At 71.9% G+C, this 57,671-nt stretch carries 45 protein-coding genes (1 of these 45 running past the window's edge); 18 read left to right on the top strand and 27 right to left on the bottom strand.

Going from position 1 to position 57,671, the window contains the following annotated elements; translation table 11 throughout:
* From CA984_RS04475 to CA984_RS04490, 4 genes are all read right to left on the bottom strand, one after another.
* Nucleotides 1-867: thiamine pyrophosphate-dependent dehydrogenase E1 component subunit alpha (locus CA984_RS04475; protein WP_108724529.1), on the bottom strand; the 867-nt coding region annotated here is incomplete at its 3' end.
* Nucleotides 860-1,090 carry a phosphopantetheine-binding protein gene (locus CA984_RS04480; protein WP_012888932.1) on the bottom strand — a complete coding sequence of 77 codons (231 nt, stop codon included), beginning with the start codon at nt 1,088-1,090 and terminating at the stop codon, nt 860-862. The genes CA984_RS04475 and CA984_RS04480, both read right to left, overlap by 8 nt.
* A gap of 3 nt (nt 1,091-1,093) precedes the next feature.
* On the bottom strand, nt 1,094-2,407 hold the full coding sequence (locus tag CA984_RS04485; RefSeq protein WP_086568447.1) for a condensation domain-containing protein: 1,314 nt from the start codon (nt 2,405-2,407) through the stop codon (nt 1,094-1,096).
* Nucleotides 2,404-3,855, bottom strand: coding sequence for a class I adenylate-forming enzyme family protein (locus tag CA984_RS04490; protein WP_086568449.1), 1,452 nt, complete (start codon nt 3,853-3,855; stop codon nt 2,404-2,406). The genes CA984_RS04485 and CA984_RS04490 overlap by 4 nt, the downstream gene beginning before the upstream one ends.
* Nucleotides 3,856-4,215: 360 nt before the next feature.
* On the opposite strand from CA984_RS04490, the gene CA984_RS04495 reads away from it, so the two are divergent.
* The 5 genes from CA984_RS04495 to CA984_RS04515 all read left to right on the top strand — a co-directional run bounded on the left by CA984_RS04495 (nt 4,216) and on the right by CA984_RS04515 (nt 14,368).
* A complete protein-coding gene (locus tag CA984_RS04495; protein ID WP_165781103.1) occupies nt 4,216-10,554 on the top strand; it encodes a non-ribosomal peptide synthetase in 6,339 nt (2,112 codons plus the stop codon).
* The gene (locus CA984_RS04500) at nt 10,554-10,736 is read left to right on the top strand and encodes an MbtH family protein (RefSeq protein WP_031162980.1); all 183 of its coding nucleotides are present in this window, start codon (nt 10,554-10,556) and stop codon (nt 10,734-10,736) included. The genes CA984_RS04495 and CA984_RS04500 overlap by 1 nt, the downstream gene beginning before the upstream one ends.
* Nucleotides 10,737-10,792: 56 nt before the next feature.
* Entirely contained in the window at nt 10,793-11,047 is a 255-nt protein-coding gene (locus CA984_RS04505) for an acyl carrier protein (protein ID WP_037934373.1), read from the top strand.
* A 38-nt stretch (nt 11,048-11,085) separates the two neighbouring features.
* Nucleotides 11,086-12,456 carry a condensation domain-containing protein gene (locus CA984_RS04510; protein WP_086568454.1) on the top strand — a complete coding sequence of 457 codons (1,371 nt, stop codon included), beginning with the start codon at nt 11,086-11,088 and terminating at the stop codon, nt 12,454-12,456.
* 76 nt (nt 12,457-12,532) lie between these two features.
* The gene (locus CA984_RS04515) at nt 12,533-14,368 is read left to right on the top strand and encodes a N,N-dimethylformamidase beta subunit family domain-containing protein (protein WP_086568457.1); all 1,836 of its coding nucleotides are present in this window, start codon (nt 12,533-12,535) and stop codon (nt 14,366-14,368) included.
* 168 nt (nt 14,369-14,536) lie between these two features.
* On the opposite strand, the gene CA984_RS04520 is transcribed toward CA984_RS04515, so the two are convergent.
* Entirely contained in the window at nt 14,537-15,181 is a 645-nt protein-coding gene (locus tag CA984_RS04520) for a M15 family metallopeptidase (RefSeq protein WP_086568460.1), read from the bottom strand.
* Nucleotides 15,182-15,192: 11 nt separating this feature from the next.
* A complete protein-coding gene (locus CA984_RS04525) occupies nt 15,193-16,353 on the bottom strand; it encodes an ROK family transcriptional regulator (RefSeq protein WP_086568462.1) in 1,161 nt (386 codons plus the stop codon).
* Nucleotides 16,354-16,575: 222 nt separating this feature from the next.
* Here CA984_RS04525 and CA984_RS04530 point away from each other — a divergent pair, with 222 nt between their 5' ends.
* From CA984_RS04530 to CA984_RS47665, 5 genes are all read left to right on the top strand, one after another.
* Nucleotides 16,576-17,907, top strand: coding sequence for a sugar ABC transporter substrate-binding protein (locus tag CA984_RS04530; protein ID WP_086568464.1), 1,332 nt, complete (start codon nt 16,576-16,578; stop codon nt 17,905-17,907).
* Nucleotides 17,908-17,911: 4 nt separating this feature from the next.
* Entirely contained in the window at nt 17,912-18,925 is a 1,014-nt protein-coding gene (locus tag CA984_RS04535; protein WP_086568467.1) for a carbohydrate ABC transporter permease, read from the top strand.
* Nucleotides 18,925-19,776, top strand: a complete 852-nt coding sequence (locus CA984_RS04540) for a carbohydrate ABC transporter permease (protein ID WP_086568469.1) — start codon at nt 18,925-18,927, stop codon at nt 19,774-19,776. Before CA984_RS04535 ends, CA984_RS04540 begins: the two co-directional genes overlap by 1 nt.
* Before the next feature lie 102 nt (nt 19,777-19,878).
* Nucleotides 19,879-21,333 (top strand): glycoside hydrolase family 3 protein, encoded by a 1,455-nt coding sequence (locus CA984_RS04545; RefSeq protein WP_086568471.1) that lies wholly within the window; start codon nt 19,879-19,881, stop codon nt 21,331-21,333.
* 1,127 nt (nt 21,334-22,460) lie between these two features.
* The gene (locus CA984_RS47665; protein ID WP_242675735.1) at nt 22,461-22,754 is read left to right on the top strand and encodes a helix-turn-helix domain-containing protein; all 294 of its coding nucleotides are present in this window, start codon (nt 22,461-22,463) and stop codon (nt 22,752-22,754) included.
* A gap of 321 nt (nt 22,755-23,075) precedes the next feature.
* Here the strand turns inward: CA984_RS47665 and CA984_RS04555 are convergent, their stop codons facing one another.
* The 7 genes from CA984_RS04555 to CA984_RS04585 are packed head-to-tail and all read right to left on the bottom strand — an operon-like array spanning nt 23,076 to nt 33,465.
* Entirely contained in the window at nt 23,076-23,756 is a 681-nt protein-coding gene (locus CA984_RS04555; RefSeq protein ID WP_086568476.1) for a DUF6875 domain-containing protein, read from the bottom strand.
* Nucleotides 23,750-25,069: an FAD-dependent oxidoreductase gene (locus CA984_RS04560; RefSeq protein WP_207620729.1), complete on the bottom strand. Its 1,320-nt coding sequence runs from the start codon at nt 25,067-25,069 to the stop codon at nt 23,750-23,752. The genes CA984_RS04555 and CA984_RS04560 overlap by 7 nt, the downstream gene beginning before the upstream one ends.
* Nucleotides 25,066-26,301 (bottom strand): methyltransferase, encoded by a 1,236-nt coding sequence (locus tag CA984_RS04565; protein ID WP_086568479.1) that lies wholly within the window; start codon nt 26,299-26,301, stop codon nt 25,066-25,068. The genes CA984_RS04560 and CA984_RS04565 overlap by 4 nt, the downstream gene beginning before the upstream one ends.
* Nucleotides 26,279-27,757 (bottom strand): MFS transporter, encoded by a 1,479-nt coding sequence (locus CA984_RS04570; RefSeq protein WP_242675728.1) that lies wholly within the window; start codon nt 27,755-27,757, stop codon nt 26,279-26,281. The genes CA984_RS04565 and CA984_RS04570 overlap by 23 nt, the downstream gene beginning before the upstream one ends.
* On the bottom strand, nt 27,750-32,057 hold the full coding sequence (locus CA984_RS04575; protein ID WP_086568484.1) for a non-ribosomal peptide synthetase: 4,308 nt from the start codon (nt 32,055-32,057) through the stop codon (nt 27,750-27,752). The genes CA984_RS04570 and CA984_RS04575 overlap by 8 nt, the downstream gene beginning before the upstream one ends.
* On the bottom strand, nt 32,054-32,344 hold the full coding sequence (locus tag CA984_RS45890) for a phosphopantetheine-binding protein (RefSeq protein ID WP_063767726.1): 291 nt from the start codon (nt 32,342-32,344) through the stop codon (nt 32,054-32,056). Before CA984_RS45890 ends, CA984_RS04575 begins: the two co-directional genes overlap by 4 nt.
* Nucleotides 32,341-33,465 (bottom strand): condensation domain-containing protein, encoded by a 1,125-nt coding sequence (locus tag CA984_RS04585; RefSeq protein WP_086568489.1) that lies wholly within the window; start codon nt 33,463-33,465, stop codon nt 32,341-32,343. Before CA984_RS04585 ends, CA984_RS45890 begins: the two co-directional genes overlap by 4 nt.
* A gap of 171 nt (nt 33,466-33,636) precedes the next feature.
* Between CA984_RS04585 and CA984_RS04590 the strand changes: the two genes are divergently transcribed.
* Nucleotides 33,637-35,151, top strand: a complete 1,515-nt coding sequence (locus CA984_RS04590) for a glycoside hydrolase family 3 protein (RefSeq protein WP_086568491.1) — start codon at nt 33,637-33,639, stop codon at nt 35,149-35,151.
* Between the two features lie 71 nt (nt 35,152-35,222).
* On the opposite strand, the gene CA984_RS04595 is transcribed toward CA984_RS04590, so the two are convergent.
* The 3 genes from CA984_RS04595 to CA984_RS04605 form a co-directional block, all read right to left on the bottom strand.
* Complete coding sequence (locus CA984_RS04595) at nt 35,223-35,924, bottom strand: PIG-L deacetylase family protein (RefSeq protein ID WP_086568493.1); 702 nt, start codon at nt 35,922-35,924, stop codon at nt 35,223-35,225.
* Nucleotides 35,921-37,180, bottom strand: coding sequence for a hypothetical protein (locus CA984_RS04600; RefSeq protein WP_086568496.1), 1,260 nt, complete (start codon nt 37,178-37,180; stop codon nt 35,921-35,923). The genes CA984_RS04595 and CA984_RS04600 overlap by 4 nt, the downstream gene beginning before the upstream one ends.
* A gap of 122 nt (nt 37,181-37,302) precedes the next feature.
* Entirely contained in the window at nt 37,303-38,481 is a 1,179-nt protein-coding gene (locus tag CA984_RS04605) for an ROK family transcriptional regulator (RefSeq protein ID WP_086568499.1), read from the bottom strand.
* A 381-nt stretch (nt 38,482-38,862) separates the two neighbouring features.
* Between CA984_RS04605 and CA984_RS04610 the strand changes: the two genes are divergently transcribed.
* The 3 genes from CA984_RS04610 to CA984_RS04620 are packed head-to-tail and all read left to right on the top strand — an operon-like array spanning nt 38,863 to nt 41,826.
* Nucleotides 38,863-40,536, top strand: coding sequence for a condensation domain-containing protein (locus CA984_RS04610; RefSeq protein WP_086568501.1), 1,674 nt, complete (start codon nt 38,863-38,865; stop codon nt 40,534-40,536).
* A gap of 38 nt (nt 40,537-40,574) precedes the next feature.
* Nucleotides 40,575-41,024 carry an RrF2 family transcriptional regulator gene (locus tag CA984_RS04615; protein WP_012888906.1) on the top strand — a complete coding sequence of 150 codons (450 nt, stop codon included), beginning with the start codon at nt 40,575-40,577 and terminating at the stop codon, nt 41,022-41,024.
* A 10-nt stretch (nt 41,025-41,034) separates the two neighbouring features.
* A complete protein-coding gene (locus tag CA984_RS04620; protein WP_086568503.1) occupies nt 41,035-41,826 on the top strand; it encodes an Fpg/Nei family DNA glycosylase in 792 nt (263 codons plus the stop codon).
* Here the strand turns inward: CA984_RS04620 and CA984_RS04625 are convergent.
* The 8 genes from CA984_RS04625 to dapA form a co-directional block, all read right to left on the bottom strand.
* Nucleotides 41,823-42,182, bottom strand: coding sequence for a helix-turn-helix domain-containing protein (locus CA984_RS04625; RefSeq protein ID WP_086568506.1), 360 nt, complete (start codon nt 42,180-42,182; stop codon nt 41,823-41,825). The two genes, CA984_RS04620 and CA984_RS04625, sit on opposite strands and share 4 nt — an antisense overlap.
* A gap of 207 nt (nt 42,183-42,389) precedes the next feature.
* On the bottom strand, nt 42,390-42,893 hold the full coding sequence (locus CA984_RS04630; RefSeq protein ID WP_031163024.1) for a CinA family protein: 504 nt from the start codon (nt 42,891-42,893) through the stop codon (nt 42,390-42,392).
* Nucleotides 42,890-43,495 carry a CDP-diacylglycerol--glycerol-3-phosphate 3-phosphatidyltransferase gene (pgsA, locus tag CA984_RS04635; protein WP_086568509.1) on the bottom strand — a complete coding sequence of 202 codons (606 nt, stop codon included), beginning with the start codon at nt 43,493-43,495 and terminating at the stop codon, nt 42,890-42,892. The genes CA984_RS04630 and pgsA overlap by 4 nt, the downstream gene beginning before the upstream one ends.
* A 25-nt stretch (nt 43,496-43,520) precedes the next feature.
* Complete coding sequence (gene rimO / locus CA984_RS04640) at nt 43,521-44,930, bottom strand: 30S ribosomal protein S12 methylthiotransferase RimO (protein ID WP_086568561.1); 1,410 nt, start codon at nt 44,928-44,930, stop codon at nt 43,521-43,523.
* 69 nt (nt 44,931-44,999) lie between these two features.
* Nucleotides 45,000-45,770, bottom strand: a complete 771-nt coding sequence (locus CA984_RS04645; protein ID WP_086568511.1) for a helix-turn-helix domain-containing protein — start codon at nt 45,768-45,770, stop codon at nt 45,000-45,002.
* Nucleotides 45,771-45,850: 80 nt separating this feature from the next.
* Nucleotides 45,851-48,367 (bottom strand): DNA translocase FtsK, encoded by a 2,517-nt coding sequence (locus tag CA984_RS04650; protein ID WP_086568513.1) that lies wholly within the window; start codon nt 48,365-48,367, stop codon nt 45,851-45,853.
* 358 nt (nt 48,368-48,725) lie between these two features.
* Nucleotides 48,726-50,411, bottom strand: a complete 1,686-nt coding sequence (locus tag CA984_RS04655; protein WP_086568515.1) for a ribonuclease J — start codon at nt 50,409-50,411, stop codon at nt 48,726-48,728.
* A 164-nt stretch (nt 50,412-50,575) separates the two neighbouring features.
* Nucleotides 50,576-51,502 carry a 4-hydroxy-tetrahydrodipicolinate synthase gene (dapA, locus tag CA984_RS04660; protein WP_086568517.1) on the bottom strand — a complete coding sequence of 309 codons (927 nt, stop codon included), beginning with the start codon at nt 51,500-51,502 and terminating at the stop codon, nt 50,576-50,578.
* Between the two features lie 490 nt (nt 51,503-51,992).
* Here dapA and CA984_RS04665 point away from each other — a divergent pair, with 490 nt between their 5' ends.
* Nucleotides 51,993-52,718 carry a GntR family transcriptional regulator gene (locus tag CA984_RS04665; protein ID WP_086568520.1) on the top strand — a complete coding sequence of 242 codons (726 nt, stop codon included), beginning with the start codon at nt 51,993-51,995 and terminating at the stop codon, nt 52,716-52,718.
* A gap of 39 nt (nt 52,719-52,757) precedes the next feature.
* Here CA984_RS04665 and CA984_RS04670 read toward each other — a convergent pair whose 3' ends face one another.
* Nucleotides 52,758-54,326, bottom strand: coding sequence for an FAD-dependent monooxygenase (locus CA984_RS04670; RefSeq protein WP_086568522.1), 1,569 nt, complete (start codon nt 54,324-54,326; stop codon nt 52,758-52,760).
* Nucleotides 54,327-54,404: 78 nt separating this feature from the next.
* Here CA984_RS04670 and CA984_RS04675 point away from each other — a divergent pair, with 78 nt between their 5' ends.
* Nucleotides 54,405-55,034, top strand: a complete 630-nt coding sequence (locus tag CA984_RS04675) for a TetR/AcrR family transcriptional regulator (protein WP_086568525.1) — start codon at nt 54,405-54,407, stop codon at nt 55,032-55,034.
* A 130-nt stretch (nt 55,035-55,164) separates the two neighbouring features.
* Here CA984_RS04675 and CA984_RS04680 read toward each other — a convergent pair whose 3' ends face one another.
* On the bottom strand, nt 55,165-55,599 hold the full coding sequence (locus CA984_RS04680; protein ID WP_086568527.1) for a hypothetical protein: 435 nt from the start codon (nt 55,597-55,599) through the stop codon (nt 55,165-55,167).
* A gap of 481 nt (nt 55,600-56,080) precedes the next feature.
* On the opposite strand from CA984_RS04680, the gene CA984_RS04685 reads away from it, so the two are divergent.
* On the top strand, nt 56,081-56,722 hold the full coding sequence (locus CA984_RS04685) for a JAB domain-containing protein (protein WP_242675730.1): 642 nt from the start codon (nt 56,081-56,083) through the stop codon (nt 56,720-56,722).
* 452 nt (nt 56,723-57,174) lie between these two features.
* Here the strand turns inward: CA984_RS04685 and CA984_RS04690 are convergent, their stop codons facing one another.
* Nucleotides 57,175-57,420 carry a hypothetical protein gene (locus tag CA984_RS04690; protein ID WP_242675731.1) on the bottom strand — a complete coding sequence of 82 codons (246 nt, stop codon included), beginning with the start codon at nt 57,418-57,420 and terminating at the stop codon, nt 57,175-57,177.
* Nucleotides 57,421-57,604: 184 nt separating this feature from the next.
* Here CA984_RS04690 and CA984_RS04695 point away from each other — a divergent pair, with 184 nt between their 5' ends.
* On the top strand, nt 57,605-57,671 hold the 5' end (the start) of the coding sequence (locus CA984_RS04695; RefSeq protein WP_086568563.1) for a GntR family transcriptional regulator. Its footprint extends 419 nt past the window's final position; only the first 67 of its 486 coding nucleotides appear in the window; the start codon lies at nt 57,605-57,607; its stop codon lies off the right edge, out of view.

A 57,671-nucleotide genomic window follows, 5' to 3' on the forward strand; every position in this document is an offset into this window, starting at 1 on the left:
CGCCTGGATCTCCGCCCTGACCAGCCCGTCGAGCCGGTGGAACTGGTCGGGGTGGTCGTGGGCGTAGCGGTCGTACCAGTCGTTGTCCCTGGCAGCCTGTACGGCCCCGGCCGGACGGATGTCATCGCCCTTGCTGTGCGGGCCGAGCCGGTGGGTCACGAACTCCACCACCAGCGGCCGGGCCTGGCGCACCTCCGCGACCAGAGGGGCGAGCGCGGCCCGGATCTCGTTGACGTCGGCGGAGACGACCAGGTGGTGCCGGATGCCGAACGCCGCCGCCCGGCTCCCGACGGTGCCCGCCATCTGCGAGGCGGTCGGGGTGGACTGGGCGATGCCGTTGTTCTCCACCACCACCAGCAGCGGGAGCTCCCAGAGCGCGGCGAGGTTCAGCGCCTCGTAGACCGCACCCTCCCCCCACGTGCCGTCGCCGATGTAGACGCACGCCAGCGTGCCGGGCTCGGTCCGCTTGAGGTGGAGCGCGACCCCGGCTGCCACGGGCATGCTCTCCCCCTGCACGCCGGTGGACATGTAGCGGTCGCGGTGGATGTGCTGGCTGCCGCCGACGCCCCCGCAGACCGCGCCCTCCCTGCCCATGATCTCGGCGAGCAGGCCGTGCGGGTCCCGGAACGTGGACAGGTAGTGGCCGTGGCCCCGGTGGTTGCTGAAGACGTGGTCGTCAGGGCCGAGCAGCGGGCGCAGCGCCACCGGGACGTACTCCTGGCCGAGGCAGGTGTGCGTGGTGCCGTTGAGCTCTCCCCTGCCGTACAGCTCCAGGAGTTTCAGCTCGAAGTGCCGCACCTGCAGCAGCAGCTCCAGGTCGTCGTCGCCGAGGCGGGACAGGCGGAGCCGGTCGAGGGTCTCAGTCATCGCCGAGTGACTCCACGATCCCGGCGATGGTCGGGTTGTCGAAGAATGCGTCCAGCGAGACCTCGATGTCCAGGCGCTTGCGCATGCGGGCGATGATCTGGGTGATGGTCAGGGAGTGGCCGCCCAGGTCGAAGATGTCGTCGTGGTCGTCGATCGGCGAGATCCCCAGGACTTCCTCCCAGATCTCGCGTACCTGCTCGGTGAGGGTGGTGACGGAACCCATCTCTTACTCCAGAATTTGGTTCAGTATTTCTTTGAGCGGCAGGTCGGGGTCGTGGGTGGCGCGTTCCAGGAGGAGACGCAGATCATCTGCCACCCGTGGGGCGTCCGGGACCGCCTCGGGGTCGTACCGCAGGCTGATGGTGAGCCCGCCGGGACCGTCCACGCACTGCAGGTGCAGCGCGCCGCGGACCGCGTGGTTGAAGACCGTCCACTCCACCGAGGCGTCCAGTCCGGTGAACACCGGGTCGGCCTCGTGCCGGGTGCGGTAGCTGACCGAGACGGGGACCAGCGCGGCGTGCGGCCGGATGCGGGGCATCGCCCGGGTCAGCGGCACCTGCCGGAACCGGTAGACCTGGCGTAGCTCGGCGCGGAGCCCGGTGGCGAACTCCCGGAACGTCGCCTCCGGGGACGGGGTGGAGGCGACCGGGAGCTCGTTGACGAACAGGCCGATGTGGTCCGCCGCCCCGGCCGGCCGGGTGGACAGGTCGACGGCGGTGGTCACCTCGGCGTTGCCGTACCCGGAGAGCAGGACGTGCAGCGCGGCCAGCAGCACCTCGAACCGGGTGAGCCCGGGGACCGACGGGTCGGCGGTGAGCCGCAGCACCCGGCCCTCGCCCGCTCGACGGGACCGCAGCGCCCGGCCCAGCAGCACGGTCTCGCCCGGATCGCGCCACCGGGGCGCCCAGAACTCCTTCGCGGCCGGGAGCATGGCCGCCACCCGGTCGCGCTCGGACCGGCCGTGGTCGATCCCGGGCAGCGGGGACGGGCGTTCGCCGTTGTAGAACGCGGCCAGGTCGCGGACCAGGATGTCCTTGGACTGGCCGTCGAAGATCAGGTGGTGGGCGACGAAGACGAGCAGGTGCCGTCCAGGGCCGGTCTCGAACAGGGTGAACCTGGCCAGGGGGCCGTGCTCCAGGTCGAACTCGCGCAGGATCTCCTCCCGCACGGCCGCGTCCACTCCCGCCGCCCCTTCCACGTCCGGAGAGCCGGTCGGGAACCCATCCGGAGAACCTGTCGGGAACCCATCCGGGGACCCGCCCGGAGAGCCGGTCGCCCGCCGTACGGGGACCTCGGCTCCGGGCACGAGCCGCAGCTCGTCGTCCACCTCCGCCACCACGCCGCGCAGCATCGGATGCCGGTCCACGACCGCCGCGCAGGCCGCCAGGAGCGCCCCGCTGTCCAGCGCGCCGCGCAGGTGGACGAGGAGCGGCATGTGGTAGGCCGTCCCCACCTTCACGGCCTGCTCGGTGACCCACATCCCCTGCTGGGTGAAGGTGACCTCCTGCGTTCCCCGCCGGGCCGGTGCGCCGCCGGTCATCGCGCGTTCTCCAGGCTCCGGCGCAGGGCCCGCTTGTCGACCTTGCCGCCGTTGTTGCGCGGCAGGGCGTCGACGGTGGTCACGCGCGCGGGAAGCTCGTGCGGGGCGAGCCGGTCCTTGAGGAAGATCCGCAGTTCCTCGGGGGTGAGCGGGGCCCGGGTGGCCATGGTGACGGCCACGACGGTCCCGAGCACGGGGTGCGGGACCCCGAAAGCTGCCGCCTCGATCACGTCGGGGTGCTGGTAGACGGCCTCCTCGACGTGGATCGTGGAGACCTTGTAGGCGCCCGACTTCACCACGTCGCCCTCCCTGTCGACGAGGTAGAGGTAACCCTCCGCGTCGATGCGGCCGAGGTCGCCCATCCGCACCCATCCGTCGCGGAAGGTCCCGCTCTCCGGATCGCCGTAGTAGGCGCGCGGCGCGGCCGGGGAGCGCATCCAGACCTCGCCGGTCTCCCCCGGCGCGAGCGGCGTGCCTTCCGCGGTGGCGATCCTGACCCGTCCTCCGGCCACCGCGCGGCCGACGCTGCCGGGCCGGTCCGGGTCGAACATCATGATCGTCTGAGCGGGGGCGGCCTCGGTCGAGGTGTAGTAGTTGGTGATCGTCGCGTTGGGGAAGGCCGTGGTCAGCGCCTGGGCGACGGCCGAGGGCAGCGGCGCGGCGGCCGAGCCGAGCAGCAGCACGCTGGACAGGTCGTACCGCTCGCCGACCCCGGCGTTGATCAGCTCGATGGCCATCGCGGGGACGAGGAAGACCGTCCCCGCCCGGTAGGACTCGATCAGCGCGGCGAAGCGGCCCGGGGTGAATCGCGGCAGCGTCACCACGGCCGGGTGGGCGTCGAGCGCGTTGATCAGCATGGCCTGGCCGGCGTTCGTGCCGATCGGGAATGCGTGGAGCAGATGCGCGGAGTGCGCGAACGGGCGGCGCCTGGCGCCGCAGCCGTAGGCGAGGTTGGCATGGGTGGCCGACACCCCTTTGGGGCGGCCCGTCGTGCCGGAGGTGTAGAGGATCTGCGCGAGGTCTCCGGGCTCGGGATCGGCCGTCTCATAGGACGTTTCGGTCCACAGGCCGTCAGGGGTGGCGCTCCACCCGATCTCGGGCACGGTGAGCCCGCCGGCATGGATGACTCCGGTCGCACGGCAGTGTTCCAGCATGAAGCGCAGGTCAGCGGAGGCGAGGCGGTCCGACAGCGGCACCGCGGCGGCTCCGGCCGCCAGTACCCCGCAGAACGCCACCGCGTAGTCCGCCCAGTCCGCGCTCCCGAAGACCAGACCCACCCGATCGCCCTTGGTGACACCGCGCGCTACCAGGCCGTTCGCGATCACAGCGGACCGCTCGTACCACTGGCGATAGGTGAGCGGCTCCGAGCCGTGCACGATCAGCGCGACCCCGTCGGGGTCGGCGGAGGCCCGGTCTCTGAGCAATTGGGGAACGGTCAGGTTCACCATGTGAACCTCCCAATAAAGATCGGATGTCTATGATCTCGGCGCTTGCGAGCACCCGAGTCACAACAGGAAAGAATCTTTACTATTCTAAAACGAGCGCCAGTCTTACATGATCGCCACAGCCGCGCAAGCCCTTTGGCCAAGGTTCGCCAGGGGAGGGAAACCCCTGCCACACAGGGCCTTGCGCACCCCGGGCGGAGGTGTAACACTAACCACCCAGAACTAACTGAAAGGTTTCTTTCCAGAAAGAAATCTTTCCCATTATGTGCTCAACTCGGCAAATATGCGCGGAGCGGGCTTTCGCATACCCATTTTCGGCGCCCTCGCGCGAATGCGGACCCGCGGCCGACGAAGGAGCTCTGCGTGCTTCAGCCAGAGACCATTTCCCCCGGCCAGCCAGGGACGGAATACCCGCTGTCGTACGGCCAGCAGCGGTTGTGGTTTCTCCACCGCCTCGACCCCAGCGATTCGACCTACAACACATCCTATGTTTACAGGTTGAAAGGCCGTCTTGACACGGTCGCGCTGGAGGCCGCTTTCACCGCCGTGGCCGCACGGCACGAGAGCCTGCGGACCCGCTTCCGCGAGAGGGCCGGCCGGCCCGTGGCGATCGTCGACCCGCCCGCGCCGGTGGCGGTTGAGCGGCTGGCGGCCGGGACCGACCAGGAAGCCCTGACCCTCGTCTCCGCGCTCACCAACACGGCCTTCGACCTGTCCGCCGCGCCCCCGTTCCGGGTCTCGCTGATCGAGCTGGGCCCCGACGAGCACGTGCTCTGCGTCGTCCTGCACCACATCAACGGCGACGGCTGGTCGCTGAACGTGCTCCGCTCCGAGGTCGCCACCCACTACGGCAGCGGTGGCACCGCCCCACTGCCCCACCTCCCCCTCCAGTACGGCGAGCACACCCGCGACCGGCACCCGGCGGACTCCGGGCTCCAGTGGTGGATCGAGCGGCTGAGCGGGGTGCCGCCCCTCGAACTGCCCGCCGACCGGCCGCGTCCGGTGCAGCGCAGCGGCGCCGGCGGCCAGGTCGACTTCCGGATCGAGGCGGATGTGAGCGCCGCGATCAGGGACCTGGCCCGGCGGGCACGCTGCACGCCGTACATGGTGCTGCTGGCCGCCTACCAGGTCCTGCTGGCCCGGCACACCGGCCAGAGCGACTTCTGCGTGGGCACCCCGTCGGCCGGCCGCGACAGCACCGAGCTGGAGACCATGATCGGTTTCCTGTCGACCACGCTGGCCCTCCGCTGCGACCTGTCCGGCGACCCCACCTTCAGCGAGCTGCTCAAGCGGACCCGGCGGACGGTGCTGGACGCGCTCTCCCGGCAGGACGTCCCCTTCGAGCGGCTCGTCGCGGAGCTGGACGTGGAGCGGGACCTCAGCCGCACCCCGCTGTTCCAGACCCTGTTCGCCTTCCACACCCAGGGCGAGTGGGCCGACCCGCTGCCCGGCCTGACCGCCACGCCCTTCCCGCACGGCTGGTCCCGCGCCCGGCTCGACCTGTCGGTGGACATCTCCCCCGCCGACGACGGCCACCTGCTCGGCAGCGTGGTCTACAGCACCGACCTGTTCGACCGCGGGACCGTGGAGCGGATGGTCACCCGGTTCCAGGAGCTGCTCGCGGCCGCCGTGGCGGATCCCGAGGTGCCGGTGGGCTCGCTGCGGATGCTGCCGGAGGCGGAGCTCGGGCTGCTGGCGGAGTGGAACGGGACCGGCGCCGGCCTGCCCGAGGTGACGCTGGTCGACCTGGTGCTGGAACAGGCCGCCGCCACCCCGGACGCCATCGCGGTGGAGACCCCCGCACGCGCCGGGCAGGCCGCGCCGGCGGACACGCTGACCTACGCCGGACTGGTGGAGCGGGCCGCGGAACTCGCCGGCCGGCTGGCCGCGGCGGGCATCGGCCGCGGCTCGCTGGTCGCGGTCCGGATGGAGCGCGGCACGGACATGCTCGTCGCGCTGCTGGGCGTGGCGATGAGCGGCGCCGCCTATCTGCCCGTCGATCCCGACTACCCGCAGGCTCGCGTCTCCTACGTGATCGAGGACTCCGCGGCCGCGCTGGTCCTGACCGGCCTGGACGACCTTCCCCCGGGGACCGCCGCGACCACGCGCCCCCGCCCCGGCGACACGGCCTACGTGCTGTACACCTCGGGATCCACCGGACGCCCGAAGGGCGTCGTGGTCCCGCACCGGGCGCTGACCAACTTCCTGCTGGCGATGCGCGACCTGACCGGGTCCTCGCCGCGGGACGTGTGGCTGGCGCTGACCTCGCTGTCGTTCGACATCTCCGCCCTGGAGCTGTACCTGCCGCTGGTGACCGGCGGCCGGGTGGTCGTCGCCGACGCGGAGACGGCCCGCGACGGCGTCCGGCTCGCCCGGCTCGTCCGGGACGCGGGGGTGACCCACGTCCAGGCGACACCGTCGGGGTGGCGGGTCCTGCTCAGCGGGGACCTGCCCCGCGTGGTCGGCCTGACCGGCGGCGAGCCGCTGCCGCCGCAGTTCGCCCGCGAGCTGCGTCCCCGGGTGGACAGACTCGTCAACGTCTACGGCCCGACCGAGACCACGATCTGGTCCACGGCCTGGGAGGTCCCCGAGTCTCCCGGCGAGATCGTCATCGGCCGCCCGATCGCCAACACCACCGTCCACATCCTGGACCCCGCCGGCGGCCCCGCCCCGATCGGGGTGCCGGGCGAGCTGCTCATCGGCGGCGCGGGAGTCGCGACCGGCTACCTCGGCCGGCCCGCCCTGACCGCCGAGCGCTTCGTCCCCGGCCCGGACGGCGCCCGCCTCTACCGCACCGGGGACCGCGCCCGGCTGCGGGGCGACGGCGCCCTGGAGTTCCTCGGCCGCACCGACAACCAGGTCAAGCTCCGCGGCCACCGCATCGAGCTCGGCGAGATCGAGGCCGTGCTCGACGCCCATCCCGCCGTACGGCAGGCGGTCGTCGCCGTGCGCGGGGACCGGCTGATCGCCTTCACCGTGCTGACCCCCGTGGACGCGCCCCCTCCAACGGACACGGCCTCCCCGCCGGACGCGGCCTTCCCCGCGGACGCGGCGCGGGAGCCGGGCGGCGCGGGACCACTCGACGACGTACGGGAGCACGCCGGGCGGGAGCTGCCGGGATACATGGTGCCCAGCGTGTTCGTCGAGGTGGAGGCGTTGCCGCTGACACCCAACGGGAAGATCGACCGCAACGCGCTGCCGGATGTCGACGGAGGGTCCGAGCGGACCACCACGGCGCCTCGCACCGCGGGCGAACGGCTGGTCGCGCAGGTCTTCGCCGAGGTGCTCGGCGTGGCCGAGGTCGGGGCGCACGACGACTTCTTCACGCTCGGCGGCCACTCGCTGCTGGCCACCATGGTCACCGCACGGCTGACGGCGCTGTCCGGCAGGGAGGTGCCCGTCCGGGAGGTGTTCATCCGGCCGACGGTCGCCGGGCTGGCGGAGCTGGTCGAGCCCCCCACCGGGGCCGGGGCCGGCGGGGACGGCGGACCGGGACGGGCCGCGGGCGCCGGACAGGGGACGGCGGGACAGGGCACCGGAGGCGGAGAGCCAGGACGCGCCACCGGGACCGGTCAAGGGACGGCGGGACAGGGCACCGGAGGCGGAGACCCGGGACGGGCCGCGGGCGCCGGGCACGGGGAGGTCGGCGGCCCCCGGCCCCGGCCCGTGGGGACCGTCCCGCCGCTCTCCTTCGGCCAGGAGCGGCTCTGGTTCCTCAACCGGCTCGACCCGGACGACGCCTCCTACAACATGTGCCTGGTCAGACGGCTGCGAGGCCCGCTCGACCCGGACGCCCTGGGCAGGGCGCTGGACGGCACGGTGGCCCGCCACGAGAGTCTGCGCACCCGGTTCCCCGAGGTGGACGGAGCGCCCGCCGTGGTCGTCGACCCGCCGGGCGCGGTCCCCGTCGACCGGGTGAGCGCCGGGGACGAGAACGGGGCGGCGGAGCTCGTCGCGGCCCTGACCAACAGCCCCTTCCCGGATCTCGCCTCCCGGCCGCCGCTGCGGGTCACGCTGATCGGGATCGGCGAGGACGACCACGTCCTGTGCGTCGTCCTCCATCACATCCTCGGCGACGGCTGGTCGCTCAACCTCATCTTCGACGAGCTGTCGCGCCTCTACTCCGGCCGGGCCGAGCTGCCCCCGGTGCCGCTCCAGTTCGGCGACGTCGCCCGCTGGCAGCGCGACCGCGACACCGGCGACCTGCTCGCCTACTGGCGGGACCGGCTCGCCGACCCGACCCCGCTGGACCTGCCGGTCGACCGGCCGCGCACCGCCGGGGCCGCCCGGCGCGGCGACGTGGTGGCCGTCCGGCTGACCTCGGCCGAGGCCGGCGCGCTGACCCGGCTGGGCAGGGAGCACGGCGCGACGATGTTCATGGTCCTGCTCGCCGCCTACCAGGTGCTCCTGGCCCGGCACACCGGCCGGAGCGACATCCTGGTCGGCACCGCCACCGCGGGCCGGGACCGGGTCCAGCTCGAACCGGTCGTCGGCTACCTCAGCGACACCCTGGTCCTGCGCGGTGACCTGTCGGCCGACCCCACCTTCACCGACCTGCTGCGCGACACCCAAATCGGCGTCCTGGACGCCTTCTCCCACCAGGGCGTCCCGTTCGAGGAGCTGGTGACGGCCCTGAGGACCGAGCGGGACCTCACCCGCACCCCCCTGTTCCAGACCATGCTCATCCTGCACACGCAGGACTCCGGGCACGCCCGCGACGCCTTCGCCGGACTGACCACCACGGCGTTCGAGCACGGCATGCGGCAGGCCAAGCTCGAACTGATGCTGGAGGCCTGGCAGGACGAGCACGAACTGCTGATCACCCTGGTCTACGACGCCGAGCTGTTCGACCGGGCCACCGTCGAAGGGCTGGCCGCCCGATTCCGCCTGCTCCTGACCGCGCTGCCCGAGGTCGCCGGCGACCGGGTCTCCACCCTGCCGCTGCGCACCGAGGACGACGACGCCCTGCTCCGCCGCCTCTCCGAGGGACCGGCCCAGCCGCCGGCGACCGCCGTACCGGACCTGTTCGCGGCGGCCGTGCGGCACGCCCCGGACGCGGTCGCGATCGGGTGCGGGGACAGCCTGCTCACCTACGCCGAGCTGGACGCGCGCGCCGACGAGCTGGCCGCGCTCCTCCAGTCGCGCGGCGTCGCCCCCGGCGACGTGGTCGGCGTCCGCCTGGGCCGGACCCCGGACACCGTCGCCGCGCTGCTCGCCACCTGGCGGGCCGGAGCCGTCTACCTCCCGCTCGACCCCGACTACCCCGAGGACCGGCTCGCCTTCCTGGTGGAGGACAGCGGGGCGTCCCTCGTGCTCACCGAGGCCGGGCCGTACCGGGGGACGCCGGAACCCGCGCCGCGCGACGCCGCCGCCTACGTGATCTACACCTCCGGTTCCACCGGCACGCCCAAGGGCGTCGTGGTGGAGCACGACGGGCTCGCGGCGCGGGTGGCGTGGATGCGCGAGGCGTACGGCCTGCACCCCGGCGACCGGGTCGTGCAGTTCGCCTCGCTGAGCTTCGACACCCACGCCGAGGAGATCTACCCCACCCTGGCCGCCGGAGCCCGCCTGGAGCTGCTGCCCGACGGCGGTGTCACCCTGCCCGACCACCTGGACGGGGTCACGGTGCTCGACCTGCCGACGGCCTACTGGCACGCGCTGGTCGACCAGATCGACGAGATCGCCTGGCCCCAGACGCTGCGCCTGGTCATCCTGGGCGGCGAGCAGGTGCACGAGGCCGCGGTGGCCCGCTGGCGGGAACGCTTCGGCGACCGGGTGCGGCTGGTCAACACCTACGGCCCGACCGAGGCCACGATCATCGCCACGGCCGCCGACCTCGACGGCTCCCCAGGGACGCCGCCGATCGGCACCCCGATCGGCGGCACCCGGGTCATGGTCCTGGACGGGCACGGTGAGCCCGTGCCGCCGGGCGCGCCGGGCGAGCTGTGCGTCACCGGGGCCGGGGTCGCCCGGGGCTACCTCGGCAGGCCCGCGCTGACCGCGCAGCGGTTCGTCCCCGGTCCCGGCGGTTCACGCGTCTACCGGACCGGCGACCGGGCGCGCTGGCGCGGCGACGGGCGGCTGGAGTTCCTCGGCCGCGACGACGACCAGGTCAAGGTCAGAGGCTTCCGGATCGAGCTGGGCGAGATCGAGGCCAGACTCCTGGCGCATCCCGGCGTCGGGCAGGCGGCGGTGGCCGTGCGCCAGGAGACCCTGGTCGGCTACGTCGTCGGCACGGCCACCGGCGAGGAGCTGGGCAGGCATCTGGCCGGCGTGCTCCCGGCCTACATGGTCCCGGCGCTCTGGGTCGGCCTCGACGCCCTGCCGCTGACCCGCAGCGGCAAGATCGACCGGGCCGCGCTGCCCGCGCCCGAGGTCGGGGCCGGGACGAGGACCGCCCCGCGCGGCGACGCCGAGCTGCTGGTGGCCGACGTCTTCGGCGAGGTGCTGGGGATCGAGGCGGTCGGCGCCTTCGACGACTTCTTCGCCCTGGGCGGGCACTCGCTGCTCGCCACCCGCGTCATCGCCAGGCTCCGCGCCCTGGTCGAGGTGGACGTGCCGATCCGCACCCTGTTCGCGCGGAGCACCGTGGCCGGGCTCGCGGCCGCGGTGGAGGAACTGCTGGTCGCCGAGCTCGACGGACTGTCAGACGAGGAGGCCGCCCTCCTCGTGCGAACGCCTCATGGAGAAAGGGATCTGTGATGAGTCACCGTGTCGTGGTCAACCACGAGGAGCAGTATTCGATCTGGCCCACCGGCCGGGATCTGCCGGACGGCTGGCGGGAGGAGGGCGTCTCCGGGACCAGGCAGGAGTGCCTGGACCACATCGACCAGGTCTGGACCGACCTGCGCCCGCTCAGCGCCAGGGAGGCCACGGGTGTCTGACGACTGGATCTGGGTCTCCGCGGACGATGTCAGGCAGCGCGTGGAAGGAGCCCGCAATGGTGGTTAGGGAACGGCTGGCCGCGATGGTGGCCACGGCGTCGGACGGCGCGGTGACGGCCAAGGAGGCGCTGGCCGCGACGGTCCCGCTGTCGGCGCTGGGGGTCACCTCGCTGGCGCAGATGCGGCTGATCGACGCGGTGGAGACCGAGTTCGGGGTCGAGATCGACCTGTCGGGCGAGGGGTTCGACCTGCTGGACGACCTGGACGCGCTGGAGCGCTACATCGCCTCCTCCGGCCGCTCCGGTTCCTGAGAAGTGTCACTGAAGGTGTTCTGAACGGGGAAAAGCACATGGACATCCGGTTCTCGGGGAGCCGATCGGGCACGGCCCCGCTGACCTGGGGTCAGCGGGCCATCTGGGACACGATCCAGAAGACGGCGCCGGACGACCACTACTTCAACTTCGGCCGGGTGCTCAAGGTGCCCGGACGGGCCCGGCCGCTCACCGTGGAACGGGCCGTCGAGGTCCTGGGCGCGCTGGTGGAGCGGCACGGGTCGCTGCGGACCAGGCTGGGGGCGGGGCCGTCCCAGGTGCTGGAGACCTCCGGCTCCATCGCGGTCACCCTGTCGGCCGGCGATCCGGACCGGCTGCTGGACACGCTGGCGGAGCGGGCCTTCGACTACGCGGGTGAGTGGCCGCTCCGGGTGGGGCTCGTGGTCGCCGACGAGACCGCCGCCGGAACGGCGGAGGGGACCACCGGCGACGCCGCGGGAAGGTCCCTCGGCGGGGTCGTCACCCACATCGTGCTCGTCTTCTGCCACCTGGCGGCCGACGGCCTCGGCGCGGAGGCGGCGATCACGGATCTGCGGCTGCTGCTGCTCCGCGGAGCCGTACCCGGACCGCCGCCGCCCTCGCCGCTGGACCTGGCCCGCTGGCAGCGGTCGGAAGAGGGGCTGCGGGTCGCCCGGATCGCCGCCGAGCACTGGGAGAGCGAGTACCGGCGGATCCCGCCGACCATGTTCGACCGGCCCGTGGCCGCGCCGGAGGGCCCGCCCGTCTGGCGGGCGCAGATCGTCTCCCGGGCGCTGGACCTGGCCGTCCAGCGGATCGCCGCCGTGCACGGCGTGAGCACCTCGACCGTGCTGCTGGCCGCCTCGTCCGTGCTGGTCGGCGCAGTGACCGGCCACGACGTGTGCGCGATGCTGCCGATCGTGGGCAACCGCTTCCGCGCCGACACCGCGAACGCCGTCACCACGCTCTCCCAGGAGGGCCTGTTCGTGCTGGACCTGCGCGGCGGCGCGACCTTCGCCGATCTGCTCAGGGCGGCCAAGCCGGCCGCGCTGCGCGCCTACCGCTCCGCCTACCACGACCCGGACGACCGGGACCGGCTGACCGCCCGGATCAGCCGGGAGCGGGGCGCGGAGATCCACCCCTACTGCTGTTTCAACGACATGCGCTTCGTCGACCGGGTCGACGCCTCCCACGACGAGCGGACGGTACGGCAGGCGATGGAGGAGACGGCGCTGACCTGGCCGCTCAGCCAGGACCGGCTCAACTGCCGCTTCTGCCTGCACGTGACCGGCGAGCCCGGCGGGCTGGGCGTCTCGCTGACCGCCGACACCCGTTTCCTGCCCCGGCCGGCCATGGAGCGCTACCTGTACGACCTGGAGTCCCTCCTGGTCGAGGCGGCGTTCCGCGAGGTTCTGGAGCCGGTCGGTTGACGTCCCCCCTGCGTGGCGGCACGCCGCGTTCCCTCCCCGGGTCCGAAGCCCGGGGTCTCCATGCCGGAGGTATTCGATGACGGTGTACGCCTACGCCGAGGCCACCTCCTGCGTCCAGGGCGGCGCGCTCCGCTTCCATCTCGCGCGCGCCTCCCGGGCCCCCCTGCACGGCTCGGTCCTGCTGGAGGACGTGTCGGCGGACAGGGCGGTGTCCGAGGAGGAGTTCGACGGCCCCCTGTGGACGTTCGACGTCCCCGCGGACCTGCCGAGCTCGCTCTACCGGGCGGTGTTCACCGCCGACGAGGACGCCTCCGAGGTCTACTTCGTCGTACGGGCCGCCCGGCCGCGCTCCCCGATCCTGCTGTCGATCCCGTTCCCGACCTGGCAGGCCTACAACCGGGCGGGCATCCCCGGCGAGTCCGTCTACTGGACCGAGCAGGCCACCCGGGCCTCGCGCGTCGCCTTCGACCGGCCCGGCGGTGGCCCGCCGCCCGAGCGCTGGGAGGAGGGCATGCTGCGCTGGCTGGGGCCGGCCGGGTACGAGGTGGACTACTGCTCGGGGCTGGACCTGCACGACGGCGCCGCGCTGCTGTCCGGCTACCGGCTGCTGGTGGTCAACGGCCATGACGAGTACTGGACGGCGGGGATGCGCGACAACGTGGAGGAGTTCGTCCGCCGGGGCGGCAACCTGGCCGTCTTCTCCGGCAACACCTGCTGGTGGCAGTTCCGGCTGGAGGACGACGGGCGGACCATGGTCTGCTACCGCGACGCGGTCACCGACCCGATGGCCACCGTGGAGCCCGGCCTCACCACGGTCGAGTGGTCCAGCGCGCCGGTGAACCGGCCGGAGAACTCCCTGACCGGGGTCAGCTTCCGGAGGGGCGCCGGGACGTGGGGACCGTACATGCAGCTGATGCACGAGGAGTCCTACACCGCCCGTTTCCCGGAGCACTGGGTCTTCGACGGGACGGGGCTGGGCGAGGGCGACAAGTTCGGCCAGGGCTGCATCGGTTACGAGACCGACGCCTGCGACTTCGTCGAGGTGGACGGCGTCCCGGTGGCCACCGGCCGCGACGGCACCCCGCCGTCCTTCGTCATCCTCGCCACCGCCGACCTGCGCCACTGGCACCGGTACGGCCAGGGCGGCATGGCCACCATGGGCGTCTTCGGCCTAGGCGCCGGGACGGTGTTCACCGCCTCCACCGTGAACTGGGGCAACACCCTGCGCGATCCCGCCGTGGACCGGATCACCCGCAACGTGCTGGACCGGCTGTCCGGCCCGCCCGCCGGGTGGGAGGTCATCGGTCCGGCCGGCTCGTTCCGGGCGCTGACGGTGTGCGACTCCCAGCTGTACGGCGTGGGCACGGACGGCTCGCTGTACCGCCGGGACGTCTCCGGCCAGAACCTGCGCTGGCACCGGATCGACTCCGGCGGCGGCGTGGTCGCCATGGCCACCCCGCGCGAGGCCTCCACCACCAGGCCCATCGGCCTGTACGGCCTGACCGGCGACGACCGGCTCGTCTACCGCGACCCGGGCCCCCAGGCCCCCTGGACCGTGCTCGGCGAGGCCCCCTCCGGCGGGGTCGGGCTGGCCCTGGTCGACGGCGACCTGTGGGCCGCCACAGCCGACGGCGGCCTGTGGCGGCTGCCTCCCGAGACCGCCGAGTGGACCCTGGTCGACGGGGAGGCCGGCGCCGTCGCCCTCACCGCCATGAACGGCCGCCTCTACGCCGTCTGCTCGGGCGACCGCGTCCGCACGCGCCTGCCGGTGGCGGCCGCCGCGGAGTGGAGCGACCTCTGCTCCGCCGCGGGCTGCACCACCCTCACCGCGCACGCGGGCCGCCTGATCGGCGCCGCCGCCGACCTCCCCCTCCGCTGGCGCGCCCCCGTCCCCGACCACCGGGCGAGGTGAGGCCGTGGGCAGTGGACCCGGACGGGGGCCGGGCGACGACGGGCTCAGACCCAGGTAGAGCCGTAGACGACGGGCTCAGACCGAAGCGGGGCCGTAGACGGCGGGCTCAGACCGAGGTGGGGTCGTAGACGGCGGGCTCAGACCCGGGTAGGACCGTAGACGGCGGGCTCAGATCGAGGTGGGGCCGTAGACGGCGGACGCGGCCCCGGTGGTCATGGCCCAGTAGCGGTCGCCGTAGGACCAGTGCCACCACTCGGTGGGGTAGTTGACCAGGCCGGCCGACCGCAGGGCCGTGCCGAGGAGGCCGCGGTGGTGGCGGGCCTCGGACGACAGGCCGGAGGCGTCGGTGTAGCAGGCGCCGTCGCTCTGCTCGGGGGTGGCGTTGAGCGGGGTGCCCATGTCGAGCTCGTCCCCGTCCTCGGTGCACAGGGTCAGGTCCACCGCCGCGCCCGCGGTGTGCGGGGCGACCTCCACGGGCGAGACGTAGCGGCTCGCCGCCACGCAGATCTCCTCGGGCGACATCTCCGGGAACACCAGCCGCAGCTCCGCCGAGTACTCCTCGAAGATCCGCTGCTGCGTCACCAGCGGCCGGTAGCCCTCCACCACCAGCAGCCGGTAGCCCGGCGGGAGCTGCGTCTGCGCGCCCTCCAGCCGGGCCAGCAGCCCCTCCCGCAGGTGGGCGAAGGCCCCCTCGGAGTCGGCCATCCGCCCGTCCACCCGCAGCCGCCCCCGGACGTCGGCCAGCCGCTCGCCGGACTCCTCGACGGGGATCGCGGTGACACGGGGGTCGGAGATCAGAACGATGTCGCGCATAGCGCCAATTCTCACACCGTCTGGGAGAACACCTGCTCGCGGGCCTGCTGCAGGGCCGATACCAGGGCGCCGCGCAGCACCGGGTTGCCCCGCACCTCCGTCGTCACGACCCTCGGCTGGCTCGGGCAGACCCGGGCCACGGCCTCCTCGACCCTGGTCGCGAGCGCGCTCCCGCCGGCCCTGCCGACGTCGCCGCCGAGCACGATCAGCCCGGGGTCCAGGACCACGGCCACCGCCGCCACGCCGACCGCCAGTCTCCCGGCCAGCTCGTCGAGGAAGCCCTCCGATCCGCCGGCGACGGCCGTACGGACGTAGTCGCCGACGGAGTCGCCGGCGACGCCGTGCGCGTCCGCCAGGCCGGCCACGGCGTCGCCGCCGACCAGGCGCTGGAAGGAGCCGGACTGGGGCTCGCCCACATCGGTGGGGAGCGGCTCGCCGGGGACCGGGAGCCAGCCGATCTCACCGGCGCCGCCGGTGAAGCCGCGGTGCAGGCGTCCGCCGAGCATGACCCCGAGCCCCTGGCCGACTCCCGCCCAGACGAGGACGAAGTCATCCATCTCCAGTGCGGCGCCGTGGCAGCGCTCGGCCAGCGCGGCCAGGTTCACGTCGTTCTCGATCGTCACGGGGACGTTGAGGTGGCGGCGGAGCCCGGCGAGCACGCCCTCGTGCCAGGAGGGCAGGTCGAGGGAGAACCGGACGTCGCCGGTCCGGGGGTCGACGACGCCCCGGGTGCCGATCACGAAGGCGCGCAGGCCGGACATGGGGATGCCCCCCGACTCGCACGCCTTACGGACGGCGCCCTGTACGAGCCGGACCGGGTCGTCGTGGCCGTTGGGGTCCACCGAGATCTCCGCGACGGTCTCGCCGGTGATGTCGGCCACTCCGGCGCTGATCCGGTCGGGCAGCACGTCGAGGCCCACGACGTACGCGCACGAAGGTACGACGCCGTACAGCGCGGCGTTGGGGCCGCGTCCGCCGGCCTGCTCGCCGACCACCGCGACGAGGTCGCGGTCCTCCAGCCTGGCGAGGAGCTGGCCCGCGGTCACCTTGGAGAGCCCCGTGTGTTCTCCCAGCTCAGCCCGGGTGAGCGGGCCGCTGGACAGGAGCAGCTCCAGTGCCGCGCGGTCATTGAGCTGGCGCAGCAGGCGAGGCGTCCCCGGACGTCTGGACAAGATCGGCTCCCCCCGTCACGATCCGCTAACGATCGTTTCTTTTAAGAAAGTTTCTTGTTAGTTTAACCGTAGTCAGCCCGCAGGCAAGAGTGACAGCAGGCTGCGGGATGTCAGAGCGCCGACCGTGAGGAGGCGCCTTCGACCAGGTGTGGCGAGGCATGGGGACCACGCCGGCACCCGAAGCGCGACCCCGACGTGAAGCCGGGAAGGGAGAACCCCAAAGTGAAAATCACGAAGATCGCGGTTACGACTGCTACCACCGCCGCCCTGGCCCTGGGCCTCGCCGCATGTGGTTCCACCGACGAACCCGCCAAGAGCGCCGACCCGCAGGCCGGCGCCTCCACCGCCGCCTCCGGCCCGAAGTACGCCGGCCAGACCCTGACCGTGTGGCGTCTCGGCGACAGCAACCCGGCCGCCCAGAAGTACATGGACGAGCTGAACGCGGCCTTCGAGAAGGAGTCCGGCGCCAAGATCAAGCTTGAGTGGATCCCGTGGCCCCAGGTGAACGACAAGTTCACCGCCGCCGCGGCGGGCGGCGCCGGCCCGGACGTCACCGAGATCGGCAACGACCAGGTGCCGCTCTGGCAGAGCCAGGAAGCCCTCTCCCCGGTCACCCCGCTGGTGGAGGCCGGCGACCAGGCCCAGATCCCGAAGAACCTGCTCGGCCTGGAGACCATCGACAACGAGGTCTACGCCCTGCCCTGGGGCGCCGGCTCCCGCGCGGTGCTCTACCGCAAGGACTGGTTCAAGGACCTCGGCATCGAGGTTCCGAAGACCTGGGACGAACTGGTCGCCGCGGCCAAGAAGATCCAGGAGAAGAAGGGCAAGGACGTCGACGGCTTCGCCTTCAACGGCGGCTCCGACGCCAACCACCTGCTCGGCGCGTTCGCCTGGTCCGAGGGCGGCGAGTACGCCCTCAAGGAGGGCGACAAGTGGGTCGGCAAGGTGACCGACCCCAAGTTCAAGGCCGGTTTCGCCACCTACACGAGCCTGGTCACCGACGGCCTGTCCGGTAAGTCGCGCCTGACGCAGAACACGGTGGACATCCGCAAGCGGTTCGCCAACAACAAGGTCGGCATGTACCTGACGGCCGGCTGGGACCTGCCCGGCATCGAGGTGGACAGCAAGGGCAAGCTGAAGGCCGACAAGCTGGCCTTCTTCCCGCTCCCGGCCAAGTCCGGCGGCGAGGCCCCGTCCTTCTTCGGCGGCAACGACATCGCCATCTGGGACAGCGCCAAGAACAAGGAGCTCGCGGCCGAGTACCTGAAGCTGGCCACCAACAAGGAGTGGGCGGAGCGTTACGCCCTTGAGGGCGGCCTGCTGCCGATCTACCCCGAGGCTCTGGCGAAGCTGAGCTCGGACCCGGCGCTGGCCCCGTTCGCGGCGGCCTTCGCCAAGGCCAAGGCCTTCCCGGCCGACTCCAACTGGACCGAGGCCAACGAGACCAAGGCCGTGCTGCAGAACGCCGCGCGGTCCGTCATCGAGGGCAAGGCCACCCCTGACGAGGCTCTCACCAAGGCCAACGGGGAAATCGAAGAGATCCTGAACCAGTAGTCACATGACGAACACGTCTACGATCGCCCGGGGCGGAGGCAACCCCTCCGCCCCGGGGCGGCGCCGTAACAGCCCGCAGCGCCCCGCCAGGGCCAGCGGGCTCCCTCCGTGGGTCATCCCGTACGTCCTGCTCGTGCCCGGTCTAGTGGTGATCGCCGGACTGCTGCTCTACCCGCTGTTCCAGATGATCGTCATCTCCTTCCAGAAGGTGGGGATCCCCCAGATCAACGGCAAGAAGCCGGCGACCTGGGTGGGCTGGGACAACTACACCAAGGTCCTCGACAACGAGATCTTCTGGTCCTCGCTCCGCAACACCGTCGTCTTCGCCGCCGTCACGGTGACCCTGACACTGGTCCTCGGGACCGCGGTGGGCGCGCTGCTCAACAAGCTCGGCAAGAAGATGTCCACGGTCGTGGTGGTCGGCATCATGTCCGCCTGGGCCGTACCGCCGGTCGCCCAGGGCGTCATCTGGCGCTGGCTCTTCGACGCCGACGCCGGAATGATCAACTGGGTGCTCAACCTGCTCCCGGACTGGCTGTCCAGCCTGCTGTTCGGGCGGGCCGACTGGACCGGCGAGCCCTGGCTGAACGACGCGCTCACCATCTACCTGGTGCTGATCATCTGTGTGGTCTGGGCGTCGTTCCCGTTCATCGCGGTGTCGGTGCTGGCCGGCCTCAAGGGCATCCCCACGGAGCTCTACGAGGCGGCCCGGGTCGACGGGTCCACCCCCTGGCGGACCTTCAGGAAGATCACCTTCCCGCTGCTCAAGCCGGTCTTCTCGGTGCTGACGATCCTGTCCATCATCTGGAACTTCAAGGTCTTCAGCCAGCTCTACGTGCTGATGAACGGGCCGACCAACCGCGAGGCCTTCAACCTGTCCATGTTCTCCTTCGCCGAGGCCTTCCGCAGCCCGCCGAAGATGGGCACCGGCGCGGCGATCGCGGTGATCCTGACGCTGCTCCTGCTCGTCGTCACCGCCGTCTACGTCCGGCAGATCGTGAAGACGGAGGAGATGTGATGACTCCGATCGCACGCAAGCGCCTCGGGAAGGCCGCGCTCAACGCGGCCGGCGTCCTGGTCTTCGTCTTCGCGGTGTTCCCCGTCTACTGGATGGTCTCGACCTCCTTCAAGACCAACGACCAGATCTTCACGACGGACTTCATCCCGTTCCCCACGGAGCTCACCCTCGACCACCTGAAGCGGGTGCTCACCGAGGGGGTGGCGGGCAACTCCATCTGGCTCTACATGCGCAACAGCGCGATCGTCGCGCTGGGCACCGTGGTCATCGGCGCCGTCTTCGCGCTGCTGGCGGCCACCGCCATCGCCCGCTTCGCCTTCAAGGGCCGCAGCAGCTTCCTGGTCCTGCTGCTCATCGTCCAGATGATCCCGGCCGAGGCCCTGCTCATCCCGCTTTTCCTCAACGTCAAGCGGCTCGGCCTCTACGACCAGCTGCTGGGTCTGATCGTCATCAACGTCGGCCTGACCCTCCCCTTCGGCATCTGGATGCTGCGCACCTTCGTCGCCGCGGTGCCCAAATCCCTGGAGGAGGCCGCCTGGATCGACGGCGCCAGCCGGTTCACGACCTTCCGGAAGGTCCTGTTCCCGCTGGTGGCTCCCGGCCTGGTGGCGACGAGCATCTTCTCGTTCATCACCGCCTGGAACGAGCTGATCTTCGCGCTCATCCTGATGTCGGACTCCTCGGGCTACACGATGCCCGTCGCGCTGCAGTTCTTCTTCGGGCAGCGAGGCACCGACTGGGGCGCCATCATGGCCGGCTCCACGATGATGACGATCCCTGTCGTCGTCTTCTTCCTCCTGGTGCAGCGGCGCATGGTCACGGGCCTCGTCGCGGGCGCCGTCAAGGGCTAACCCCTCCGGTGCTGGTACGGCTCCGCACCCACAAGGCGCGAGCCGTACCAGCCCTGTCCATATCCGACCCCCCTAACCTCAGGTAAGGAATCAGGTAGCGCCATGTCTGAGTTCATCGCGGACTCCAGCGATCAGGGGCTGCGTCGTCTCGCGGCCGGCACGTTGCTCGTCGCCTTCCGGGGCACCACCGCCCCCGAGTGGGTCCTCCGGGACCTGGAGAACGGTCTCGGCGGCGTCACCCTCTTCGGCTTCAACGTCGCCGATCCCGCCCAGCTCTCCGGGCTCACCGCCCGCCTGCGCGAGGCCGGTGAACCGGTCATCTCGCTGGACGAGGAGGGCGGCGACGTCACCCGGCTCGACTACCACGTGGGCAGCCCCTACCCCGGCAACGCCGCCCTCGGCGCCGTCGACGACGTCGAGCTGACCCGGCGCGTCTACCGGTCCATCGGTGACGACCTGGCCCGCTGTGGCGTCAACCTGGACATGGCGCCGTCCGCCGACGTGAACACCGCCGACGACAACCCGGTGATCGGCACCCGCTCGTTCGGGCCGGACACCGCGCTGGTCGCCCGGCACACCGTCGCCGCCGTCCACGGCCTGCAGTCGGCCGGCGTGGCCGCCTGCGTCAAGCACTTCCCCGGTCACGGCGCCACCCGTCAGGACTCCCATCTGGAGATCCCACTCGTCGACGCCTCACTCGAACTGCTGCGGGAACGCGAGCTCGTGCCCTTCCGCGCCGCGATCGACGCCGGGACCAGGTCCATCATGACCGCGCATGTCCGGGTCCCCGCCCTGACCGGCACGACCCCCGCCACGCTGTCGGCCGCCGCCCTGACCGTCCTGCTCCGCGGCGAGCTGGGCTACGACGGCGTGATCGTCTCCGACGCCCTCGACATGAAGGCCGTCACCGACACCTACGGCCTGGCCGGCGGCTCGGTGCTCTCGCTCGCCGCCGGGGCCGACCTGCTCTGCCTCGGCCCGCTGCCGACCGAGGACGACGTCCGCCGGATCATCGACGAGATCGTCGCCGCGGTCGGGGACGGCCGGCTGCCGACGGCCCGCCTGGAGGCCGCCGCCGAGCGGGTGGCCCGCCTGCGCGCCTGGTTCGGCACGCCCCGGACGGGTCAGGCGGAGGAGAACGTCATCGGCCTGGCCGCCGCCCGCCGCGCGGTCAGCCTCACCGGCTCGGCGTCCCCGCTGATCGATCCGCTGGTGGTCGAGGTGGACACCCCGCCGACCATCGCGGTCGGCGACGTGCCGTGGGGCTTCGCCCCCCTGCTGCCGCAGGCGGAGGTGGTCCGGGTCAAGCCCGAGACGGCGGACGTCCCCGGCATCCTGGAGCGTGCCATCGGCCGTTCCCTGGTCGTCGTGGTCAAGGACGCCCACCGCTACGAGGCCAGCAAGTCGGTGGTGTCGGCGCTGCTGGCCGCCCGCCCCGACGCCACGGTGGTCGAGATGGGCCTGCCGATCTGGCGCCCCGAGGGCGTCACCTACCTCGCCACCTACGGCGCCGCCCGCGCCAACGCCCAGGCCGCCGCCGAACTGCTCGGCGTCTGACCTCCCCCATGCCGGTACGGCCCGCACCCCGGAGGACCCCCCGGGTGCGGGCCGTACTGTTGTGTGATTCGCGTGAGGATCCCGCTGAAGGCGGCTTCGCGTTCATGGATACGCCAGCGGCTGATCCGGGGTTGAGGAACAGCCGAACAGCCGTTTAGCGCTGGGCGTCCCCTCGCAGGTCAGCGGCGACCGCACGAGCGCACGGCGTGCCGGGTGGGCGGCCGCTTGGTCGACGTCGACGATGGCCCAGGAAACGTGCCCCGCCTGACCTGCAGAGACGTCGAACACGCCGTCGCCGGACTGTTCCCGACGGCGTGAAGACTCAGCCCTTGATTCCCCGGCACCGAAAATCTGTAGTTGCTGAAGTAGACATTCGTGGCGGGTGGGGGTAGAGTTCCTGACATCGAAAGGAACGGATCCACCAGGGCAGAGCAGTACGTAGGCATCACGACGAACTGCCCGGACGAGCGTGGATAGCTGGACAACAAAGACGATGCAGTGAAGAAGGGCAGAAGGTCGGACGTGCCAGGACCGGGCGGTTGAAGGGTCCCGGCCGTGGACGCGCTGCCACAGCAGTCAGTCAGTGAACGTCGGACGTGCCGGGACCAGCGGTAAGTGAAGGGTTCCAGCCGTGGACACGCAGCTGCGGTACGTAGTGATGCATGAGGTGGAAGAAGTAACGCCAACCAAGAGCGAAGGGAGTGTTGAACGCCATCAGGATCGCCCGTCGCCGGCTGAAGTTCGCCGCACGGGTACCGCAGTCCCACGGATTGGAAGGTGGTCTACGGTCACGCATACGCGATCCCCGCACCCCCGCCCCCATCGGGCGGCCAGTGCGGAAGAGACAGATCGGCCTCCGGGCCGGTAGATGGTGTTGAACCTCGCGGGCCCCGGCGCATCATGGCGCCGGGGCCCTATCGGCATTTCGGGAAGGTTGTTGGGAAGGTTATATGGATCAAGCACCGATGGCGTCGGCCGTCCGCGCGCAGCCCAGGCTCCGCGCCAGTGCCGATAAGGCTGGACCGGCCCCTGGGGCCGACACCGCCGGCAGGGCCGGCGGGCTCCCTGCCGCACCGGGCGACATCCCCGGTCACCGGTTCGACGACGAGGACTACCCCGCCTACAGCATGGGCCGGGCCGCCGAGATGCTCGGCGTCACCCAGGCGTTCCTGCGCAATCTAGGCGCCGCCAGGCTGATCGAGCCGCAGCGTTCCGAGGGCGGCCACCGCCGCTACTCGCGCTACCAGCTGCGCCTGGCCGCCCGCGCCCGCGAACTGCTCGACCAGGGCACCGCCCTGGAGGCCGCCTGCCGCATCATCATCCTCGAAGACCAACTCGCCGAAGCCCTGCGCATCAACATCGAACTTCAGCAGAGCCGCGACCGCCACCAGCCCGACAACGCGAGCCGCCGTACGGCCTGAGGGCCGGCACGCTCACCCCGCGATCGCCCCGCACCGCACCAGCTCACGGCGCGCCCTGCCTCACAGCGGCAGGGCGGCCTGGCGCGGACGCCACGGCTCACGCCCTGAAAGCGATGCATCGGCCGACAGGCTCTCAAACCGGAATCTCCGAGTTCGGTTGCGACCACCCCGAGCTCCGCGGGCTGAACACAGTGCTCGCGGACCTCGGGGTGCAGGTCGGTCGGTGTTGAGAGAGGGCCTACTCCCCCAGGGCTCTCACCAGGCAGGGCATCACATATACCGGTGCGGGACCGCATTGGAGAGGACCGTACCGTTACGTGGTCAGGTCGCGGGCTCGGTCACCAGGCCGTAGTGCCGGGCCACCGCCTGGACCTCCTCCCTGAGCGCGGCCGGCGGACGGTGGCCGAAGCGCTCCAGGTAGGCGGCGAACTGGCCGGGGTCGTCGCGCAGGAAGGGGAAGTCGGTCGCGACCATGTGCCGGATCGCCAGCAGCGGGACCGGGCTGCCCAGCGGCCGGAACCCGGGGTTCCAGAGCCCGGCCTTGGGCGGCGGGCCGGGGTAGAACTCGCCGATCATCAGCCCCTCGGAGACGTAGCGCGACTTGAGCGCGTCCTGGGCGGCGTCGATCACCTCGGCCGCCGCCGCCTCGGGCAGGTCGGGGAAGAGCACCAGGATGGTCCGGTACTGCGCGGACACCCCGGGCGGCGACACCAGCCGGAGGAACCAGTCCCGGTAGCCGTCGAGCACCTCGGCCGCCTCGGCGCCGTCCGGTGTTCCGGGCCGGACGCCCAGATAGAAGGTGCCCCGGTCCAGCGAGGTCTGGGCGTAGGGGCAGACCGGCCCCTTCCTGCCGAGGTCGGCGTGCGGGCGGCACAGATACTCCCGCGCCCAGACGACGATCTCCTTGAGCGGCACGCCGTACCGCCTGACCAGGTCGTGGTCGCCGTCCAGGTCGGCGGTCTCGATGAGGACGCGGGAGGGGTCCGCGGGATCGGTCAGCATCGTGGTCCGCCCTTCCGGGTGCTTCGCCGTACGGCTGCCAGCGCGACGGCGCCCGTCGCCACGCCGGCCCAGCGCAGGATGGCGTCCTGCCGCCGGGCGCGGGCGAGCGCGTCCGCGTACGGGGTGGTGGTGTGCGAGATCATCGTGTAGAGCGGGACCCAGCGGCCGGGCAGGAGCCGGGCGAGCAGCAGGTCCGCCTTCTTGCGTGCGAGGTGGAACGGGGAGCGGAGCCGGTCGCGCAGTTCCACGAAGTTCTGCTTGGACAGCTCGTCGAGCACGTCGGTGTGCGGCTTGCGCAGGCGCTGGTACTCGGCGAAGGCCCTGCCCAGGTCGTCGGGGTGGGCGCCCAGGCAGCGGTCGAGGACCGTGCAGTCCTCCAGCGACGCGTTCATCCCCTGGCCGTAGAAGGGGTAGACCGCGTGGCAGGCGTCGCCGATGAGGGCGACCCTGTCCCGGTAGTGCCAGGGCGAGGTGCGGATCGACACCAGATGCCCGACGGGGTGCTCGGCGTACTCCTTGGCCAGGTGGGGCATGAGCCCGATCGCGTCGGGGAACCGCGCCCGGAAGAACTCCTCCGGGTCGGCGATCTCCTCGAACCGCTCGACCGGCAGGAAGAGCGTGCCGGTCAGGGAGTTGTCCCGGTTGGGATGGGCGACGATGAGGGCGTCCTCGCCGGGCCAGACGTGCAGCGCCTCCAGCCTGGTCCTGGCCGACCCGTCGTCGGCGGGGATGGTCAGCTCCTTGTATCCCCACTCCAGGAACTCCTGGTGGTGGTCCACCCTGAGGCCGTGCTGCATTCGGGCTCGGACCTGCGAGAACGCGCCGTCCGCGCCGATCACCGCGTCTCCCCGGACGGTGAGCGCGGCACCGGTGCCCTCCTCGGCCAGATGGACGGCCGCCGCCTCGCGGTCGAGGTCGACCAGCCGGTGCCGGAAGTGGAAGCTCACCCCGGGCTGGGCCTCGGCGTGGTCGATCAGCGTGGTGATCAGGTCGCGGCGCAGGACCGAGTGGAGGATCTCGCCCTCGTGCGCGCCGTAGGGCTGGAACGGCGCCCCGCCGCCGGGCAGGTGGATGGCCCGGCCGCGCATCGGCACGGTCAGCGGCCACAACGTGTCCATCAGGCCGATGTCGTCGAGCGCCTTGATCCCCCGGGCGGACAGGCCGAGGTTGATCGACCTGCTCTCCTCCTCGTCGAGCAGCCGGGGGTCGGGCCGGCGCTCGTAGACGTCGACCTGGAAGCCGCGCCTGGCGAGACAGCACGCCAGCAGCGTGCCCGCCGGCCCCGCTCCGACGATGAGGATCCGGCGCGTCATCGGTTCTCCTCCCGGGTCCAGGCCACCGGCAGTACGGCGCGCAGTGCGCCGCCGGCGAGGGTGTGCGCGTGCCCGCCGCCCGCCCCGGACGGGCCGGCGGTGTCCGTGTCAGGGAGCCGGACGGCGTCCGCCCCGGACGATCGGGCCCCGTCCACCTCGGGCGCGCGGGCGGTCCCCGCCCCGGACGGGCCGGCGGTGTCCGCGTCGGGGAGCCGGGCGATGAGCAGTTCACTGGGGCCGTCGAGCGCGCGCCGCTCGATCCGGCCGAATCCGGCCTCGGCCAGCCAGCCGGCGATCTCGTCGAAGGCGTAGATCCGGCCGCCCTGGGTGACGGCGAGGTTGAGGCTGAAGGCGCGGGTGAAGGCCTCGGCCGCCGGGGGCGTGCCCTCCGGCAGGTCCGCGAACGACTCCAGCACCAGCACCGTGCCCCCGGGGCGCAACGCGGCGGCGACCCTCTTGAACAGCGCGCGATTGTCCGGCCCGTCGAAACCGTGGCAGAGGTTGAACAGCAGCGCCGTGTCGTGCCCGGAGCCGAGGTCCGCCTCGGTCACGTCGCCCGGGACCGCTCTGACGCGCCCGGCCAGACCGGCCTGCTCGATCCTGGCCCGGCCGCCATCCAGGGCCTTCGGCAGGTCCACGATCGTCGCGGTGAGCCGGGGGTGGGCCTCGCAGAGGGCGATGCTGTAGCGGGCGTGGCCGCCGCCGACGTCGAGCAGCCGCCGCCCCGGGTCGGGCGCGGTCGCGGCGACGAGCGGGGCGAGCCCGGTGGCCATCCCGTCCAGCATGGTCTGGAACTCGCGCAGCGTCCGCGGCCGGCTCTCCAGCCAGCCGTAGAAGTCGGCGGCGGGCCGGCCGGTGCGGACCGACTCCTCCAGGCCGTCCCAGAGCTCGCCCAGCAGGTCCTGCCAGAAGGCCAGCGCCGGGGCGTAGCTCCACGGGCTCCGCCGGTCCAGCGAGCCCGCCGTCATCGGGCTGTTGGCGTAGACCTGACCGGGCGTCCGGTCGAGGTAGCCGAAGGAGACCAGCGCGTCCAGCAGCACGGGGAGGGTGCCCTCGGCCGTGCCCGTCCGGGCCGCCAGCTCGGTCACGAGCAGCGGCCCGTCGAGGAGCGCGTCGAAGACTCCCAGCCGTTGTGCGGCCCCGGCCGCCCGGAACGCCATCGTCCCGATCAGGTCGAGATGTGGCCCGGGTGCCTGTTCACGGAGTTGTTCAGGGTCGAGATAGAGCGGCATCGCTGTCTCCTTGCGCGACTTGGACGCCTTGCGCGACGTCGGGATGCTCGGTTCCGGCCTCCGGACTCGCGTCTCCGTCCCGCCCCGGCGGGCGGGTGGCGTCGTCGTCCGGCGGTGAGCGGGCGGGGGTGGTCTCGGCGGGGACCGGCTCCGGCGGGTGCACGTCCTCGGCGTCGGGGAGTTCGGACTCCACGTTGCGGAGGCGGGGCCAGAGGTAGGCGAGCGGGGCGAGCAGCAGCAGGCCCAGCCCCGTGAGGAGGAAGATGGCGGCCAGGCCCCGGCCCGGACCGGTGCCGATCACGCCGCCGAGGGTGTCGGCGAGGGCTCCGTCGGGGGCCATCATCGGCTCGAAGACGTGGTCGGCGAGGGGGCCGGCGGCCAGGTAGGTGAGCACGGTGGCGGCCTGGGTGACCGTGCGGACGGTGCTCAGGACACGGCCCAGCGCGGCGGGATCGGTCTTGAGCTGCAGCACGGTCATCCCGGTGCCCTGCACGAACGGGAGCGTGAACAGGAACGCGGGCGCCACCACGGCGATCAGCCACGGTGACGGGGCGACGCTGTGCAGCGCCAGCAGCACCCCGCCGAGGGCCACGAACGCCGCGACGCCGCGCACCCGGTGCCGGGGCCCGCCCCAGGCGCTCAGCACGAGCCCTCCGGCGAAGACGCCGGCGCCGCCCGCGAACATCAGCGCGCCCAGCACCGCCGCCGACCCGAACGACAGGATCAGCGGCTGGACCAGCACCCCGGACATCCCGAAGAACAGGTTGTAGGCGGCCAGCACCACGACGAGCTGGAACAGGCCGGGCCTGGCCCGCAGGTGCCGCCAGCCGAAGAGCAGGTCCCGGCGGATCGGCTCCGGCGCGGCCGGGACGCCGCCCGGCCGGGTGACCTCGGGCGGCAGCCGTACGGCGAACATGACCACCCGGGTGACCAGGAACGTCGCCAGGTCGACCACGACCACGCCGGTGATCCCGACCGTCACCAGCAGCGTCCCCGCCAGCAGGGGGGCCGCGATCTTCACCGAGTCGGCCACCTGCATGAGGCCGTTGGCCCGGCCGAGATGCCGCTGCGGCATGATCAGCGGCATCATCGAGTGGTAGGCGGCCATGTGGAAGGTGCCGAAGACCGAGCCGGCCACCGTGACCACGTAGACGTGCCAGACCTGCAGCGTGCCGGTGGCGAGCAGCACCGCGAGGACACCGGTCACGACCGCGGCCCCGGCGTCGGCCGCCATCAGCAGCCGCCTGCGGTCCCACCGGTCGGCCACCGCCCCGGCCAGCGGCGACAGCAGCACCTCGGGGAGCACCGCGCAGAGCATGATCAGCACGAACTCGGTGGCCGAGCCGTTCCTCTGGTAGACCCAGACGCCCAGCACGAAGCCGGTCAGGCTCGATCCGATGATCGACAGGAGCTGTGCCGCCCAGATCACCACGAACCTGCGGATCCCGTCATGCACGGCGACCACCCGCCAGGACTCCGGCGCTGACGTAGTGGTCCAGGTACCGGCCGAGCAGGACGCCGTCGGCGGGCGGGCAGACCAGCCCGGCCCCGGCGAGCGCCTCCTCGGTGGCCGAGCAGTCGAAGGACGGCCCGCCGGGCCCCTCGTGGTCGGCGACGAAGCCCGGGTAGAGGGCGATCGGCAGGTCGTCGCCGGCCGCCAGCCGGTCGCGGACCAGCCGCCGCCATTCGCCGCCGGGCACGAGCCGCACCGGGAAGCCGCGCTCGCGCAGTCCGTCGGCCAGCTCGGCCGAGCTCAGGACGCGCGGGTTGTAGTAGTGGAAGTCCCCGCCCGCCCGGCTCCGGGCCAGGTGTGCGATCGCCTCCGCGACGTGGTCGACCGGCGCCATGTCGAGCCGTTCCCCGTCGGGCACCGCGCCGAGGAGCGCGCAGGTCGCGAAGAGCCTGCCGAGGAAGTCGCCGGCCACGGAACGGCCGGTGCGGCTGTCGGCGGAGACCCGGGCGGGCCGGTGGATCGCGATCGGGAGGCCGGTCCGCCTGGCCGCGCCGGCCAGCCGGTCGGCCACCCACTTGCTCTGGTCGTAGCCCAGGTGCAGCAGGCCGGGATCGGGCAGCGGGTCGGCCTCCCTGACCGTGCGCTCGCCGGGGGTCAGGTGGACGCCGAGCGTCGAGACCAGGTGGACCGGGGTGGTGATCCGGCCGCGCGCCGCCAGGCGCAGGATCTCCAGGACGCCGTCCACGTTGGCCGCCCGCAGCCGCCGGTAGGGCAGGGCGAAGTTGACCAGGGCGCCGTTGTGCACGATGAGGTCGACCGAGTCGGCCAGTTCGGCGGCGCGCGGGGCGGGCAGGCCCAGCCCCGGAAGGTCCAGGTCGCCGGCCTCCGGGATGATCCGGCCGGCGAACCGGCCGTCCCAGAGGCCGTACCGCTCGAGTCCGCCGCGCAACCGCCCCTCCGGCGCGTCCCCCCTGACCAGGCAGTGGATCTCGGCGTCGGTGGTGCGCAGCAGCGCGGCGAGGAGGTAGGCGCCGAGGAAGCCGGTGGCTCCGGTGAGCAGCACCCGGCGCGGCGGYCCGTCCGGGATCGGCGCGCCGGTGAACGCGATGTCGCCGGGCAGCACCGCCTCGGCGCGCAGGTCCACGGCCTCGGCCGGCCGGCCGTCCACGACGGCGGCCAGCTCGGCCAGGTCGGCCGTGGCGAAGATCGCGGTCATCGGGACCGCGACCCCCAGCTCGGCGGCGATCCTGGAGACGATCTGCGGCGCCAGCAGCGAGTGGCCGCCCAGGTCGAAGAAGTTGTCCCCGCGCCCCGGATCCGCCTTGAGCACCTCGGCCCAGATCGCCGCGAGCGCCTGCTCGGTGCCCTCCCTCGGCGGCTCGTACGGCACGGCGTCGCCGGCCTCGTCCGGCTCCGGCAGGGCCCGGAAGTCGACCTTCCCGTGGGAGGTGAGCGGCAGGGCGGCGAGCATGACCACGGCGCCGGGGATCATGTAGCCGGGGAGCCGGTCGGCGAGGAAGGCGCGCAGCGCAGCGACGGTGAGCGGCTCGCCCACCAGGTAGGCGACCAGCCGCCGGGCACCGGCGGTGACCACGGCCTCGCGGACGCCGGGATGGGCCAGGCAGGCCGCCTCGACCTCGCCCGGCTCGATCCGGTTGCCGTGGATCTTCACCTGACGGTCGGTCCGGCCCAGGAACTCCAGGTTCCGGTCGGGGCGGAACCTGGCCAGGTCGCCCGTGGCGTACATCCTGGCTCCCGGGCGGGGCGAGAACGGGTCGGGCAGGAAGCGTTCGGCGGTCAGGCCCGGACGGCCGAGGTAGCCGTGGGCCAGGCACTCGCCGGCGACGTGCACCTCGCCGGGCACCCCGATCGGAGCCGGGTTGCCGTGCCGGTCGAGCACGTAGACGCGGGTGTGCGGCAGCGCGGTCCCGATCGGCAGGTGCGTGGCCGCGCCGAGTTCCGCCCCGTCGACGGTGCGGTAGGCGGTGGCGCAGACGGTCGCCTCGGTGGGGCCGTAGTGGTTGTAGAACGCGACCCGGCCGCCGGTCAGCCCGGCCCAGACCCTGAGGCGCTCCAGCGGGACGCTCTCGCCGCCGACCATCATCGCGGTGAGCGGGACGTCCCCGGCGCCGGCCTCCGCGTCCAGGTGCTCGACCCACTGCTGCCACAGCGCGGAGGCGGTGTCGACCATGGTGATCGCGTGCTCGGCGCACAGGCCGACGAGCGCGGGGCCGGTGAGCGAGGCGGGGTCGGGGTGCAGCACCAGCGCGGCGCCGCTGATCAGCGCGGGGAAGACGTCGCCCGCCGAGGCGTCGAAGCTGAGCGGCGGGACCATCAGGACGCGCTCCCCCGGCCCGAAACCGTGCAGGTCCCGGAAGGACCTGGCCAGGTGGGAGAGGGTGCGGTGGCCGACCACCACCCCCTTGGGGCGCCCGGTGGATCCGGAGGTGTAGATCACGTAGGCGGCCTGGTCGGGATGCCGGGCGGCCGCCTTCGGGGCCGCCGTCCTGTCCGTCGTCCAGAAGGCGAGGTCGGCGCGTGTCACGATCGGCCCGGTGAACCCGGCGAACCCGGCCTCCTCGGCGATCGCCACGGCCGCCCCGGAGTCCGCCAGCAGGTAGGCCAGCCGCTCGGCGGGCTGCGCCGGATCCAGCGGCACGTAGGCGGCGCCCGCCTTCAGGATCCCCAGCAGCGCCACGACGGCCTCGGGGCCGGCGGTCAGTCCCAGCGCGACCCGCGCGCCCCGGTCCGCGGGCTCCCCGGACGGCGCCGCCTGGGCCAGCAGGAGGCGCAGGCGTCCGGCGACGGCGGTGGAGGCCCGGTCGAGCTCGCCGTAGGTGAGCACCGTGCCGGAGGAGGCGCCGCGGCCGCCGGCCGTGCCGGGGACGACGACGGCGGGGGCGTCCGGCGTCCGGGCGGCCTGCCGGGCGATCAGGTGGTCGAGCAGGAGCGCCCCGGGATCCCAGGCGAGATCCTCGGGAGGGTCGCCGAGGACCGCGGCGAGCTCGGCCGCGGGCAGGATCTCCAGCTCCGACAGGCGGCGGCCCGGCTCCGAGACGACCGAGTGGAGCAGCGTCTCGTAGTGGACGCCCATCCGCTCCACCGTGGAGCGGTCGAACAGGTCGGTGTTGTAGGAGAACATGAGCTGGACGTGGGTGGAATAGACGATCACGTCCAGGGCGAGGTCGAACTTGGCTCCGGCCAGACCCGACAGCACCGGCTCGGTGCGGAGGCCGTCGAGGGAGAGCGCCCCGCTGTCGGGGTTGCCCAGCATGAGCATCGTCTGGAACAGCGGTGTCCTCGCCGGGTCCCGGTCGAGCCGCAGCTCGCCCACCACCCGCTCGAACGGCACCGCGGCGTGGCCGTACATGGTGAAGGCGCGCCGCCGCACCCGCTTGAGCGTCTCGCGGAAGGTCGGGTCGCCCGCCAGGTCGGCGCGCAGGGCCAGGGTGTTGATGAAGATGCCGAAGACCTGCTCGAACTCCTCGTGGTCGCGGCCCGCGACGGGAGTCCCGACGCAGAAATCCTTCTGCCCGCTGTAGCGGGAGAGCAGCACCTGGTAGGCGGCCAGCAGGGTCATGAACGGCGTGCAGCGCTCGGCCCTGGCCAGTCCGGTGACCCGCTGCCACAGCTCCAGCGGGATCCGGTGGACGACCAGGTCCCCGTTGCTGGTCTGTACGGCGGGGCGCGGCCGGTCGGTGGGCAGTTCCAGCGCCGGCACGTCGTCGAGCTCCCGGAGCAGGCCGGCGACGTCGGCGGACTGCTCGCGCTGCAGGCGGACGTGGTCGCGGTACTGCCGCTCCGGGGGTGCGAGCGGCGACGGCAGCCCGGTGGTGAAGGCCGCGTACAACGTGGCCAGCTCGGCGAACATCACCTGCTCGATCGACCACGCGTCGCCGGCGATGTGGTGCACGACCAGCAGGAGGATGTGCTCGCCGGGGCCGGTGCGCAGCAGGCTCGCCCGGAGCAGCGGCCCCTCGGCCAGGTCGAACGGCCGGTTGCTCCGCTCGGCGAGCAGTTCCGCCGGCGACTGCCCGGCGAGCGGTCCGCCGGTCAGGTCGAGCCGTTCGATCTCCACCGGGGCGGGGTCCAGGACCAGCGCGACCGGGGCGCCGCCGACCTGGGGGAAGACGGTCCGCAGTGCCTCGTGCCTGGCCACGATCTCGCTCAGTGCCCGGGCCAGCGCGTCGGAGTCGAGCGGCCCGATGAGCCGCTCGCAGACGACCATGTTGTAGGTCCCGTCCCCGGGGGTGAGCCGGTCCAGGAACCACAGACGCTCCTGGGCGTAGGAGAGCGCGCTCACGCGAGCTCTCCTCGCAGCCGCGTGACCTCCTCGGCCAGGCCGGCGATGGTGGGATTGTCGAAGAAGACGTCGAGGGAGACCTCCACGCCGAGCCTGCGCCGGGTCCTGGCGATGATCTGGGTGATGGTCAGCGAGTGCCCGCCGAGGTCGTAGAGGTCCTCCTCCAGGCCGATGTCGTCGATACGGAGGATCTCCTGCCAGATCTCGCGCACCTGTGTGATCACGGGGTCCTCCTGCTCCGGGCGTTCGAGCGCGGCGTCCGGGGCCGGAGAGAACAGGTCGGTCACTGAAGCTCCTCGTCGGGTTCGGGGTGAGGCGGTTCCGGAAGGTCGGCGATTCTCACCTGCGGCTCGGCGGCGATGACGCGCAGCAGGGCCCGCAGGTATCCCGCGACGCGGGCCACGTCGTCGTGGTCGATCGTGGTGGGGTTGAAGCGCAGGCCCAGGGTCAGGCTCAGGTCGCCGTCCACGGCCTGGACGTGCAGTGCGCGGCGGGAGGCGCCGTTGAAGACCGTCCACTCCACGCCGGCCCCGATGCCGGGGAAGCCCGGCGCGGACGCCCTTCTGCGGTAGCTGAGGAGCACCGGGCGGGAGGTCGTCCTCGGCGGCGCGTGCCGGAACCGGTACAGCTCGCGGAGCTCGGCCTGGACCGTGCGCAGGTAGGCGGGGAGGTCCTCGTCGAGCTCCGGATGCGGGACGAACGGCACCTCCGCCACGAAGTTCCCGATGTGGTGCCGTGTCTCGCCGGTGCGGGTGCCCAGGTCGAGGGCGAGGGGGGACCCGGTGGTGCCGTGGCGGCGCAGCAGCACGCCCAGCACGGCCACGAGCAGTTCGAACCTGGTCGCCCCCAGCGCCGTGGCCGCGGCGGCGACCCCGTCGAACTCCGCTCCGCCGAGCACCATCTCGACGATCTCGCCGGGGCCGGTGCCGCCGGGGTCCGCGCGCAGGCCGGGCAGGAGGAGCTCGGCGGGTGCGCGGTCGCGCTCCTTCCAGAAGGCCGCGGCGCCGTCGACCTGGGGGCGCTCGCCGTACGGCGGCGCCAGTGCGGGCAGTGCGGCGCGCGAGAAGTAGGCGTCGGCCAGATCGCGGAGCAGGACGTCCTTGGAGCCGCCGTCGAACACCCGGCCGTGCGCCGTGAAGATCAGGCGGTGCCGGTCCGGTCCCAGCGTGACCAGCGTGAACCGGGCGAGCGGGCCACGGTCCAGGTCGAACGGGCGGGCGATCTCGGCGGCGGCGACCTCCGGGTAGCGCCGGGACGACGAATCGACCCTGCTGACCCGGACCCGGCCGAGCACCGGGTGCCGTGCGGCGACGGCGGCGCACGCGCCGAGCAGCGCGGGGACGTCCAGGGGACCGTTCAGGTGGAGCACCAGCGGGATCCCCCGCAGGTCGAAAGAGGCGTGCGACATCCTGTCCGTCTCCCTCGTGGGTGACTTCTCTTCGGGCAGGCGACGGGGGCATGGGTCACCCCGGACAGACTTTTAATAGGAAAGTTTCCTGTCTATTTACGCAACCCGAATGCTACACATGTGGTACGCCTGAAACAAGCGATGAGTGGTGAACCGAATCTGGAGGCTCTGATGATCGTTCGTGGCGGCCTGAGTGGCGCGAGCCCCGAACTGGCCGGGCTTGCCGACACCGTGCTACAGCCCGGGTTCGTGGGTGTGGAGGTGCCCGACTGGCTGCGCAGACGCCTCGGCGAGGGGCTCGGAGGGGTTGCGCTCTACTCCCGAAACCTTGTAGACAGTGCGCAGGTCAGAGCGCTGACCGCCGCTCTCAGGGCGGAGAACCCCGACGTGGTGATCGCCACCGACGAGGAGGCTGGCGACGTCACCCGGCTGGAGGCGCTCACCGGCAGCTCCCGCCCGGGGAACCTCGCGCTCGGCGCGGTGGACGACCCCGAGCTGACCGAGCTGGTCGCCCGCGGGGTCGGGCGCGACATGGCCGAGGCCGGCATCACCCTGAACTACGCCCCCGTGGTGGACGTCAACTCCGATCTGGACAACCCCGTCGTCGGCACCCGCGCGTTCGGCGCCGACCCCTGGCTGGTGGCCCGGCACGCCCGCGCGTGGGTCACCGGCCTCCAGTCGTCCGGGGTGGCCGCCTGCGCCAAGCACTTCCCCGGTCACGGGGCCACCGCCGTGGACTCCCACAACGACCTGCCGACCGTGTCCTACTCCGCCGAGGAGCTCGCCGCCACGGCGCTCCCGCCGTACCGGACCGCCATCGAGGCCGGGGTGCGGGCCGTGATGACCGGCCACCTGCTCGTCCCCGCCTACGACCCCGACTTCCCCGCCACGATGAGCAGCCGCATCCTGGTCGGGCTGCTCCGCGAGGAGCTCGGCTTCGACGGCCTGATCGTGACCGACGGCGTGGAGATGCCCTCGGTCGCCGAGCGGTACGGCGTGACCGGCGCGGCCGTCCGGGCCCTGGCCGCCGGGGCCGACGCCGTCTGCGTGGGCGGCGAGCGCAAGGGGGCCGGCGTGGTCGGATTCATGCGCAACGCCATCATGGCCGCCGTGATCGACGGCACGCTCCCCGAGGAGCGCCTGGCCGAGGCCGCCTCCCGGGTGCGCCGCCTGGCCGCCTGGTCGGCCGAGCAGCGCCAGGTCGCGTGGGCGACGGATCAGGCGCCTCTCACCCCGGCCGGGCTCACGGCGGCCCGGCGTGCCGTGCGGGTCCTCGGCGCGGGGCTGCCGCTGACCTCGGCGCCGCAGGTGATCGAGTTCGTGTCCGAGACGAACATCGCCATCGACCGGGCCACCCCGTGGGGCGTCGCCACGCCGCTGTCGGCGCTGCTCCCCGGCACCACGGCGGTACGGCTCGGCCCCGAGGACGAGGTCCCGCCGGTGCCCGGCGGGCGCCCGCTGGTGATCGTGGTGCGGGACGCCCACCGGCACGCCTGGGTGTCGGCCCGGCTCGACGCGCTGCTGTCCGGGCGTCCCGACGCGGTCGTGGTGGAGATGGGGCTGCCGGGCCCCGGGACGCCCGGCGGCACGCACATCACCACCTACGGCGCGACGACCGCGTGCGGCCAGGCGGCGGCCGAACTCCTGGCCGGTCAGTCCTCCCTGACCCGCACCGGCCCGCGCTGAGCCCTGCGGAACGCCTCACGGCGGCCACCCGGGGATGGCCGCCGGACGGACCGGGCCGGCGCGGCCGGGCGTCAGTCGTCGACGGCCCACACCAGCTCGTGCTGGAGCGGGCCCGGCATGGCGAGGAACTCCCCGTAGTCGCAGGCGAGCGGTGCGATCTGTGAGGCGTACGCCAGCACGGCACGCCGCTTGGCCGTCCACTCGTCGCCCTCCAGCCGGATCCGCAGCTCGGGGCGGATCCGGTGCCGCTCCGCGAGGGCCCGGACCGGCGGCTTGCCGGCCAGGGCCTGATCGGCCGAGGCGGTCCCCCACTCACGGACGGCGGCGGCGTACGGAAGGTCGGCGTAGACCCACGGCGGCCGGGCGCCGGCCTTGCGCAGCGCGTCCAGCGCCTGGTCGCGGACCGCCTCGTGGTCGGCGTTGCCGATCCCCATCGGGATCAGCACCCGCGTCTCCGGTGTGACGTGGCCGGCGAGGAAGCCCTCCAGCTCCCGGAGCCGCAGCCCCGCCACCGGGGCGTCGGGATGCGCCAGCGCCACCTGGTCCACGCCGAGGATCTCGCACGCCCGCGCGTCCTCCGCCCGCCGTTCCCGCGCGGTCTCCTCTGCCGAGGCGAACCCGCACAGCCGGTCCCATGCCGAGATCTCCTCGCCCGGCGTCCCGCCCAGCGCCGTGACGACCACCGCCGGCCCCTCGTCGCGGGCGAGCAGCCCCGCCACCGACAGGACCGCGTCGTCGAAATGCGGCGAGACCACGATCGTCCGCCAGCTCACCCCGCCTCCCCTGACCTGGTCAGCACGAGCCCGCGGCTGCCTCGCTTGCGCAGGTAGGCGAGGCCGTCGCAGATGGACTCCAGCGTCGGCGGGGCGAGTTCGAGCCGTTCGGCCACCCGCCAGGTGGACTGCCGCCGCAGCCACGGCCAGACCCGGTCGTTGAGCTGACCGGTCTCCAGGGCGATGAGGATCCGGTCGGTCGGCAGGGCGTCGAGCAGCGCCAGGTCCTGGTCGTAGTAGAGCATCTCGATCAGCAGGTACGCCGCGGCCGGACGGTTCCGGTGGGCGGCCAGGTCCTCCAGGCTGTCCGGCGTCACCTCCACCCCGGGCCCGGACCGCTCCGCCGTGACGACTCCGGCTCCCGCCGGTCTGGCCGCACCCGGATCGGCGCCGCCTCGGGCTCCCGTCAGCCCTGCCGTACCGGGGCCGGAGCCCGGACCGGCCCCCAGCCGCTCGGCCAGCCGGGCCCGGAACCCGGCGTTGGGCTCGGTGGCCTGGAGGGTGTACCCGTTCCCGGCCAGCCGCCGGGTCAGCTCGCCCTCGCAGGCGCCCACCTCCACTATCGGCCCGTCGTCCGGCGCGCACCACCGGGCGACCCATGCCGCCGTCGCGTCGAGCCGGGCGGCCTCGTAGGCCGACCGGCCGAACTCCCATGGGTCGTCGGCCACCGCGGCGTCGTCCCCGAGGCTGGAGATCAGCGCGTACAGCCGGTTGGCCTGGGTCGCATCGGCGGCGAAGAAGCGTTCGACCACCGGGACCCGGTCGGTGGTGACGAGCCGGTCGGCCACCCGGCTGCGGAGCAGCTCCCCGGCGTGCCGGTTGATGAAATCGATCTTGATGTCGGCCTCGGTCCCGATGAGCGCGATCGCCTCACCGGGGACCGTCTGCAGGAAGGGGTTGTCCCCCACCGAGTACGTCACGGTCAGGCCGGGGACCGCGCGGGAGACGGTCCAGCCGAACCGGGCCCGGCGGATCCGGTGGTCGGCCGGCGAATGGGTCCAGACCTCGGCGGGCGGCCCGCCCAGCCAGCCGGCCACCTCCTCGGGGGCCGGCAGCGGGGCCGTGTTGCCGCCGGGCTCCACGAGGGGGGCCAGCAGCTCCAGCCGCTCCCCCGGCGGCAGCCCCGCCGGCAGGGTCACCCACGACGCCGACTGACCGACGACCACCCTGATGTCCCGGTCGGCGTGACGCCTCAGGACGGACACGAACTCGAGAGCGACGTCCTCGGCATGCAGAACGGCGATGACGACCGTCATAGAACCCCGATCTCTGATCACGGAATCATGTCTTTTCTATGACATTTCCGCGCCAGCATAGACGATCTTCGCGGCACCGCAACGGGTACGGAGCTGGAAGAATCGTCTGTCCCACCGGGCTCTCAGGGCGCGAAGATCTCCTCGCGCGCCTGCTCCAGGGCGGCGAGAACCGCACCGCGCAGCACCGGGTTCCCCTCGACCTCGCTGGCTACCACCTGCGGGCGGACCGGGCAGATCCGGGCCACCGCCTCCTCGATCCTGGAGGTCAGCGCGCCCCCGCCCGCCTGGCTCACCTCTCCTGCCAGCACCACGAGCCCGGGGTCGAGCACGACGGAGACCGATGCCACGCCCAGCGCCAACCGCTCGGCGATCTCGTCCAGCAGGGGCTCCCCGCGCTCCCCGGCCTCGACGGCCGCCGCGACGCACTCGGCGGCGCTGCCTCCCCCGAAGCCGTGGGTGGCGGCGAGCTCGGCCACCGCCTCCGCGCTGACCAGCGACTGCAGGCCGCCCGCGAGCGAGGGCAGCCGCCCGGGCACCGCCCGCACGTCCGCGGCCAGCGGCACGCCGGGCACGGGGAGGTAACCGATCTCGCCCGCGCTCCCGGACCGGCCGCGGTGCAGCCGGCCACCGAGCACGACGCCGAGGCCGATGCCCCGGCCCACCCAGAGCAGCACGAAGTCGTCGACGTCCCGCGCCGCGCCCAGGGTGCGCTCGGCGACGGCGACGAGGTTCACATCGTTTTCAATCTTGATGTCCCGACGCAGGTCACGGGCGAGCGCCTCATGGATGCCCTCGTGCCAGCCCGGCAGGTCGAAGGAGAAACGGACGTCCCCGGTCCGGGGATCGACCACACCCGGCGTGCCGATCACGACCGACCGCAGCTTGGAGAGCGCGACCTTGGCCGACCGGCATGCCTTGACGACCGCGCTGTGCACGAGGGCGACCGGGTCGTCGTGCCCGTTCGGCGCGACCGTCACCTCGGCGACGATCTCCCCGTGGATATCCGCGATGGCGGTGGTGACGAATTCCGGGCCGACATCCAGGCCCGCCACATAGGCAGAGGAGGGGATAATTCCATAAAGCGCCGCATTAGGCCCTCTCCCGCCCGCCTGCTCCCCCGCCACCTCGACCAGACCGCGCTCCTCCAGACGGGCGAGCGTCTGTGACGCCGTCACCTTGGAAAGGCCGGTGAGCTCCCCGATCTGGCCCCGCGTCAGCGGTCCCGAGTCAAGCAACAGCTCCAGGGCGGCCCGGTCGTTGATCTCCCTCAATAGCCTGGGCACGCCAGGACGTCGCTCCATACGCATGCTCTCTTGTTCGCCGTTTCCCCGTCGCTTTTACATTCAGATAAGAATAGCGGTTCTATTCATTAATAAGGCTTCCTGATAGTTTAGCCCCATGGAGGCCTCGCGGGGGGCCGCAGGGGCGCCCCTCGCCATGCCGCCCGCCTCCCGGTCCGCCCGCGCCCGCGTCGCCCGATCCGCCCGATCCGTCCCGCGCCCGCACCGTGTCCACCCCGCGCCATGTCCGCGTCGCCGGGAAACCGCTCTCCCCGGCCCCCTTTCTCCCCGCCGCCGGAAAATCGAGGCTTGCGACGCTCGCCCGTCGCGTGGAACACTCCCGAAAACGGTAAAGGTTCTTTTCAGTAAGAGCCTTCCGTGGGTGGCGAGGCAGGTCTCGACATGGACACCATCATCAGGATCGCAGCCGACTACGCGGGACGGCCGACCCGGAACGGGCCCGTCACGATGGGTCAGGCCAACATGGCGCGTTGCGTGCTCCGCGACCCGCCGCTCCACATGAACTTCCGCGTCACCAAACACCTTCCGGCGGGAACGACCTTCACCGCCGTCACCGAGGCGGTCGGACGGCTGCTCTCCCGGCACGAGAGCCTCCGGGCCACCATCCGCTCCGGCGTCCAGCATGTGCCCGGGGCCGGGGTGTTCCCCATCGAGGTGTACGGCGCCGCGACGGACGGCGCCGGGCCGGAGGCCGCCGAGCACGCCCTGGACGGGCTCGCCGAGGAGGTCGGCCTGCGGATGCAGGGCGCCCGGTTCGACGTGGAGGCCGAGCTCCCCATCCGGGTTGCCGTGATCACCGACAGGGACGTGCCGCGCCGGGCGGTCTTCGTCCTCCCCCACACCTCGGTGGACGCGATCGGCCTGGCCACCGTCATGCGTGAGTGGGAACGCCTGATCCGGGGTGACGCCGTACCCGCTCCGTGCCCCATGCAGCCGCTCGAACTGGCCGTCGCCGAGGGCACCCCGCTCGCCCGGCGGCGCACCGAGGCGGCGCTGCGGCACTGGGAGACCCAGCTCAGGCGCGTGCCGCAGTCCATGTTCGCGATCGACGAGGTGGCCGACGCCGACGCGATCCGCCCACGGCTCAGGGTCCGCTCCGCCGTGGCCGGCGAGGCGCTGGGCGCCGTCGCGAGCCGTACCGGGGCAAGCCGCTCGGTGGTGACGCTCGCCGCGCTGGGCATGCTGATCGGCCTGCGGAACACCCAGCGGACCTGCGTGATCGCCTCGCTGTCGAGCAACCGGGTCCGTCCCGAGCTGCGCGACTACGTGGGGCCGCTGGCCCAGGACGCGCTGATGGCCGCCGACCTCGACGTTCCCACCTTCGATGAGGCGGTCCGGCGCTTCCGCGGCGCCTCCCTGGCCGGATACCAGCACAGCCGCTTCGACTCCACCGCGCTCTGGGAGGTCATCGAGGGCGTCAACGCCGAGCGGGGGGTGAACTTCGCACGCGACTGCGTCTTCAACGACATGAGCGGCGTCACCGTCGCCGACCGGGAGCCCCCGCCCGCCGCCGACGTCGAGTGCGGCTGGCTGCCCGAGGCCTCGCTCCCCGCGCATCTCGCACTCTGGGCCAACCGGCTGGAGGAAGAGGTGGACCTGACGTTCTGGATCGATCCACGGGTGATGTCCCGCCAGGAGGCGGAGGGTTTCGGGACCGGGCTCGTCAGGCTGCTGATCGAGGCCGGGGACCGGGTGATCCCCACGGCGGAGATCCCGGCCGTCTCCGGGGTCGCGCCCGCCGGCCACGGACCCGGCTGGGTCCACGTCGACTCCTGCTGGGTGAGCCTCGACGCGGTCGGCCGGCTGGTCGGCGAGGCCGTCGGCGGGCGGCCGCACCGCGTGATCCACGGTGCCGACGGACGCCTGATCTGCCACGTCACCTCGGGAACCCCCGAGGAGATCCACGCCGCCTGTCTCGCCCTGCTGCCGGGCCGCACCTCCGCCATGACGCCCCACCACTACGTCGTGCACCGGCCCGCGCCCGGCGACACCTGGCTGGACAGCCCCGTGGTGACCGAGGGTGACGGACGCCGACTCAATTCTTTCCTGACCTAGCGCATAAGCAGTCAATAGCAGGCGGGATAATCGATTACATGCGTCTATCCGCTCGTGTCGACTATGCCCTGCGTGCCGCCGCCGAACTCGCCGCCGCCGGCGAGGGACCAACCACTGTGGGTGAGCTGGCCAAAGAGCAGGACATGCCGCCCAAGTATCTGGAGAACATCCTCCTGCAGATGCGCCGGGCGGGCCTGGTCCGCGGTCAGCGTGGCCCCGAGGGCGGTTACGTGCTGGCCCGGCCGGCCGCGGAGATCACCTTGGCCGACGTGATCCGCGCCGTGGACGGCCCGCTGGCCAACGTGCGGGGCGAGCGGCCCGAGCATGTCGACTACCGGGGCCCCGCCGAGTCGTTGCAGCAGGTCTGGATCGCGTTGCGGGCCAGCGAGCGGGCGATCCTGGAGGAGGTCACGCTTGACAGCGTGGCCACCGGCGCGCTTCCCGAGCGGGTCCGCCAGCTCGCCGCCGACCCCGCCGCCTGGGACTGAGCGGGCTCCCGTGCCCGAGGGCGACGTCGTCTACCGCACCGCGAGGCGGCTCGGCCAGGCACTCGACGGCCGGATCCTGACGCGTTCCGACTTCCGCGTGCCACGCCACGCCACGGCCGATCTCACCGGCCGTGCCGTGCTGGAGACCGTCTCGCGCGGCAAACACCTGCTCACCCGGGTCGACGGCGGCCTGACCGTCCACACCCATCTGCGCATGGAGGGGAGCTGGCAGATCTCACCCGCCGGCCGTCGGCCGCCCCCCGGCGACGTGGTCCGCCTGGTGCTGGCCAACGCCGAATGGCAGGCGGTGGGAGTACGGCTCGGCGTGGTCGACCTGGTGACGACCGCTGAGGAGGATCGGCTCGTCGGGCATCTCGGACCCGACCTGCTGGGACCGGACTGGGATCCGGCGGAGGCCGTACGGCGGCTGGCGGGGAACCCCGGGCTGACCATCGGAGAGGCGCTGCTCGACCAGCGCAACCTGGCGGGGATCGGCACCGTCTATCGGGCCGAGACGCTTTTCCTCGCGGGGGTCTCGCCGTGGCGGCCGGTGGGGACGATCGAGGATGTGAGGAGGATCGTTGCGCTCGCGCAGCGGTTACTGCACACCAACAGAGAGCGGGAACGGCGCGTGATGACGGGCGATGCCCGCGCGGGCCGGAGCACGTGGGTCTACGGCAGGGCAGGAAGACCTTGCCTGCGCTGCGGACGTCGGATCAGTCGCGGGGAGATGGGGGCACAGCCGCAGGAACGGCTGATCTTCTGGTGCCGTCACTGCCAGCCGGAAGAACCGACCGGCTAAGCGGCGACCATGTCGTTGACTTCGGGAAAGACGGAATCCGGGAGGGAACCGGGCACGGTCTCGGCGATCGGCAGACGCTCCCGTTCGGGAACATCGCCGGCGAGCACTGGGGCGTGCTGGAGCTCGGCCAGTGCGAACTGGTCGGAGACCTCACGGAGCACCTGTGAAAGCGGCACCCCGAGGGCGCCGCAGATTGACGCGAGCAGCTCAGAAGAGGCTTCCTTCTGACCACGTTCCACCTCGGACAGGTATCCGAGGGAGACACGGGCCAGTGTGGACACCTCACGCAAGGTGCGGCTCTGCCGCACCCGCAGCCGCCGCAACACGTCACCGAGCAGCTGACGCAGCAGGACCATCTGTCGCTCCCTCCCCGGCGCGGGCGTCTTCGCGACACTCCGCGCGATCGGTTCGTGCCGCCCGTTCTTCGAACGCGACCCTTGGTACATACTCCTCGCCGTCATCATCGCTTGACCTTTACCTCACTCACATCTCCACCGTACCTGTATCCACCGACACCGCGGCAGACCGTGGTGAGCATGTTCGCTGGGGACGTAACGCGGTAATCACCCGGAATGTTCCCCCAAGTTCGCCTCCAGCACACCTTGCAGCAGATCCACAGCCTCATTCACCGTCGATTGGCGAATTTCCTCACGTGACCCGTCAAGCCGGAGATCCCGGTGCCATACCCGCCCATCGGGCCCGCTAACGGCCAGGTGCACGGTGCCGACCGGTTTGCCGTCCTGCGGATCGGGACCGGCCACCCCGGTGGCGGCCAGACCGTAGGTGGAACCGGTGAGCCGGCGCACACCGCTCGCCATCGCCGCGGCGACCTGCGGGTGGACGGCCCCCTCGCGTTCCAGCAGCTCGGCGGGGACGCCCAGCAGGCGCTCCTTGAGCTCGGTGGCATAGGAGACGACCCCGCCCACGAAGGCCGCCGACGCACCGGCGGGGCCGGTGAGCGCGGCGCCGATCAGCCCCGCCGTCAGCGACTCCGCCACCGCCACCGTCTCGCCCTTGCGGACGAGCAGCGAGAGCACGTGGGTGGCGGCGAGCAGGCGGTGACTCATCGGGCCCGCGCCCGCTTCGCCACCTGCCGCAGTTTGACCGCGCGGATCACGTAGTCGAGCCCCGTGCCCACCGTCACGACGACAGCCGCCCCCATGACGGTCCAGCGGATCGGCTCGGGCACACCCGGCCACATGTAGGAGACGATCGCCGCGATCTGCAGGACGGTCTTCACCTTGCCGCCGTAGCTGGCCGGTATGACGCCGTGCCTGATGACCGCGAAGCGCAGGACGGTGACTGCCAGCTCCCTGCCGAGGATCACGATGGTGACCCACCAGGCCAGCTCTTCCAGGGCCGAGAGGCTGATCAGTGCGGCACCGATCAGGGCCTTGTCGGCGATCGGGTCGGCGATCTTCCCGAAGTCGGTGACGAGGCCGTAGCGGCGCGCCAGCTCCCCGTCGAGCAGATCGGTGAGCGAGGCCACCAGGAAGACCACCAGCGCGGTGACGCGCCAGCCGGAGCCCGGCAGGAAGAGACAGAACACGAAGAACGGAACCATCGCCAGCCGTATCACCGTGACGACGTTGGCGATGTTCCATGCGCTCACCTTGGGGCGCGTGGCTGCCGCGGTCGGATCAGTGCCGGTCTCTGGCGTGTTGGTCATACGCTCTCCCGGCCCGGCGGCGCGTTCACGAGGCTGCCTTGATTCGGGCGATCAGGTCGACCCCTTCGGAGTCGACCACGACGGCCCGGACGATCTGGCCGGGGACCAGGCCGATGCCCTGGACCGTCACGGAACCGTCGACCTCCGGCCCCTGGTGGGCCGCACGGCCTTCGTAGCCGCCGTCGCCGAGATCCTCCTCGATGAGGACGTCCACCTCCGTGCCGATCCGCTCCTCGGCCCGCTGGGCCATGAGCTCCTCGGCCAGCTCGGTGAGCGCGGCCACCCGGGCGTCGACGGTCTCCTGGTCCAGCTTCCCGGGGAGCGCTGCCGCCTCGGTGCCGTCCTCGTCGGAGTAGCCGAAGACGCCGATCACATCGAGCCTGGCCTCCTGGAGGAAAGCCGTCAGCTCGGCGAACTCCTCCTCGGTCTCGCCGGGGAAGCCCACGATGAAGTTGGAGCGCACGCCCGCCTCGGGGGCGATCGCCCGGACGCTCTCCAGCAGGTCGAGGAAGCGCCGGGGGTCGCCGAAGCGGCGCATCCGGCGCAGCACCGAGCCGCTGGCGTGCTGGAAGGAGAGGTCGAAGTAGGGGGCCACGCTCTCGGTCGAGGCGATCATCTCCAGCAGGCCCGGGCGGAGCTCGGCGGGCTGCAGGTAGCTGACCCGCACCCGCTCGATGCCCTCGGTCGCGGCGAGGGAGGGCAGCAGCTTCTCCAGTGCCCGCAGGTCGCCGAGGTCCTTGCCGTAGGAGGTGGAGTTCTCGCTGACCAGCACGAGCTCCTTGACGCCCTGCCCGGCCAGCCACGCGGCCTCGCTGACGAGCTCCTCGGGACTGCGTGAGACGTAGGCGCCGCGGAAGGCCGGGATGGCGCAGAAGGTGCAGCGCCGGTCGCAGCCGGAGGCCAGCTTCAGCGAGGCCACCGGCCCGTCGCCCAGGCGCTTGCGCAGCGGCCGGGGGCCGCTGGCGGGAGCCAGCCCGTCGGGCAGCTCCCCGTGGCCGGGGATGTTGGTCTTGGGGGCGGCGGCGCGCTCGACCGGCGAGATGGGCAGCAGGGTCCTGCGGTCACGGGGACTGTGCGGGACGAGCGGCTTGCCCTCCAGCACGTCGTCCAGACGCGTGCCGATCTGGGTGTAGTCGTCGAAGGAGATGACGGCCGCCGCCTCGGGCAGCGCGTCGGCGAGCTGGTCGCCGTAGCGCTCGGCCATACAGCCCGCGGCGACCACCTTGGCCCCGGAGTCGGCCGCGGCGAGCAGCGTGTCGATGGAGTCCTTTTTCGCTGAGTCGATGAAGCCGCAGGTGTTGACGACGATGACATCGGGGTCGTCGTCGCCCACCTGCCAACCGGCAGCCTCAAGACGCGCGGCGAGCTCCTCGGAGTCGACCTCGTTGCGCGCGCAGCCCAGTGTGATCAGCGATGCGGTTCGGCGGGATGACATGGTGAACACTACGGTATCGGGAGTTGGCCACTACCGATGCACCTCCCCCGTCACAAGCTCGCCGCGGGACTAACCGGGCTGGGGCGCGGAGGCCCCGTAGGAGCGGTTGAGGACCTGTCCCGAGGGACCGGGGGTCCCGAGATTCTTGCCGTTCACCTGCAGCAGGAAGGCTCCCCCGTCGCCGAAGGTGACCTTCACCCCCTTCTTCGCCTTCCAGACGGAGGTTTTACCCGCCTCCAGCATGCCGGAGAAGAGTTTCCGGCCTCCCGTTTCCGTCACGTCGAGCCAGGACGAGCGCTTCGCCTTGACCTGGAAGACGACCAGGTCGCCCCGCTTGCCGGTCGCCGGCGCCGCCGCGTGGCGCGACGGGTTCGGCGTGACGGCCCGGCCGGTCGGCGAGGCCGCCGGCGGCGGCACGGCCGGCACCGAGGCCGGGCGGACGTCCGCCGTGGGCGTGTCCCCGCCGCCCATCATCTTCACCACGCCGAACACCACGACGATGGCCAGCGCGACCGCCATCGCGGTCGTCCAGTTGGGTGAACGGCTCTCCCGGATCTTGATCGGCGTGTCCGCCTGGAACACACTGGCCGCCCGCACAGGCAGCGGCACGCCCCCGTGCGACTCGTCGTACTTGTGCACCATGGTCTCCGGGTCCAGCCCGATGACCTTGGAGATGTTACGGATGTGTCCCCGCGCGTAGAAGTCTCCCCCGCACTGGGAGAAGTCATCCCGCTCGATCGCGTGGATCAGCGCCTCACGAACGCGCGTGCGCGCGCTCAACTGCCCGACGGTCAGACCCGCCGCCCGACGCGCCTCTGCCAGATCGCTGCCAATGCTCATAGCGCACGCCCCCAAGCCCCCGACGCTGCGTAGTGAACCCTATTCAACCAGTAATCGAACGGGGCTCGTGCGGTGGGGGGTCATTCTCCGCGCAGGTCAGCCAGCAGGCCCGCGAGTTCGTCCGGCTTGACGATCACCTCCCGGGCCTTCGACCCCTCGCTCGGCCCGACCACGTTCCTGCTCTCCAGCAGGTCCATCAGGCGGCCCGCCTTGGCGAAACCGACCCGCAGCTTGCGCTGGAGCATCGAGGTCGAGCCGAACTGGGTGGTCACGATCAGCTCGGCCGCCTGGATCAGCAGGTCGAGGTCGTCGCCGATGTCCTCGTCGATCTCCTTCTTGGCGGTCGCGGCGGCGGCCACGTCGTCGCGGTACTCGACCTGCATCTGGGTCTTGCAATGGGCGACGACCTCGTTGATCTCCTTCTCGGAGACGAAGGCGTTCTGCAGCCGCATGGGCTTGCTGGCGCCCATCGGCAGGAACAGCGCGTCACCCTGGCCGACCAGCTTCTCGGCGCCCGGCTGGTCCAGGATGACCCGGCTGTCGGCGAGGCTGGAGGTGGCGAACGCGAGGCGGGAGGGGACGTTGGCCTTGATCAGGCCGGTGACGACGTCCACCGAGGGTCGCTGGGTGGCGATCACCAGGTGGATGCCCGCCGCACGGGCGAGCTGGGTGATGCGGACGATGGAGTCCTCGACGTCGCGCGGGGCGACCATCATCAGGTCGGCGAGCTCGTCCACGATCACCAGCAGGTAGGGGTAGGGCTGGTAGACCCGCTCGCTGCCCGGCGGCGGCACGAGCTTGCCCGCCCGCACGGCCTTGTTGAAGTCGTCGACGTGCCGGAAACCGCTGGCGGCCAGGTCGTCGTAGCGGCGGTCCATCTCGCCCACCACCCACTCCAGCGCCTCGGCGGCCTTCTTGGGGTTGGTGATGATCGGCGTGATGAGGTGCGGGATGCCCTCGTAGACACTCAGCTCGACCCGTTTGGGGTCGACGAGCACCATGCGGACCTCGTCCGGGGTGGCGCGCATCAGGATCGAGGAGATGAGGCCGTTGACGCAGACCGACTTACCGGCGCCGGTGGCGCCCGCGATGAGCAGGTGCGGCATCTTGGCCAGATTGGCCACGATCGTGCGGCCCTCGACGTCCTTGCCGAGGCCGACGATCATCGGGTGCTGGTCGGCCTGGGCCACCTGGGAGCGGAGGATGTCGCCCAGCGACACGAGGTCCTTGTCGGTGTTCGGGATCTCCACGCCGATGGCCGACTTGCCGGGGATCGGGCTCAGGATCCGGACGTCGGCCGACTTGACCGCGTAGGCGATGTTCTTGGTGAGCGCGGTGACCTTCTCGACCTTGACGGCCGGGCCGAGCTCGATCTCGTAGCGCGTCACCGTCGGCCCGCGGGTGAACCCGATCACCTGGGCGTCGATGGCGAACTGCTCCAGCACGCTGGTCAGCGCGTTGACCACGACGGTGTTGGCCTTGGTCTGCGGCTTGGGCGCGCTGCCCGGGCGCAGGAGCTGCGAGTCCGGCAAGGTGTACGGCCCGGACTGCGAGGAGAGCACGAGCTGCTCCACCTTGCGCGGCGCCGGGGTCGGCTCGGGCGGCTCGGCCCTGGGGACCGCGGCCTCCTCCTCGTCCGCCAGACCCGGCACGATCTCCGGGGAGTGCTCGGGGCCCTGCTTGTTCTGCGACTCGGTGACGACCGGGGTGTCGTACGGCTTGATGTGGTCGCCGACCTCCGCCCCCTCCTCCGGCTTCTTGCGCGAGGGCCGCTTCCTGGGCTCGCGGGGCTTGGCCGGGAGGTCCCTGTTGAAGAGCATGTGCTTGATCTCGGCCAGCCGCTCCGGGATCCGGTGCACCGGCGTGGCGGTGATCACCAGGATGCCGAAGCCGGACAGGATCAGCAGCAGCGGGATGGTGACGAAGGCGGGCAGGATGCTCGCCGGAGGCGCCGAGACGACGAAGCCGATCATGCCGCCGGCAGCCGACACCTTGTCCATGCCGTCGGATCCGCCTCCGGACGGGTACGGCGTGTCGTGCACGACGTGCACGACGCCGAGGACGCCGACGGTGAGAGCCGACCACCCGATGATCATCCGGCCGGTGTCGGCGTTCTGGTCCGGGTGGCGCAGCAGCCGCCAGGCCAGCAGCGCCAGCAGGATCGGGATCAGCCAGGCCAGCGAGCCGAAGACGCCGTGCATGACGGCGTTGACCACCGTGGAGACCGTGCCCGTGCTCTCCCGCCAGGTCATCGCGGCCAGCACGATCGCCCCGGAGAACACCGCCAGGCCGAGCCCGTCGCGGCGGTGCACCGGATCCAGCTCCCGCGCATTCTGGCCGAGGGCCCGCGCCGCGCTGCCGATGCCGCCCGCGAGCAGCATCCAGATCCCCATGAACAATTTGCCGATCATGGTGAAGACCCAGCCGATCGGGTCCTGGTTCGGCGTGACGGGCCTGCGGGCCTGGGCCGTGGTCCTCGCCCGCGTGGCGGCCCCCCGCCTGGCGGGAGCCTTGCGGGGCGAGGAGGACCCGGACCGGCCAGAGGACCCCTTGGCGGGGGTCTTGCCTGAGGCGCCTTTAGACGTACGGGTGGCCATGCTAGTGAGGCTAACGAGACGGATGGTGGATCGCGCGGAGGCTCGCCGGGAGCGGTGCGAACCGTACCCGAACGCGTATGGCGGATCAATCATCGCCGCGCGACCGGCGCGCTGCGCCTGGGCGACCCCGTACGTCCTCCTCGCCCCCTGCACGCGGGATGGGCGCGTCGGGCTGGGTACGGCTGACGCGGATTCCCCCCTCGCCCCTGCCTGCGGGGTGGGCGCGCGGCAGGCCTCGCGCGGGCCGGGCGGGAGCTCGCCGGGCAGGCCGCGGCGGGCCGGCGAGGATCACCGGCCCGCCGGCGCCGGGAGGAGCAGGCCGTACGGCGGCCGGTGTGACCGCCGTACGGCGAGCAGGTCAGACCTCGATCACCACGGGGATGATCATCGGGCGGCGGCGGTAGGTGTCGCTCACCCAGCGCCCGACGGTCCTGCGGACCACCCGGCGGATCTGCTGGACGTCCATCATCCCGTCGGCCGTGTGCTCCTCCACGGCCTTCTCGATCTGCGGGATGACCTCCTCCAGGCGGTCGGGGTCGATGCCCGATCCCCTGGCGTGGATCTCCGGGCCGCCGGCGAGCTTGCCGTTGGCGGTGTCGACCACGATGACGACGGAGATGAAGCCCTCCTCGCCCAGGATCCGCCGGTCCTTCAGCGCGTAGTCGGTGACGTCGCCCACCGAGGTGCCGTCCACGTAGACGTAGCCGGCGGAGACCGCGCCCACGATCTTCGCGCGGCCGTCGAGCAGGTCGACCACGACGCCGTCCTCGGCGATCACGATGTGGTCGTCGGGCACCCCGGACAGCGCGGCGATCTTGGCGTGCGCCCGCATGTGCCGCCACTCGCCGTGCACCGGCATGAAGTTGGACGGCCTGGTCACGTTGAGCAGGTAGAGCAGCTCGCCCGCGGCGGCGTGCCCGGAGACGTGCACCTTCGCGTTGCCCTTGTGCACCACGCGGGCGCCCCACCGGGCCAGCCCGTTGATCACCTTGTTGACCGAGGTCTCGTTGCCGGGCACCAGCGAGGAGGCCAGCAGCACGGTGTCGCCCTCGGCGACCCTGATCGGGTGGTCGCGGTTGGCCATGCGCGACAGCGCGGCCATCGGCTCCCCCTGGGAGCCGGTGCAGATCAGCACCACGTCCTCCGGCGGCCAGGTCTCGATCTCCTTGGAGTCGACGATCAGGCCCGGCGGCACCTTGAGGTAGCCGAGATCACGGGCGATGCCCATGTTGCGCACCATGGAGCGGCCGACCAGCGCGACCTTGCGGCCGTGCTTGTGCGCGGCGTCCATGACCTGCTGGACGCGGTGGACGTGGGAGGCGAAGCTCGCCACGATCACGCGTTTCTGGGCGGTGCGGACCACCTCGTCGATGACCGGCGCGATCTCCCGCTCGCTGGTGACGAAGCCCGGCACCTCCGCGTTCGTCGAGTCGGACATCAGCAGGTCGACGCCCTCGGCGCCGAGCCTGGCGAAGCCGCCCAGGTCGGTCAGCCGCCCGTCGCTGGGCAGCTGGTCCATCCGGAAGTCACCGGTGTGCAGCACGATGCCCGCGGGGGTCCTGACCGCGACGGCCAGCGCGTCCGGGATCGAGTGGTTGACCGCGAAGAACTCGCACTCGAACGGCCCGAACCGGTGCCGCTCCCCCTCGACGACCTCGAGCTTGGACGGTTGGATGCGGTGCTCGGTGAGCTTCGCCTCGATCAGCGCCAGCGTCAGCTTCGATCCCACGACCGGGATGTCGCGGCGCTCCCGCAGCAGGTACGGCACGGCGCCGATGTGGTCCTCGTGCCCATGGGTCAGCACCACGGCCTCGACGTCGTCCAGGCGGTCCCGGATGTATTCGAAGTCGGGCAGGATCAGGTCGATGCCCGGCTGGTCGGGCTCGGGGAACAGCACCCCGCAGTCGATGATCAGCAGGCGGCCGTCGTACTCGAACACCGCCATGTTGCGGCCGATCTCACCGAGACCGCCCAGCGCGACGATGCGCAGCGCGCCTTCGGGCAGCAGCGGCGGCGGCCCGAGTTCGGGATGGGGGTGACTCATGCGGTCACACCTCTCTTACAGGTCTCACAAGCGTGGGCTGGTCCCCCGGTCGGCAGGACTGCTCCCTCGCCGAGCACTCCGGTCTTCAGCGGACCGTTGTTTCCTCTGTTGTTCAAACTCCCGTTCCTCCCCACTGCGACCGATGCCGGTCGCGACGTTCCTACTCATGAAACAACCCCGTCGGACAGCTTCACGCCGCCCGCGATCAAGTCTTCTCTCAGCCGCGCGACCTGCTCTTCGGTGGCCTCCACCAGTGGCAGTCGCGCCGGTCCCACGGATCGCCCCACCAGGGTCAGCGCCGCCTTCGCCATGATCACACCGCCGGCCTGCGTCATGATCCCGGAGATCACCGGGAGCAGCCTGCGGTGGACGGCGAGCGCGCCCGAGACGTCGCCCGAGCGGTACAGCCCTATCATCGCGGCGATCTCCGCGCCGACGACGTGCCCGACGACGCTGACGCACCCGGCGGCGCCGACCGACAGCCACGGCAGGTTGAGCGTGTCGTCACCGGAGTAGAACGCCAGGTCGGTGGCCGCCATGATCTGCGACCCGGCGAACAGGTCGGCCTTGGCGTCCTTCACCGCGACGATCCGCTCGTGACGGGCGAGCCGTACAAGGGTGGCGGTCTGGATCGGCACGCCGCTGCGGCCGGGAATGTCGTAGAGCATGACCGGCAGGCCGGTGGCGTCGGCGACGGTGGTGAAGTGGCGGTAGAGCCCCTCCTGCGGCGGCTTGCTGTAGTACGGCGTCACCAGCAGGAGGCCGTGGGCACCCGCGCGCTCGGCGCCGCGGGCCAGCCCGACACTGTGGTGGGTGTCGTTGCTGCCCGCTCCGGCCACGACGGCGGCGCGATCGCCGACCGCCTCGACGACGGCGCGCAGGAGGCGTTCCTTCTCGTCGTCGGAGGTGGTCGGGGACTCACCCGTCGTGCCGCTCACGACGAGGCCGTCGTTGCGCTGCTCGTCCACCAGGTAGGTGGCAAGGCGCTGCGCCCCCTCGTAGTCGACCGCGCCGTCATCGGTGAACGGCGTGACCATGGCGGTCAGCATGCGGCCGAAGGGTGCGTCGGAGGTTCCAGTTGGCGCTGCCATAGACCGAACGGTACCCGGATCCACCCAAACGGTGGACCCCGCCACCCCGCCTAGCCTCAGTGCACCTTCGGACCGAAGGGTGAAAACCCTCCCGAGACACCTCGTCACATGCCGTAAAGGCGGATACGCCGCGTCGTCCGGCGGCGTCGGGCCGCCTCCGGGCGGGTACGGCCGCCACCCGGGCGACAGAGACCACCAAATGTTCCATATGTGAGCAAAAAAGAAGTAAGAGGATTTATGTCCATTTTTAACATGATCATCATTTCCCGGACATGAAAGAAGCCGCCGATATGTGCTCGGGGGTACACACATCGGCGGCCTCTACCGTTGAATCGCGGGCGCTTACGCGGGCGTTACACGGTCTCTGAGATATTTTCAGCCGCTTTTCAGAGCACCCCAAAGTTGGAGCTCCAAATTGCCGCCATTACCCTGAGTTGCCCATCGAATACGACAGGATGGGACGACGCCTGTCGAACCCAGGGATGGACACGTGGCAACCTCCGATCCTGTCTACCTGCGCGTCGTCGCCGATATCCGCCGGCAGATCGTCGACGGCTCCCTTCCCCCCGGCGCGCCGATCCCCTCCCGCGCCCAGCTCACCCGCAAGTACGGCGTGGGCGAGACGGCCGCCCGCCACGCGCTGCGCGTGCTCGCGGCCGAGGGCCTGATCGTCGGCCGCGTCGGCTCGGGCCACTACGTCCGCGACCGCCCGGTGCTGCTCCCCCTGCACCGCTGGCGCTTCCACGACCACCACGCCCCCTTCGGAGCCGACATCCAGTCGCAGGGCGCCCGCGCCACCTGGGACTGGCGGGCCGAGCCCGCCGAGGCCACCCCGGACATCGCCCAGCGCCTGCGCCTGGACGACTCCGCCCCGGTGACCCGCACCCACTACGTCTTCCGGGGCGACGGCAGGCCGGTCCAGCTCGCCACCTCCTACGAGCCCGCCGAGTTCAGCGAGCCTCCCGCCGAGGAGAGCTCCCGCGGTCTGGTAGCCCGGCTGTCCGCCCTCGGCGTCAAGGTCACCGAGATAGTGGAGCAGGTCTACACCCGCGTCCCCCAGCCCGCCGAGAGCGACACCCTCGCCCTCCCCGCGGGCGTCCACGTCCTGCACGTGGAGCGCACCCACTGGGCCGGCGACCGCCCGGTCGAGACCAGCGACATCGTCATCCCCGGCGACCGCTTCCGCCTGGTCTACGCCCACTCCCTACAGCCCTGAGCGGCCCGGACCGGCTTCTTCGCAGGATCCGGGAGACGCTCAGGCCGACGCCCGCGCCGCTCCCGCACCGGCGCCCGCCACGGCGGGCGCGCCGAGCCATGCGGACAGGGCCGCCTCCAGCGCGCCGAAGTCCACCTGGCCGGTGTCGGCGGCCCAGGCGACGACGCCGTCGGGCCGCACGAGCAGTCCCGCCAGCCCGGCCCGGCCGGGGAGGTCCTCGGCGACCACCCTCAGCCGGTCGTCGTAGCCGGATGCCGGGCCCCGCAGCTCTCCGGCCGGGTCCAGCAACAGCGCCCCGCCCCCGTGCAGGTGGTCGGCGAGCCTGGACCCGTCGGCCAGTTCGAGATCCGGCGCGCTGCCGCCGACCAGCGGGTGGCCGCCGGGAAGGTCGTAGCGCTGCCAGACCCCGGAGATCTTCTTGACGAAGTGGGTGGTCCCGGCGACGGTCTCCGTCAGCTGGGTCACCACCTCGCGCAGCGCTCTGGCGTGGGGGTCGGGGCGCATCAGCGCGATCTGGGCGCGCGTCCAGTCCAGCACCCAGGCGCCGATTGGGTGGCGTTCGGCGGTGTAGGTGTCCAGTAGCCCTTCCGGCGCCCACCCCCGCACGGTGGCGGCGAGCTTCCAGCCGAGGTTCACCGCGTCCCCGAGGCCGAGGTTCAGGCCCTGGCCGCCGAAGGGCGAGTGGACGTGGGCGGCGTCGCCGGCCAGCAGCACCCGTCCGAGCCGGTAGGTGGTCGCCTGGCGGGCGTTGTCGGTGAACCGGGTCGCGGTCTTGACGCCGGTCACGACGACGTCGGCCCCGCTGACGTTCCTGATCGACGCCTGCAGTTCATCGGCGGTGACGGGGGTGTCCCGGCCGGCGGGGGCCCCGCCGAACTCCACGGTGAGGATGCGGCCGGGCATCGGGCCGTGCGCGTAGACGCCGGTGGGGGTGGCGTGCCAGCCCGCCCCCAGCGCCTCGGCGCCCTCCATCTCCACCATGGCCTGATGGGCGGTGATCTCCGGGCCGGTGCCGGGGAAGTCGAAGCCGGCGAGCTTGCGGACCATGCTCCTGCCCCCGTCGCAGCCGACCAGCCAGCGCCCTCGGACCGGCCCCCTGCCCGTCGCGACGGTCACCCCGTCGTCGTCGGCCTCGAAACCGGTCAGCTCCACGCCCCGGCGTACCTCGGCTCCCAGATCGGCGGCGCGTTCGGCGAGGAGGACCTCAAGCTGCTGCTGACCGACCATGCCGACCAGATCGGCGGGGCCGTGTCCGTTCAGGTCGGGGTCGGACGGGTCGAGCCGGTCGGCACTGAGCGTGATCCCCGCGAAGTGACCGGCGAACCTCGGCGGCGCCTTGGCGGGCTTGCCCTCGGGGAGCCGCTGCCGCATGAACGCGGCGAACCGCTCCAGGTTCTCCTCCTGGGCCTTCTGAAGGCCGGGCAGCAGGCCGCGCCGGTAGAGCGCCTCCACGCTGGGCGTGTTCAGCGACCCGGCCTTGATGGTGGGGTCCACCTCGGTCAGCCGTTCCAGCACCACCACCGAGGCGCCACCGAGCCGCAGCTCGCAGGCCAGCATCAACCCCACGGGACCGCCCCCGGCCACGACCACGTCGACGTCGTACGACATGCCACACCTCCTGGCGAAATATCTACCGTCGCTAAAAACTTACTTCAACTATAAATTTTTATCAACTATAGTAATTTTGTGAGCAACGAGCCTGGACTCCGCGAGCGGAAGAAGCTGCAGACCCGCAAACTGATCTCGGATGTGGCCTCAGGCCTCTTCATGAGGTATGGGTTCGACAACGTCACGGTGGCCGAGGTGGCCGAGGCGGCCGGCGTCTCGACGAAGACGGTCTTCAACTACTTCCCCCGGAAGGAGGACCTCTTCCTCGACCGGTTCCCCGAGGCCGCCGAGCTGATCACCCGGGCGGTCCGGGAGCGCCCCGAGGGCGAGGAGCCGCCGGCCGCGCTGCGCCGTCTGCTGCTGGACCTCCTGGAGCGGCGTCACCCCCTCGGGGGGGTCGGTGACGGCTACCAGTTCTTCTGGCAGGTCATCCTGGACTCCCCGTCGCTGCAGGCACGGGCCAGGGAGCTGGTGGACGGGCTGGAGAACCTGCTCGGCGTGCTGTTCGCCGAGGCCTCGGGGGCCGGCCCCGGCGATCCGTGGCCCCGGGTGACGGCGGGGCTGGCCGTCTCGGCCTACCGCACGACCTACATCATCACCGCCCGCCGGATCCTCGCCGGCGAACGCTTCGATGACGTCATAGACGACCACATCGCCCTGCTGAACCGTTCCTTCGACGCCCTGGACCGGGCACTGGCCTCCGGCTGAGGCCTCCCCGGCTCCGGCTCCGGCCCCGGCAGCCGCGTCGGCGAGGACGGTCACCGGCGGACCGCTCCGTGACCCACCGGAGCCTCGGGGCCATCGGGCCTGCCCAGGGGCTCACGGAGGAAGGTCCGGATCAGACGTGGGTGACCAGGAGGGTCACGCCCGCCTCGCCGCCGCAGTCGACGAAAACGGGACCGACGCCGTTGCCGATCTCGCGGGAGAGGGTCGCCTTCGCCACGAATCCGTCCGGGTTGTCGTCGATGATGCGGATGTTCTTCAGCACCGGCCTGCCGCTGAACCCGCTGAACACGGCGTTGAGCTTCTTACCTCCGCCGCAGTGGCCGGTGATCGTCACCTCTTCACCTCGCCTGGCGGTGGGGTTGGGGCTGACCTGGACGACCGCCCTGGCGCCCTTCGGCGGCCGCGGCGCAGCCACCTCGGTTGTGGTCGTGCCGGTCACACCGGTCGTGCCGGCCTTGTCACCGGCGAACGCACCGCCGGCGCCCAGCCCGAGCACCCCGGCGGTCAAGCTCGCCCCGAGGATCACGGCGATCGTCTTCTTGCGCATGGCGACTCCTTCGCGGAGGGCTTCTCAGCCCGTGCTACGTGGTGATCCCTTGTCGTGCCGGATCTGCCTGGTAGGTAGCCGACGGGATCGCCACGGGTTCTCGCCAGCCTAGATTGTGATGTGCATCACAATCAGACGCGGTCCGGTGGTGACCGCGACGGCCGAGGCAAGCGTCGAGACCGTGTCGCCCGCCCGCGCACGGCGGGCGGGCGAACGGCGGACGGGAACACGGCCGACGCACGAACGACGGGCGAACGGCGGACGGCGGACGGCGGACGGGAATGACGGGCGGGCAGGAACGAGGCCCCCACCTACGGACCCCGTCCGAGGACGTCCGGCCGTCCTGGACGTGAACGGTGACATCCTTCACCAGCGGATCGCCGCCCGGGGGCATCCGGGCGCCCGAGGCCGGACTGTCGGTGCGCCCTGGTAGAACCGACCTGGTTTCCCGAGCCGGAGGTGCCGATTGCGCGTCAAGGACATGCCACCCAACGACCAGCCGCGCGAGCGGCTCCTGTCGAATGGCGCGACCGCCCTGGCAGACCGGGAGCTGCTCGCCCTGCTGATCGGCTCGGGAAGCCGGGGCACCAACGCGGTCGAGCTCGCCTCCCATCTGATCGCCCACTGCGGCGACCTGCGCGGGCTGGCCCGCTCCGACGCCCACCGCCTGATGTCGGTCCCCGGCATCGGCCCGGCCAAGGCCGCCCGGGTCATCGCCGCCTTCCACCTCGTACGGCAGGCACAGTCGGAGCCGGAGCGCCGCCGGATCACCTGCTCGGGAGACCTCGCCGCCGTCGCCTCCCCGCTCCTGCGCGGCCTCAGCCACGAACGCGTGGTCGTGGTGGTCTGCGACCCGGCCGGCGCGGTGACCCGCAAGACGATCGTCAGCGAGGGCGGCAGCGACCACGCCCCGGCCCCGGTCCGCGAGATCATCACCACCGTCCTCACCTCCGGCGGCTCCTCGTTCGGCCTGGCCCACAACCATCCCAGCGGCTCCCTCGACCCCAGTCCGGCCGACCTGGAGGTAACCGCCCGTCTCAGCGAGGCCGCCGAGACCGTCGGCCTCCGCCTCCTCGACCACGTGATCGTCACCGACACCGCCTGGCGCCGCATCGCCGCCTGAGGCGGCCTCCACCTGACGGCACTCCCGCCTGACAGTGGCTCGCCCAGTTGCAAGTCGTTTGACCGTGGCTCGCTCGACAGTGACTCCCCGCGCGGCGGCTCGCCCGGCTGCAAGTCGTTTGACCGTGGCTCTCTTGACGGTGCCTCGCCTGGCAGCGGCTCCCTCGACGGGACTCTCTTGCCGGTGGTCCCGCGCCACCCGGTTGGCGCGGGACCACCGTCGGCTCCCGGCGGGCGGATTCATGGGATGGCCCGCCGGGAGCGAGACCCGGCGGGCGGTGGGGAAGAGATGCCCGCCGGGAGCTTGGATGGTGGTCCAGCATCCGCCCTTCAACGGATGCGGGACCACCGCCCTGCCTCCCCGACCGTCATGGCCCATCGGAGAGGCAGGGAGCTATGGGATGCCCGGACGGAGGGGCACTCGCCCCGCCACCGAACGTGCTTGCCGGGTGGTCAACGCGCGCTGCCGATCAGCAGGCGGAGCCACAACGCCTCCACCTCCTTGGAGAGCACCCAAGGCGCCTCGTGCACGGTCACCACTCCTCTCAGCCGGTGCGTCCGCCGTACGAACATCAACCCACCCGCCCGGCACAGCTCGTAGAAGGTCGCCCGGCAGTCACAGGTGTGCTCCTTCACCCTCACCCGATCGGCCCTCGGCACCTCCGGCCGCCAGTCGATCACCTCATGCGTCGCCTGCAACGGCGCAAGATGGTGCCCGTGATGCCGCTCCCCCCACGCCACGACCACCGTTCACCCCTCACTTCTGGCCGATCACTCAAGGATCATAGTTCACCTTAATTCCAATGGTCTAGTACACGTATTCATTAGTCGATCAGACGTCTGGTTTCTGGCTAGACGTACCTTTTGGTCTATCATGCAGAGCATGCTTGACCGTGAGGGCCCAGTACCGGTGTACAAGCAGGTCGCCGAGATGATTCGCACGCGCATCG

This window comes from Streptosporangium minutum (assembly GCF_002149035.1).
GTDB classification, from domain to species: Bacteria; Actinomycetota; Actinomycetes; order Streptosporangiales; family Streptosporangiaceae; genus Streptosporangium; species Streptosporangium minutum.

Coding starts and splice junctions, on each gene's coding strand:
- CA984_RS04480 (WP_012888932.1), bottom strand. CDS start 1,090: ATGGGTTCCGTCACCACCCTCACCGAGCAGGTACGCGAGATCTGGGAG.
- CA984_RS04485 (WP_086568447.1), bottom strand. CDS start 2,407: ATGACCGGCGGCGCACCGGCCCGGCGGGGAACGCAGGAGGTCACCTTC.
- CA984_RS04490 (WP_086568449.1), bottom strand. CDS start 3,855: ATGGTGAACCTGACCGTTCCCCAATTGCTCAGAGACCGGGCCTCCGCC.
- CA984_RS04500 (WP_031162980.1), top strand. CDS start 10,554: ATGAGTCACCGTGTCGTGGTCAACCACGAGGAGCAGTATTCGATCTGG.
- CA984_RS04505 (WP_037934373.1), top strand. CDS start 10,793: ATGGTGGTTAGGGAACGGCTGGCCGCGATGGTGGCCACGGCGTCGGAC.
- CA984_RS04510 (WP_086568454.1), top strand. CDS start 11,086: ATGGACATCCGGTTCTCGGGGAGCCGATCGGGCACGGCCCCGCTGACC.
- CA984_RS04515 (WP_086568457.1), top strand. CDS start 12,533: ATGACGGTGTACGCCTACGCCGAGGCCACCTCCTGCGTCCAGGGCGGC.
- CA984_RS04520 (WP_086568460.1), bottom strand. CDS start 15,181: ATGCGCGACATCGTTCTGATCTCCGACCCCCGTGTCACCGCGATCCCC.
- CA984_RS04535 (WP_086568467.1), top strand. CDS start 17,912: ATGACGAACACGTCTACGATCGCCCGGGGCGGAGGCAACCCCTCCGCC.
- CA984_RS04540 (WP_086568469.1), top strand. CDS start 18,925: ATGACTCCGATCGCACGCAAGCGCCTCGGGAAGGCCGCGCTCAACGCG.
- CA984_RS04545 (WP_086568471.1), top strand. CDS start 19,879: ATGTCTGAGTTCATCGCGGACTCCAGCGATCAGGGGCTGCGTCGTCTC.
- CA984_RS47665 (WP_242675735.1), top strand. CDS start 22,461: ATGGGCCGGGCCGCCGAGATGCTCGGCGTCACCCAGGCGTTCCTGCGC.
- CA984_RS04555 (WP_086568476.1), bottom strand. CDS start 23,756: ATGCTGACCGATCCCGCGGACCCCTCCCGCGTCCTCATCGAGACCGCC.
- CA984_RS04560 (WP_207620729.1), bottom strand. CDS start 25,069: ATGACGCGCCGGATCCTCATCGTCGGAGCGGGGCCGGCGGGCACGCTG.
- CA984_RS04565 (WP_086568479.1), bottom strand. CDS start 26,301: ATGCCGCTCTATCTCGACCCTGAACAACTCCGTGAACAGGCACCCGGG.
- CA984_RS04585 (WP_086568489.1), bottom strand. CDS start 33,465: ATGTCGCACGCCTCTTTCGACCTGCGGGGGATCCCGCTGGTGCTCCAC.
- CA984_RS04590 (WP_086568491.1), top strand. CDS start 33,637: ATGATCGTTCGTGGCGGCCTGAGTGGCGCGAGCCCCGAACTGGCCGGG.
- CA984_RS04600 (WP_086568496.1), bottom strand. CDS start 37,180: ATGACGGTCGTCATCGCCGTTCTGCATGCCGAGGACGTCGCTCTCGAG.
- CA984_RS04605 (WP_086568499.1), bottom strand. CDS start 38,481: ATGGAGCGACGTCCTGGCGTGCCCAGGCTATTGAGGGAGATCAACGAC.
- CA984_RS04610 (WP_086568501.1), top strand. CDS start 38,863: ATGGACACCATCATCAGGATCGCAGCCGACTACGCGGGACGGCCGACC.
- CA984_RS04615 (WP_012888906.1), top strand. CDS start 40,575: ATGCGTCTATCCGCTCGTGTCGACTATGCCCTGCGTGCCGCCGCCGAA.
- CA984_RS04625 (WP_086568506.1), bottom strand. CDS start 42,182: ATGGTCCTGCTGCGTCAGCTGCTCGGTGACGTGTTGCGGCGGCTGCGG.
- CA984_RS04630 (WP_031163024.1), bottom strand. CDS start 42,893: ATGAGTCACCGCCTGCTCGCCGCCACCCACGTGCTCTCGCTGCTCGTC.
- pgsA (WP_086568509.1), bottom strand. CDS start 43,495: ATGACCAACACGCCAGAGACCGGCACTGATCCGACCGCGGCAGCCACG.
- rimO (WP_086568561.1), bottom strand. CDS start 44,930: ATGTCATCCCGCCGAACCGCATCGCTGATCACACTGGGCTGCGCGCGC.
- CA984_RS04645 (WP_086568511.1), bottom strand. CDS start 45,770: ATGAGCATTGGCAGCGATCTGGCAGAGGCGCGTCGGGCGGCGGGTCTG.
- CA984_RS04650 (WP_086568513.1), bottom strand. CDS start 48,367: ATGGCCACCCGTACGTCTAAAGGCGCCTCAGGCAAGACCCCCGCCAAG.
- CA984_RS04655 (WP_086568515.1), bottom strand. CDS start 50,411: ATGAGTCACCCCCATCCCGAACTCGGGCCGCCGCCGCTGCTGCCCGAA.
- dapA (WP_086568517.1), bottom strand. CDS start 51,502: ATGGCAGCGCCAACTGGAACCTCCGACGCACCCTTCGGCCGCATGCTG.
- CA984_RS04670 (WP_086568522.1), bottom strand. CDS start 54,326: ATGTCGTACGACGTCGACGTGGTCGTGGCCGGGGGCGGTCCCGTGGGG.
- CA984_RS04680 (WP_086568527.1), bottom strand. CDS start 55,599: ATGCGCAAGAAGACGATCGCCGTGATCCTCGGGGCGAGCTTGACCGCC.
- CA984_RS04685 (WP_242675730.1), top strand. CDS start 56,081: ATGCCACCCAACGACCAGCCGCGCGAGCGGCTCCTGTCGAATGGCGCG.